Annotated in this window: 42 protein-coding genes (1 of these 42 running past the window's edge); 20 read left to right on the forward strand and 22 right to left on the reverse strand. The window is 69.9% G+C overall.

The window, feature by feature from the left end; all coding sequences use genetic code 11:
* The 5 genes from AB0J58_RS01870 to AB0J58_RS01890 form a co-directional block, all read left to right on the forward strand.
* On the forward strand, positions 1-738 hold the 3' portion of the coding sequence (locus AB0J58_RS01870) for an acyl-CoA dehydrogenase family protein (RefSeq protein WP_364208917.1). Its footprint begins 459 nt before the window's first position; 738 of the gene's 1,197 nt are visible here — the last part of the coding sequence; its start codon lies off the left edge, out of view; the stop codon is at positions 736-738.
* Positions 735-2,078: an LLM class flavin-dependent oxidoreductase gene (locus AB0J58_RS01875; RefSeq protein WP_364208920.1), complete on the forward strand. Its 1,344-nt coding sequence runs from the start codon at positions 735-737 to the stop codon at positions 2,076-2,078. Before AB0J58_RS01870 ends, AB0J58_RS01875 begins: the two co-directional genes overlap by 4 nt.
* A 10-nt stretch (positions 2,079-2,088) precedes the next feature.
* Positions 2,089-2,466 carry a rhodanese-like domain-containing protein gene (locus tag AB0J58_RS01880; RefSeq protein ID WP_364208923.1) on the forward strand — a complete coding sequence of 126 codons (378 nt, stop codon included), beginning with the start codon at positions 2,089-2,091 and terminating at the stop codon, positions 2,464-2,466.
* 50 nt (positions 2,467-2,516) lie between these two features.
* Complete coding sequence (locus AB0J58_RS01885; protein ID WP_364208926.1) at positions 2,517-3,017, forward strand: Rrf2 family transcriptional regulator; 501 nt, start codon at positions 2,517-2,519, stop codon at positions 3,015-3,017.
* An 86-nt stretch (positions 3,018-3,103) separates the two neighbouring features.
* Entirely contained in the window at positions 3,104-3,943 is an 840-nt protein-coding gene (locus AB0J58_RS01890) for a sulfurtransferase (RefSeq protein ID WP_364208929.1), read from the forward strand.
* Positions 3,944-4,031: 88 nt separating this feature from the next.
* On the opposite strand, the gene AB0J58_RS01895 is transcribed toward AB0J58_RS01890, so the two are convergent.
* A complete protein-coding gene (locus tag AB0J58_RS01895) occupies positions 4,032-4,748 on the reverse strand; it encodes a TetR family transcriptional regulator (protein ID WP_364208931.1) in 717 nt (238 codons plus the stop codon).
* A 123-nt stretch (positions 4,749-4,871) separates the two neighbouring features.
* The gene (locus AB0J58_RS01900; RefSeq protein WP_364208934.1) at positions 4,872-5,282 is read right to left on the reverse strand and encodes a nuclear transport factor 2 family protein; all 411 of its coding nucleotides are present in this window, start codon (positions 5,280-5,282) and stop codon (positions 4,872-4,874) included.
* A gap of 256 nt (positions 5,283-5,538) precedes the next feature.
* Here AB0J58_RS01900 and AB0J58_RS01905 point away from each other — a divergent pair, with 256 nt between their 5' ends.
* From AB0J58_RS01905 to AB0J58_RS01915, 3 genes are all read left to right on the forward strand, one after another.
* On the forward strand, positions 5,539-6,255 hold the full coding sequence (locus AB0J58_RS01905; RefSeq protein ID WP_364208937.1) for an alpha/beta hydrolase: 717 nt from the start codon (positions 5,539-5,541) through the stop codon (positions 6,253-6,255).
* Between the two features lie 104 nt (positions 6,256-6,359).
* Positions 6,360-8,015 (forward strand): AMP-binding protein, encoded by a 1,656-nt coding sequence (locus tag AB0J58_RS01910; protein WP_364208940.1) that lies wholly within the window; start codon positions 6,360-6,362, stop codon positions 8,013-8,015.
* 112 nt (positions 8,016-8,127) lie between these two features.
* A complete protein-coding gene (locus AB0J58_RS01915) occupies positions 8,128-8,856 on the forward strand; it encodes an EthD domain-containing protein (RefSeq protein ID WP_364208943.1) in 729 nt (242 codons plus the stop codon).
* Positions 8,857-9,036: 180 nt separating this feature from the next.
* Here AB0J58_RS01915 and AB0J58_RS01920 read toward each other — a convergent pair whose 3' ends face one another.
* Together AB0J58_RS01920 and AB0J58_RS01925 are read right to left on the reverse strand one after the other, a co-directional pair.
* Complete coding sequence (locus AB0J58_RS01920; protein ID WP_364208946.1) at positions 9,037-9,993, reverse strand: hypothetical protein; 957 nt, start codon at positions 9,991-9,993, stop codon at positions 9,037-9,039.
* A complete protein-coding gene (locus AB0J58_RS01925; RefSeq protein WP_364208949.1) occupies positions 9,990-11,726 on the reverse strand; it encodes a thiamine pyrophosphate-binding protein in 1,737 nt (578 codons plus the stop codon). Before AB0J58_RS01925 ends, AB0J58_RS01920 begins: the two co-directional genes overlap by 4 nt.
* Before the next feature lie 743 nt (positions 11,727-12,469).
* On the opposite strand from AB0J58_RS01925, the gene AB0J58_RS01930 reads away from it, so the two are divergent.
* Positions 12,470-14,065 carry an MDR family MFS transporter gene (locus tag AB0J58_RS01930; protein ID WP_364208952.1) on the forward strand — a complete coding sequence of 532 codons (1,596 nt, stop codon included), beginning with the start codon at positions 12,470-12,472 and terminating at the stop codon, positions 14,063-14,065.
* An 80-nt stretch (positions 14,066-14,145) separates the two neighbouring features.
* Here AB0J58_RS01930 and helR read toward each other — a convergent pair whose 3' ends face one another.
* Positions 14,146-16,368, reverse strand: a complete 2,223-nt coding sequence (gene helR, locus AB0J58_RS01935) for an RNA polymerase recycling motor ATPase HelR (protein WP_364208955.1) — start codon at positions 16,366-16,368, stop codon at positions 14,146-14,148.
* Positions 16,369-17,398: 1,030 nt separating this feature from the next.
* Complete coding sequence (locus AB0J58_RS01940; RefSeq protein ID WP_364208958.1) at positions 17,399-18,100, reverse strand: carboxypeptidase-like regulatory domain-containing protein; 702 nt, start codon at positions 18,098-18,100, stop codon at positions 17,399-17,401.
* 276 nt (positions 18,101-18,376) lie between these two features.
* Here AB0J58_RS01940 and AB0J58_RS01945 point away from each other — a divergent pair, with 276 nt between their 5' ends.
* Both AB0J58_RS01945 and AB0J58_RS01950 read left to right on the forward strand, forming a co-directional pair.
* The gene (locus tag AB0J58_RS01945) at positions 18,377-19,198 is read left to right on the forward strand and encodes a DUF3050 domain-containing protein (protein ID WP_364208961.1); all 822 of its coding nucleotides are present in this window, start codon (positions 18,377-18,379) and stop codon (positions 19,196-19,198) included.
* Between the two features lie 105 nt (positions 19,199-19,303).
* Entirely contained in the window at positions 19,304-20,122 is an 819-nt protein-coding gene (locus tag AB0J58_RS01950) for a metal-dependent hydrolase (RefSeq protein WP_364208964.1), read from the forward strand.
* A 104-nt stretch (positions 20,123-20,226) separates the two neighbouring features.
* Here the strand turns inward: AB0J58_RS01950 and AB0J58_RS01955 are convergent, their stop codons facing one another.
* The 3 genes from AB0J58_RS01955 to AB0J58_RS01965 all read right to left on the reverse strand — a co-directional run bounded on the left by AB0J58_RS01955 (position 20,227) and on the right by AB0J58_RS01965 (position 26,280).
* Positions 20,227-23,514, reverse strand: coding sequence for a chromosome partitioning protein ParA (locus tag AB0J58_RS01955; protein WP_364208966.1), 3,288 nt, complete (start codon positions 23,512-23,514; stop codon positions 20,227-20,229).
* A 155-nt stretch (positions 23,515-23,669) separates the two neighbouring features.
* Positions 23,670-25,073: a hypothetical protein gene (locus tag AB0J58_RS01960; protein WP_364208969.1), complete on the reverse strand. Its 1,404-nt coding sequence runs from the start codon at positions 25,071-25,073 to the stop codon at positions 23,670-23,672.
* Positions 25,063-26,280, reverse strand: coding sequence for a hypothetical protein (locus AB0J58_RS01965; protein ID WP_364208972.1), 1,218 nt, complete (start codon positions 26,278-26,280; stop codon positions 25,063-25,065). Before AB0J58_RS01965 ends, AB0J58_RS01960 begins: the two co-directional genes overlap by 11 nt.
* Before the next feature lie 237 nt (positions 26,281-26,517).
* Between AB0J58_RS01965 and AB0J58_RS01970 the strand changes: the two genes are divergently transcribed.
* Both AB0J58_RS01970 and AB0J58_RS01975 read left to right on the forward strand, forming a co-directional pair.
* Positions 26,518-27,372: a helix-turn-helix transcriptional regulator gene (locus AB0J58_RS01970; protein WP_364208975.1), complete on the forward strand. Its 855-nt coding sequence runs from the start codon at positions 26,518-26,520 to the stop codon at positions 27,370-27,372.
* A 60-nt stretch (positions 27,373-27,432) separates the two neighbouring features.
* Complete coding sequence (locus tag AB0J58_RS01975) at positions 27,433-27,816, forward strand: hypothetical protein (protein WP_364208978.1); 384 nt, start codon at positions 27,433-27,435, stop codon at positions 27,814-27,816.
* A gap of 18 nt (positions 27,817-27,834) precedes the next feature.
* Here AB0J58_RS01975 and AB0J58_RS01980 read toward each other — a convergent pair whose 3' ends face one another.
* The gene (locus AB0J58_RS01980; protein WP_364208981.1) at positions 27,835-32,163 is read right to left on the reverse strand and encodes a caspase family protein; all 4,329 of its coding nucleotides are present in this window, start codon (positions 32,161-32,163) and stop codon (positions 27,835-27,837) included.
* Positions 32,160-32,525, reverse strand: coding sequence for a hypothetical protein (locus AB0J58_RS01985; protein WP_364208984.1), 366 nt, complete (start codon positions 32,523-32,525; stop codon positions 32,160-32,162). The genes AB0J58_RS01980 and AB0J58_RS01985 overlap by 4 nt, the downstream gene beginning before the upstream one ends.
* A 275-nt stretch (positions 32,526-32,800) precedes the next feature.
* Between AB0J58_RS01985 and AB0J58_RS01990 the strand changes: the two genes are divergently transcribed.
* The 4 genes from AB0J58_RS01990 (at position 32,801) to AB0J58_RS02005 (ending at position 35,142) form a co-directional block, all read left to right on the forward strand.
* A complete protein-coding gene (locus tag AB0J58_RS01990) occupies positions 32,801-33,151 on the forward strand; it encodes a hypothetical protein (RefSeq protein WP_364208987.1) in 351 nt (116 codons plus the stop codon).
* A gap of 43 nt (positions 33,152-33,194) precedes the next feature.
* Positions 33,195-33,479, forward strand: coding sequence for a hypothetical protein (locus AB0J58_RS01995; RefSeq protein WP_364209044.1), 285 nt, complete (start codon positions 33,195-33,197; stop codon positions 33,477-33,479).
* A gap of 351 nt (positions 33,480-33,830) precedes the next feature.
* Positions 33,831-34,517 carry a response regulator transcription factor gene (locus AB0J58_RS02000; protein WP_364208990.1) on the forward strand — a complete coding sequence of 229 codons (687 nt, stop codon included), beginning with the start codon at positions 33,831-33,833 and terminating at the stop codon, positions 34,515-34,517.
* Between the two features lie 214 nt (positions 34,518-34,731).
* The gene (locus AB0J58_RS02005) at positions 34,732-35,142 is read left to right on the forward strand and encodes an SgcJ/EcaC family oxidoreductase (protein ID WP_364208993.1); all 411 of its coding nucleotides are present in this window, start codon (positions 34,732-34,734) and stop codon (positions 35,140-35,142) included.
* A 48-nt stretch (positions 35,143-35,190) separates the two neighbouring features.
* On the opposite strand, the gene AB0J58_RS02010 is transcribed toward AB0J58_RS02005, so the two are convergent.
* The 3 genes from AB0J58_RS02010 to AB0J58_RS02020 form a co-directional block, all read right to left on the reverse strand.
* A complete protein-coding gene (locus AB0J58_RS02010) occupies positions 35,191-35,757 on the reverse strand; it encodes a TetR family transcriptional regulator (RefSeq protein WP_364148094.1) in 567 nt (188 codons plus the stop codon).
* Positions 35,758-35,773: 16 nt separating this feature from the next.
* A complete protein-coding gene (locus AB0J58_RS02015; RefSeq protein WP_343963535.1) occupies positions 35,774-36,307 on the reverse strand; it encodes a sugar O-acetyltransferase in 534 nt (177 codons plus the stop codon).
* A 196-nt stretch (positions 36,308-36,503) separates the two neighbouring features.
* Entirely contained in the window at positions 36,504-37,064 is a 561-nt protein-coding gene (locus tag AB0J58_RS02020) for a GNAT family N-acetyltransferase (RefSeq protein ID WP_364208996.1), read from the reverse strand.
* A gap of 214 nt (positions 37,065-37,278) precedes the next feature.
* Here AB0J58_RS02020 and AB0J58_RS02025 point away from each other — a divergent pair, with 214 nt between their 5' ends.
* Positions 37,279-37,683 carry a PPOX class F420-dependent oxidoreductase gene (locus tag AB0J58_RS02025; RefSeq protein ID WP_364208999.1) on the forward strand — a complete coding sequence of 135 codons (405 nt, stop codon included), beginning with the start codon at positions 37,279-37,281 and terminating at the stop codon, positions 37,681-37,683.
* A 328-nt stretch (positions 37,684-38,011) separates the two neighbouring features.
* Here the strand turns inward: AB0J58_RS02025 and AB0J58_RS02030 are convergent, their stop codons facing one another.
* The 4 genes from AB0J58_RS02030 to AB0J58_RS02045 all read right to left on the reverse strand — a co-directional run bounded on the left by AB0J58_RS02030 (position 38,012) and on the right by AB0J58_RS02045 (position 42,632).
* Entirely contained in the window at positions 38,012-38,479 is a 468-nt protein-coding gene (locus tag AB0J58_RS02030; RefSeq protein ID WP_364209002.1) for a DUF2000 domain-containing protein, read from the reverse strand.
* A gap of 335 nt (positions 38,480-38,814) precedes the next feature.
* Entirely contained in the window at positions 38,815-39,990 is a 1,176-nt protein-coding gene (locus AB0J58_RS02035) for a macrolide family glycosyltransferase (RefSeq protein WP_364209005.1), read from the reverse strand.
* 396 nt (positions 39,991-40,386) lie between these two features.
* Entirely contained in the window at positions 40,387-41,184 is a 798-nt protein-coding gene (locus AB0J58_RS02040) for an SDR family oxidoreductase (RefSeq protein ID WP_364209008.1), read from the reverse strand.
* 398 nt (positions 41,185-41,582) lie between these two features.
* Positions 41,583-42,632 carry an aldo/keto reductase gene (locus AB0J58_RS02045; protein ID WP_364209011.1) on the reverse strand — a complete coding sequence of 350 codons (1,050 nt, stop codon included), beginning with the start codon at positions 42,630-42,632 and terminating at the stop codon, positions 41,583-41,585.
* A gap of 95 nt (positions 42,633-42,727) precedes the next feature.
* On the opposite strand from AB0J58_RS02045, the gene AB0J58_RS02050 reads away from it, so the two are divergent.
* Positions 42,728-43,186, forward strand: coding sequence for a MerR family transcriptional regulator (locus AB0J58_RS02050; protein WP_364209014.1), 459 nt, complete (start codon positions 42,728-42,730; stop codon positions 43,184-43,186).
* Positions 43,187-43,370: 184 nt separating this feature from the next.
* Here the strand turns inward: AB0J58_RS02050 and AB0J58_RS02055 are convergent, their stop codons facing one another.
* The 3 genes from AB0J58_RS02055 to AB0J58_RS02065 all read right to left on the reverse strand — a co-directional run bounded on the left by AB0J58_RS02055 (position 43,371) and on the right by AB0J58_RS02065 (position 45,968).
* Positions 43,371-44,186, reverse strand: a complete 816-nt coding sequence (locus tag AB0J58_RS02055; RefSeq protein WP_364209017.1) for a hypothetical protein — start codon at positions 44,184-44,186, stop codon at positions 43,371-43,373.
* A gap of 312 nt (positions 44,187-44,498) precedes the next feature.
* Entirely contained in the window at positions 44,499-45,380 is an 882-nt protein-coding gene (locus tag AB0J58_RS02060) for a class I SAM-dependent methyltransferase (protein WP_364209020.1), read from the reverse strand.
* A gap of 57 nt (positions 45,381-45,437) precedes the next feature.
* Entirely contained in the window at positions 45,438-45,968 is a 531-nt protein-coding gene (locus AB0J58_RS02065) for an EF-hand domain-containing protein (protein ID WP_364209023.1), read from the reverse strand.
* Positions 45,969-46,461: 493 nt separating this feature from the next.
* Here AB0J58_RS02065 and AB0J58_RS02070 point away from each other — a divergent pair, with 493 nt between their 5' ends.
* A complete protein-coding gene (locus tag AB0J58_RS02070) occupies positions 46,462-48,819 on the forward strand; it encodes an AAA family ATPase (RefSeq protein WP_364209026.1) in 2,358 nt (785 codons plus the stop codon).
* A gap of 369 nt (positions 48,820-49,188) precedes the next feature.
* Here AB0J58_RS02070 and AB0J58_RS02075 read toward each other — a convergent pair whose 3' ends face one another.
* On the reverse strand, positions 49,189-49,449 hold the full coding sequence (locus tag AB0J58_RS02075; protein WP_364209029.1) for a hypothetical protein: 261 nt from the start codon (positions 49,447-49,449) through the stop codon (positions 49,189-49,191).
* Positions 49,450-49,909: the final 460 nt, after the last annotated feature.

A 49,909-nucleotide genomic window follows, 5' to 3' on the forward strand; every position in this document is an offset into this window, starting at 1 on the left:
CACAAACGCTACGTCACCGGCAGCATCGCCCTGGATCACCTGCTGGTGTCGGCCACTGTGGACAACGACGACGGCGACGACACCGCCGAGCCCGTGGCGCGCACCTTCGTCGTCCCGGCCGACGCGGACGGGGTGCGGATCGAGCCGACCTGGGACACCTTCGGCATGCGCGGCTCGGCCTCGCACGACGTCGTCCTCGACGGCGTCACCGTCCCAGCGGACGCCGTCGCCGAGGCGTACGACCCCGAGGTGGCCCCGGAGATCACCCGTACCTTCGGCGCCTGGTGGGCGCTGCTGCTGGCCTCGATCCACCTGGGCATCGCCGAGGCGGCCCGCGAGGTGGCCCTCGTGTTCGCCACCGGTCCCCGAGGCGACGGCCGTCCGGGCAGCCGCGCCGAGCAGCCCCGCACCCAGGAACACGCCGCGCGCGTCGAGCTGGCCCTGCTCCAGGCGCGCCTGCTGCTGGAGGACGCCCTGCACCGGTGCGAGGGTGTCCCGGAACCCGCCGACGTCGTTCAGGCCACCGCCACCAAGCTTCTGGTCCACCGGCACGCCTCGGACGTCGTCGACCACGCCTGCCGCCTGGTCGGCGGAGCCTCCGTCTGGAACACCTCCCCGCTGGGACGCCACTTCCGTGACCTGCGCGTCGCCCTGTTCAACCCGCCCAACGAGGACGTCGTGATCGACGCCGTCGGCCGCGCCGCCCTCGGACTGAACGAGAAAGGCACCTGGACGTGACCCCGTCCCGCCGTACGATGTCGCTGAACTTCAACCTCAGCGGCGTCGGCCACCACGCCTCCGCCTGGCGTCACCCCGACAGCCGGACCGACCAGGCCCTGGACGTCGAGTACTACGTGCGGCTCTGCCAGACCGCCGAGCGCGGCGGGTTCGACTCGATTTTCATCGCCGACACCCCGGCGCTGCGCGGCGACCCGAACGACGCCCTGGCCAACACCCCCTTCGAACCGCTGACCCTGCTGTCGGCCATCGCCACCCGCACCACCCACATCGGACTGATCCCCACCGTCTCCACCAGCTACAGCGACCCGTACACCGTCGCCCGCCAGGTCGCCTCCCTCGATCTGATCAGCAAGGGCAGGGCCGGGGTCAACCTCGTCACCTCCGCGGGTGACCACGTCGCCCGCAACCACGGCAGGGAGCGGCACATCCCGCACGCCGACCGCTACGCCCGCGCCCGGGAGTTCGTCCAGGTACTGGAGCGGCTGTGGGGCAGCTGGGCGCCGGACGCGGTCCTGGCCGACCGCGAGGCCGGCACCATGATCCGTCCCGGCGGCATCACCCCGATCGACCACGTCGGCGAGCACTTCTCGGTGGCCGGGCCGCTTACCGTGCCGCCCTCGCCGCAGGGACGCCCCCCGATCGTGCAGGCCGGGGCCTCGCCCGCCGGGATCGAGCTGGCCGCAGCGCACGCCGACGCCGTCTACGCCCGCTCCATGTCGATCGACGAGACGCGAGGTGTCTACCGCTCCATCAAGACGCGGGCCGCCGAGCTGGGCAGGGACCCGCACTCGATCAGGGTCCTGCCAGGCGTGGTGCCCTACGTCGCGGCCACCGAGGCCGAGGCCAGGCGGCTGGTGCGGGAGATCGAGTCCCGGTTGGTGACCAACCCCAACGCCCTCACCGCCCTCGGCGTGATGCTCGGCATCGACCTGTCCGGATACTCCCCGGACGACGCCGTCCCCGTGCACCTGCTCCCCGCTCCGGAGGACTTCAACGGTTCGGTCACCGGCTTCGTCGAGCTGCGCACCATGGCCGTCGACGAGGGCCTCACCCTCGGCCGGCTCGCCGGCCGCCTCGGCGGCCTCGCCCCGCTGGGCATGTGGGCGCTCATCGGCAGCGGCGAGCAGGTGGCCGACCAGCTCCAGTACTGGTTCGAGAACGAGGCGGCCGACGGCTTCAACCTGATGATGCCGATCGCCCCCGGCGGCATCGAGTCCTTCGTCGAGCACGTCGTGCCGATCCTGCGGGAACGCGGCCTGGTGCGCGCCGGCTACGAGGGCACCACCCTGCGTTCCCACTTCGACCTGTCCCTCGACACCCCGTCGCCACTTCACTGAGAGGAAGACCATGACCGTCTCGCCCGAGGACCTTTTCATCGACCCCGAGCAGGCCGCCGGGAAGCTCGCCGCCGGTGCGCTCTTCGTCGACGTGCGCCGCCCCGAGGCGCGGGCCGAACACGGCCTGCTGCCCACGGCCGTCGCCGTGGAGAAGGTCGACGTCCTGAAGAGTTTCGACCGGGAATCCCCGGAACTGCTGGCCGACGCCGCCGATCCGGGCCGAGAGATCGTCGTCTTCTGCTCGTCGGAGCGCGGTTCGGGGCCGGTCGTTCAGAAGCTCGCGGAGTTGGGGTACACCAACGTCACCCATATCCTTGGCGGGTTCAGCGCATGGAAGGAACAGGGCTTTGCGACACACCCCCATGACGGCGTGGCCACGGATGCCTGAACACCCGCAGGCGCAGTCGGCCGCGTGCGACCGGGCCCGCTGAGGCCCAGGTGCGAATCTCGGCCAAGACCGACTACGCCCTGCGCGCCCTCACGCAGCTCGCGGCGCACGCGGACCGCCCGGTCAGCTCCGAGGAACTCGCGCAGGGGCAGGAGATCCCGCACAAGTTCCTCGAAGCGATCATGGCGGAGCTCCGGCGCACCGGGTTCATCACCAGCCAGCGCGGCATCGGAGGCGGGCACCGGCTCCGCCTCCCCGCCGACCAGGTCGTCATCGCCGACGTCATCCGTGCCCTCAATGGGCCGCTCACCGTCATTCGCGGAGAATGTCCTCAGGACATCGAGTACGGCCCGCCCTCGGAAGGGTTGCGAATCGTCTGGATCGCCATGCGCGCCACCCTCAGGTCCATCCTCGAATCGGTGACACTCGCCGACATCGCCGGGGGAACACTGCCCGGCCATGTTCGCGAACTCGCCGGTGACCCGGACGCCTGGGTGACCCACTGGTTCCAAAGTCCCGGCCAGATTCAGGAAACAGGCCGCAAGGTCTGATCCACGTCGTATTCAAATGTCAGAAGGACGGAACGTCGACATCCTCCCCGCCCTGAAGGACGGGGTCTGCACGCTGGGGGTATTTGATGAGTGAGAGCCCGACCGGACTGATCGGTGCGGACGAGCTGGCCGAACGGCTCAGGTCTGGGTCGCGGGTCCGGCTTCTCGACGTTCGATGGCAGCTCGGTGACCCGCACGGCCACCGCGCCTACCTCGAAGGGCACCTGCCGGGAGCCGTCTTCGTCGACCTGGACACCGAACTGGCCGCCCCGCCCTCCGCCGAGGCCGGACGCCACCCGCTGCCGGACCCGGACGCGCTCCAGCGCGCCGCCCGCCGCTGGGGGCTGGACGACGGTGACGAGGTCGTCGCGTACGACGCCGGTGGCGGCCTGGCCGCGGCGCGCGCGTGGTGGCTGCTGCGCTGGGCGGGGGTGTCCTCGGTGCGGCTGCTCGACGGCGGCCTGCGGGGCTGGACGGAAGCGGGCCATCCGGTGGAGACCGGCGAGGTCCGGCCCGAACCGGGGAACGTGACGCTGGCCTCCGGTGCCCTGCCCGTCCTCGACGCCGACGCCGCGGCCGAGCTCGCCGGCAACGGCGTGCTGCTCGACGCGCGGGCCGCCGAGCGCTACCTCGGCCACACCGAGCCGGTGGACCCGCGCGCCGGGCACATCCCCGGCGCGGTCAACGCCCCCACCGGGGAGAACCTGACGCCGGATGCGACCTTCCTCGACGAGGAGGCGCTCGCCGGCCGCTTCGGCGCCCTCGGGGTGAAGGAGGGCACCAAGGTCGGCGTCTACTGCGGTTCGGGGGTGACCGCCGCGCACACCGTCTTCGCGCTGGAGCGGATCGGGATCCGCGCGGCCCTGTACGCCGGGTCGTGGTCGCAGTGGTCCAACGACCCCGACCGGCCCGCGGCCACCGGCTGACGGGGACCCGGCACGGGGGCACTCGCCGGGACGACGGGCCGCGATGTCGCCATCGCGGCCCGCCGGCCCGATCGGGTGCCCGGTCTCGTCACGAGCTCCGAGGGGCGCCGGCCGCCCGCTCGTGCTCGGCCACGCGGAGCTTGATTCCGGTGATGAATCGCTCGACGGCGTAGCGGAACTGGCGCGCCATCGTCTGCACACCCGCACCCGGTGCGTATCGCATCAGGTTGGGGTACGGCGGCCCGGAACCCGCGGTCTCGCCCTCCGCTCGAGCCTCGCTGTAGCGAGGATTTCCCGGCGAGGTGCGCTCGCCCGCCACGAACCCGAACAGCAAGGTGATGAGCGCCATGTAGGAGTCGCCCACCTCGTCATCCGGCAGGCCGCTCTCCGCGACGAGCCCGATGAGGGCGTCCGCCACCCTCAAGGTCTCGGGCCCGAGTTCCCAGGCCGCGCGCCAGAGCACGTCGACGAGCGCGGGGCGCGGCAGCAGTGCCTCGTGACAACGGACGAGGGTCTCGAGCAACCGTACGTCCCAGGTGCCGGCGGCGGGAACGGTGACCTCACGGAGGGTCTCGTCGAGGATGAGCAGCAGCAGCTCGTCCTTGTCCCTGACATGCCAGTAGAGCGTCGAAGAGCCGGTGCCCAGCGTGTTGGCGAGCTTGCGCATGGACAGTTTCTCGACACCCTCCGTGTCGAGAAGCCGGGTTCCGGCCCTGATCACGTCCATGCGGGTGAACGTCAGCCGGCCTTTGGCGCGGGCCGAATCCGACCGGCGCCGCTCTGGTTCGAACTCTGTTCGTGACACACGAGCAGTGTACTGTCACTCGATCCGGCTCTCGGCGATCATGTCGTGGCGGCCTCTGCCGGGGGGCGACCCGGGTCCGTCTCCGTGCCCGGGTGGCCAGGAGAGCACGGAGACGGGGCGAGGTCAGGCCCCGGCCCTGATCTCCGTCCCCTGGGCGGAGACGAGGCGCCATCCGGTGCCGGAGCCGGCGACGAAGACATGGGTGTACCTGCTGCCGCCGGTGAACGTGCTGCCGTCGGGGTTGGTGAAGTTCATCCCGGTCCGCCCGACGACGATGCCGACATCGCCGATCCGGCGCACGACGGCCTCGTCGGGAAAGGACTGGACGGCCGGGAACCGGACGGCTCCCGACGACACCGCGTCCAGCAGGACGGAGCCGGGCACCGCCGCGCCGTCATTGACGCTGACCAGGATGAAGTCGTCCGCCAGCAGTTCGCTCAGGCGGGCCGCGTCGCCGGCGACCAGGGCGTCGAAGAAACGCCGGTCGTGGTCGAGAAGGGACGCGCGGTCGTCAGGGGTGGCCAGGGTGTTCATCGGACTCCTCTGCTGCGATGGGGAGCGTCACCGCTCCTCGCTGATCGAACAAGCGGGAGCACCCGCCGGTGCCTCCGTGGAAGCGGCGCCGGGGTCGCCCGGCCGCTTCATGGGAACGCTGATCGTGCTTCTGGAACATTGATATTGACACACGAGCAGTGTTCGAGTGATAGTGGGCCCACCTTACCCGCCGCGCCTCCGGACGGCCAGTCCTCGCTGGTCGAAGCCACGGACGCGGCCATCTCAGGAGGTTCACATGACCCTTCGCACCTGCGTGCTGGTACACGGCGGCTGGCACGGCGGCTGGCACTGGGACGACGTCGCGGCGAGGCTGCGGAACGCGGGCGCCGACGTCCACGCGCCGACGCTGACCGGTCTGGCCGAGCGGGCGGGTGAGGCCACCGCCCGGACCGACATGTCGACGCACGTCGCCGATGTCGTTCGCGTCATCGACGAGCACGGACTGGACGACGTCGTACTGGTCGGCCACTCCTACGGAGGGATGGTCATCACCGGTGTCGCGGCCGAGCGGGGCGATCGGCTGGCCGAACTGGTGTACCTGGACGCCTTCGTGCCCCAGGACGGCCAGTCCGTGGGCGACCTGCTGGGCCCGGACTTCACCGCGGCCGCCCGGGCGTTGGCCGAGGCCGCGGGCACCCCCTCACTCATCCCGCCCATGTTCCCCATCGAGGACACCACCGGCTGGTCCGGCGAGCGCGCCGCCGCGATCGCGCGGCGGCTGACCTCGCACCCCATCGGCACGATGGAGGAACCGGTACGGGCGCCGGCCGAACCGGCCGCCCGCCGTACCTTCGTCTACTGCAACGCCCGCCCTCTGGGCATCGTGGAACCGTACGCGAGCGCGGCGCGCGAGTCGCCGGACTGGGACTACTACGAGCTGGCCGGCCCGCACGACGCGGTACGCGTCATGCCGGCCACGGTCGCCGGGTTGATCGAGTCGCTCGCCTCCTGACGCGAGGGATCCCCGCACCACCACGGCCGTGGCCATGGCGGCCACAAATCCCCACCAACCCGGCCTTTCGAACAGGCCCGCCAGACTCAGATGGAGATTCCGCGATGACTCCCACACCGTACGCGCACCCGGCCGGCGAGGCGGGAGAGCCGAGGCCGCCGCTGACCCGATCCTGGTGGCCCGCCGAGGTGACGTCGCCGCTCGCCGACCTCACCGTCGGCGCCGCGCTTCGCGCTGCGGCGCAGGACAGCCCCGGCTCCGTCGCCCTCGTCGAGGGCGTACCCGACGCGGCACGACGCCGCCGGTGGACGTTCGCGCAACTGCTCGAGCAGGCGGAGACCGTCGCCCGCGGCCTGCTCGCCCGTTTCGGGCCCGGTGAGCGAGTCGCCGTCTGGGCCGACAACCTGCCCGAGTGGGTGCTCCTCGAGTACGGCGCCGCACTCGCCGGCGTCACCATCGTCACCGTCAACCCGGCGCTGCGCGCGGAGGAACTGCGTCACGTCCTCAGGCAGTCCCGGGCGGCCGGGGTGTTCCTGGTTCCCGGCTACCGAGGCTCCGATCTCGCCGGGATCCTGGCGAAGGTACGCCCGGACCTGCCCGGCCTGCGGGAGGTCGTCAGTTTCGCGGACTGGGACCGGTTCCTGTCGGCCGGGCGGCCGGACACCCCGCTTCCCCGGGTCGACCCGGGCAGCGCCGCGCAGGTGCAGTACACCTCGGGAACCACCGGGACCCCGAAGGGCGCGGTGCTGCACCATCGCGGGATCGTCAACAACGCCCGTCTCTACGCCGAGCGATGCCGGCTCACTCCCGGCGGGGTGCAGGTGAGCCCGATGCCGCTGTTCCACACCGCGGGCTGCGTGGTGAGCGTGCTCGGCGCGCTCGCCGTTCGCGGGACGCTCGTGCTCCCGTCCGCCTTCGACCCGGCGCTCATGCTGCATCTCGTCGAGTCCGAGAGGGCGGACACGCTCATCGGCGTGCCCACCATGCTCATCGGGATGCTGGACCACCCGGAGTTCGCCCGCACGGACGTGTCCGGGCTGACCCGGGTGATCTCCGGGGGAGCCGTGGTGCCGCCCGAACTCGTCCGGCGTATCGAGACCCGGACCCCCGCGGTCGTCAGCGTCCTCTTCGCCCAGACGGAGGCGTCGCCGGTCATCACCGCGACCTCGTCCGAGGACGGCGGGCAGGACCGGATGGAGACCCTCGGCCGTCCCCTGCCCCACACCGAGGTGCGCATCGTCGATCCCTCCGACGGCACGACCCTCCCCGTCGACACCGTCGGAGAGCTGTGCACCCGCGGGTATCACGTCATGACGGGTTACTTCGACGACGTCGTGGCCACCATGTCGGCCATCGACGCCGACGGCTGGCTGCACACCGGCGACCTGGCCAGCATGGACGAGCGCGGCTACTGCCGTATCGAGGGACGCCTCAAGGAAATGATCATCCGAGGCGGCGAGAACATCTACCCCCGCGAGATCGAGAACGTCATCTTCCAGCATCCCGACGTGGCCGACGTGGCCGTCGTCGGGGTACCGGACGACACGTGGGGTGAGCAGGTCGCCGCCTTCGTCCGCCCGGCGCCCGGTCGTACGCCGGACGTGGAGGGGTTGCGCGAGTACTGCCTGGCCCGGCTCGCTCGCCACAAGGTCCCGAAGCAGTGGTCCGTCGTCGAGGCGCTGCCGCTCACGGCGTCGGGCAAGGTGCAGAAGTTCCGGCTGCGCGAACGGCTCACGGGGGAGCGGACGCACCGGTCGTGAGCACGTGCCGGCGGCGACCGGTCGAGCCGGTCGCCGCCCGCCTGTCCCGGTACAGGGAAGTACCCAGACCGTCCGTGCCGTCCCCGCCGGCGAACACCGACAGGAGTGCGATGTGATCAAGCTGTTCACGCTGTGGAACCGGCGTCTCGACCAGACCCACGAGGAGGCCGTCGACTACTGGACGCGGGTGCACGCCCCGAAGGTGGTGGAGGCGCATGGCGAACGGTTGCTGCGCTACGCGTGCAATGTCGGGATGCCCGCCGACTATTCCGGCTGGGCCCCGGACGAGGCCCCCGCCTGGGACGGCGTCGCCGAGGGCTGGTACGACGTCGACGACCCGGCCGAGCTCGCCGCTCTGGTCGCCGAGACGTCCGACCGGCTGCGCGACGGCGAGCGAGACTTCATGGGCACCTTTCAGCACATGGCCACCGACCAACAGGTCCACGTCGACAGGGCACGTGCCCACCGAGGCGTCAAGGTGCTGTTCATGCTGGCGCGCCGGCCCGACATGACCCCGGCGCAGACGGCGGCCCACTGGCGCGAGCGGCACATGCCTCTCGTCCGGGACGTTCTCGGCGACACGCTCGTCCGCTACACGACCAACGTCGGCCTGGCCGCCGACTTCCGCGGCTGGTCGCCCTATGAGGCCCCCGCCTACGACGGCATCGCCGAACTGGCCGTCGACAACCCGGTGTCCGACCACATGGCGCTGCTCCAGGCCCGGCAGGACGTCCTGCTGCCCGACGAGCACGTCTTCATCGGCACGTACCGGATGGCGTTCACCCGTGAGGTCCTCGTACTCGGGGGGCCGGACGAGCCTCTGCCGACCACGGCGTGTTGACGGCGGGGCCTCCCCCGGCCACGGCATGGGGCGCCGGCCTCGGGACTCCCGCGACGACGGTGGGGGCCGCCGCGGGGGCCCCGGGGCCGGCGTCCTGTGTGACGATCTCCATATGGGCGAAAGTGCCCAAGGCGGTGGCGGACGTGCTCGCCGGGGCGGCCGGGGAAGGCCGCCCGGCTCTCACCTCCTGATCAACAACGCGATCTGGTAGGAGCCGATCCCCACCCCGAACAAGACCAGGTAGGGCGTGTCGACGACATCGGCGGCGGCGGCGAGCGTCACCGCCGCGGAGGCGACGGTGAGGTTGCCGTAGTCGCTCAGCGTGTCGTGGTAGCGGGCCGGATGCAGGAGATCCCGCCAGTGCTCCAACAGGACGTCGGAGGCCTGGTGGCCGATCACGGTCACCTCCCCGAGGCCGATCCCGTGACGTCCGAGCAGCCTCCGGATCAGGTCCGGCGGCCCGTCCATTCCCGTGGACCGGAACGCTCCCACCCCCGCGTCGGGCTCGATGCGGTAGACGGGCCGGACGGTGTCACCGGTGTCACGGCGGACGGCCATCGTCATGGCGCCGTACTCGGTGCTGCGCGTCTCGTGGATCCAGTCGACGATCACCATCCGTTCCGACCGGCGGAGCACGGCCGCACCCGCGCCATCCCCGATCATCCCCGCGTGCGGGTTTCGGGCGTCCACGTGACGGCTCCAGTTCGTCCCGACGCTCACCAGCGCGTGGGTGAAACGCCCGGCCCGCATGGACTCCCAGGCGAGCGCGAGCGCCATGACGAAGGTGCCGAACTCGCAGTTGACCGGTACCACGAGCGCGTGGCTCCCCAGTCCCAGGTCGCGGTGCACGCGGAACAGCCCGTTCGGGCTCTGGAATTCGGAGACCGTTATGTATCCGTACAGGCTGTCGATCTCGTCCGCGCGGACACCGGCCTCCTCCAGGGCCCCGCGGCACGCCGACACCGCGAGATCCTCGATCGCCTCGCCGTCCGCCAGGATCCGGCGGCTGCGGGCCCCGCTGAACAGCCCGCTCTCGGCCGAGGGCCCCCTCCCGGTGGAGACCGCCTCCACGACCGTCGGCGGCAGGGCCGATCCCAGTCCCGCGACGCCGATGCCGGTACCCGTCTCCCCGGTCATCGCGCGTCCCCCGCCACCGCGGCGAACCGCTCACCGTAGGGGGGACTCACCCGGTAGTCGATCTTGACCACGACCACCTGGGGTCGCGACCGCCTGGCCGCCGCCGACCTGGCCTCGCCCATCGCGCCCCGCAGGGCTTCGGCCTTCTCGACGACGTAGGCGTCGGCGCCGAGCGCGCGGGAGAACTGGGCGAGATCCACCGCCCCCAGCCGGTAGAAGTCGTCGTCCAGGGAGAAACGTCCGCCGTTCTGCGCGTGCTCTCCGTGGTTGACCATCCCCAGGTAGCCGTCGTCGAGGACGACGAAGATCGCGCCCACCCGGTTCCTGGCGGCGGTCCTGACCTCGTTGCCGTTCATCAGGAACGCGCCGTCGCCGACGAGCGCGGTCGCGACACGGTTGCCGTCACCGATCCTCCCGCCGACGGTCGCGCCGCACGACCAGCCCATCGACGACAGGCCGCACGGGTAGAAGACGCGGGTCGGCGGATCGATCACCAGATGGTGGGTGGCCCACGCCGTGCAGTTGCCCATGTCGATGTACAGGTCGTCCTGACCGGTGAGCAGGTCGTTGAGGGCGAGCATCACCGCCGCCGGCGACACGCCCGTCCCGCTGTCACGGGGAAGCGGCACCGGCGTCGGCCGCGAGGAGGAGGGCGAGAGCGTGGGTGCCTGCTTCACCTCGCCCAGCCCGGGCAGCTCACGGCGCAGACCACGCAGGAAGATCTCCGCGTCGGCCTGAATGTGTTCGCCGCCCCTGAGGAACTGACCGAAGACCGTGGGATCCAGGTCGACGTGGAAGTACGACGAGACGGCCGCGAGATCGCGGTTGAAGCTCCTGGTCGCCCATTCCCCCAGTCCGCTGCCGATCACCAGGAGGGCGTCGACCCCCGCCGCGGCGTAACTCGCCGCCCGCTCGGTGCCCGCCGTCCCCAGCACGCCGAGGCAGAGGTCGTCGCTCTCGGGGAAGACGCCCTTGGCTCGCATGCTGGTCACGACGGGAACCCCCAGCGTGTGGACGATTTCCCGGAGCGACGACTGATCCGAGCGCAGCGCCTGCCGCGCTCCGTTCCCCAGGAAGATCAGGGGACGTCGTGCCTGCGAGAGCGCCCCGAGGACGCGCCGCGCCTCGGCGGGGTCGAGTTCCATGCCGGGACGCCGGGCCGGCACGGTGGCCTTCTCGTCCCCGACCGGCATCCGGGCGATGTCCGCGGGAACCGACAGGTACGCGGCGCAGGGGCGGGGACCGGTCGCGACGTTGATCGCCTGGGAGAGGATTCGGGGAAAGGAGCCCGCGTCGCTCAGGCCGGTGGAGAACCCGGAGACGTGGGAGTACATCGCGGTCATGTTGGTGCCGAGATCGCTGCTGTCCTGAAGCGCCCTGAGGCCGAAGAGATCCGTCCGGACCTGACCGCCCACCACCAGCAGCGGAACCTGGTCACGGTGAGCTGAGGCGACCCCGGTCAGCGCGTTGAGGGCGCCGGGGCCCGCGGTGACCAGGCACACGCCCAGTTTTCCCGTCGACCGCGCGTATCCGTCCGCCATGAAGGCGGCTCCTCCCTCGTGAGAGGCGATGATGAATTTGATCTTCGGATGTTCTCGCAGAGCCTGAATGAAAGCAGATATGTTTCCGCCGGGAATGCCGAAAACCGAGTCCACCCCCAGGGCGTCGAGCTGCTCGAGGAAAAACTCGGCCACGGTCAGCTCGCTTACCGAATCTGTTCTGGTGTTCAGCACAACTGTTCCCCCCCGGGAAATGAAGCATTGGGATATCTAACGGGACAACGTGATATCTAACGACATATTCATCATCCGTTCGCCCACTGGGCATCACTCTCCAGGCGGACGCCGGATCACCCGTGCGGGGGAGGAGAGGGGCGTCACCGATCACCCGCACGGTGGAGAGGGGCGCTGTCATCGGCGGACGGGAGTCCGTTTTTCCAGGTCAAATGCGCGGCGCGGGAATGGCGGCGTGGAGGGGTGCCCGCCGTCGAGGTGACGAACGCCCGGCATGCTCGAAATTCCCGAAGAACATAGAGTTAACAAACAAAGTGTTTATCGGGTGAATGGCGCTGTTTTGTAAAATCCGGAGACGTGAATCACGGAGACGGCCGAGACCGGTGACCTGACGCGTGACGCCCTTTCCCGTCGCGGCGGCCACCGTCTTCAGGGAAGGGCCTTCCCCGGTGTCCGTCCGGCGCGTGAGGTCTCCCCGTACGGGCCGCCGAATCGGGACCGCGACGCGGGACGGCTCCGGCGTGGTCCCGGCTCCGGTACGGAACCATGCCTGTCCAGGGCGCGACGGCGGAAGGCGTACCCGGGGCGGATGATGCGGAAGGGGGCATGGGACACTTGTCAGGACGACGGGGCGCGTTGTTGACATCGCAGCCCGTCGGCCCGGGACGATCATGCCCCGCGCCGCGCCTCCTGCCGCCGTCACCGCCGCACAGCGCGAGCGGAGACCCGCGGAGAAGCCTCTCGTGGATCACCCCCTTGTCACGCCCAACGCCTTCGCGCAGCCCAAGGCTCTTCCTTCTCCCCCATCCCTGTCCGAGACCCCCGCCTCCGCTTCCTCAGGCGCCCGACCGGAGGCGCCCACCCCCCGGCTCGGAAGGGTCTTCGTCGCCCTGCTGCTGGTCACCTTCCTGTCCGCGCTGGACCAGACGATCGTCGCCACGGCCCTGCCCACCATCGTCGGCGAGCTCGGCGGCCTGGAACACATGTCGTGGGTCGTGGCGGCCTACGCGCTCGCCGCGGCGGTCGCGATGCCGGTCTTCGGGAAGCTCGGCGACGCCCTGGGGCGCAAGTCGCTGCTGCTCGGGTCGATCGTCGTCTTCCTGGTCGCGTCGGTGCTGTGCGGCGTGGCCCAGGACATCGTCCAGCTCGTCCTGGCCCGCGCCCTGCAGGGGCTCGGCGCCGCGGGACTGATGATCCTGTCGCAGGCCGTGGTCGCCGACCTGGTCCCGCCGCGCGACCGGGGCAGATTCCTCGGACCGCTGGGCTCGGTCTTCGGCGTCGCCACGGTGGTCAGCCCGCTCATCGGCGGAACGCTCACCGACGGTGCCGGATGGCGCTGGATCTTCTGGCTCAACCTGCCGCTCGGCATCGTGGCGTTCGCCCTCGCCGCCACCTCGCTGCACCTTCCCAAACGGCGCCTTTCGGCCCCCCTCGACGTGACGGGCACCGCTCTGATGGCCGTCACGACGACCGCGCTCGTCCTGATCGGCACCTGGGGTGGCACGCTCCACGGCTGGGCGTCCCCGACGATCCTGGGCCTGGGCGCGTTCGCGGTGCTGGGAACGTTCCTGTTCGTGCTCGCCGAGCGCCGCGCCGCCGACCCGCTCATCCCGCTCGGCATCCTCGCCGACCGCACCGTCCTGGTCGCCGGTGGACTGAGCCTCGTGGTCGGCGCCGGGCTGTTCAGCGTGGTCAGCTACGTGCCGTCCTACGTCCGCATGGTCTACTCGATGAGCGCCACCGCGGCGGGCCTGTTCCTGGTGCCGCTGACGCTCGGCCTGCTCGCGACGAACATCGGCACCGGTCTCCTGATCAGCAGGTTCGGGCGCTACAAGATCTACCCGATCGCCGGCACCGCCCTCGCGGCCGCCGCGATGCTGCTGCTCGGGTCGATGACCACGCAGACGCCCTCGTGGCTGCTGGCCGCCTACCTGGTGCTGCTCGGCCTCGGGGTCGGCTGCTTCATGCAGGTCTCGATCACCGCGGTGCAGATCGCGGTGCCCCAGTCCTCGGTCGGCACCGCCACCTCGACGGTCGTCTTCGTACGGGAGATCGGCGTGACGGTCGGGGCGGCGGTGATCGGCTCGGTGTTCGCCAGCCGGGTGGCCGCCGGGCTGGGGCCCGCGCTGGCCGGCGCCGGCGACCCGTACCGCCTGACACCCGAGGCCGCCGCCGCGCTGCCTCCCGCCACCCGCGCGCTCGTCGCCGGGGCGTACGCCGACGGGCTGGTGCCGATGTTCCTGTGGCTGGCGGTGGTGTTCGGGGCGGGCCTGGTGCTGGCGCTGCTGCTCAGGGAACGCCCGCTCACCGGATCATCCGACGCGGCCGCCGAGGGATAGTCCTCCGCGACGGCCCATCCGGAGTCCGTACCCGGGCGGCGGCCGCGTTGCCGGCCGCCGTGCCGCCGATCGCCCCGAGGTCAGGAGCTCGTGAGGATGACAAGTCGCTGGGTCGCCCGGGTCATCGCCACATAGCGGTCGACCGCTCCTTCGACACCGTCGCCGAACGCCTCCGGGTCGACGAGGACGACCAGGTCGAATTCGAGCCCCTTCGACAGCTCCGGAGTCAGTGACCGGACGCGGGGCGTCGCCCGGAACGTGGGATCGCCGATGACACAGGCGATCCCGTCGGCATGCGCGGCGAGCCAGGTGTCGAGGATCGAGCCCAGATCCGAGGCGGATCCGTGTACGACGGGGATGTCGCTGCTGCGGATGGAGGTCGGCACGTTGGCGTCCGGGAGCACGGCCCGGATGACCGGCTCGGCTTCCGCCATGATTTCCTCCGGCGTCCGGTAGTTGATGCTCAGAGAGGCCAGGTCGATCCGGTCGAGCCCGATCCGCTCAAGCCGTTCCCGCCACGACTCGGTGAACCCGTGCCTGGCCTGGGCACGGTCCCCGACGATGGTGAAGCTCCGGGACGGGCAGCGGAGCAGCAACATCTGCCACTCCGCGTCGGTCAGTTCCTGAGCCTCGTCCACGACGATGTGCGCGAACGGGCCGGCGAGCAGGTCCGGGTCGAGGGTGGGCAGCTCGGACTCGTCGACCAGATTCCGCTGGAGGTCCGCTCGGCGCAACTGCGTCACGAGGCCTTCGCCGTCGTCATCGGCCTCGATCAGGTTGTCGACGACCTGGGCCATGCGCTCGCGTTGGGCGGCGAGAGTGGCCTCGTGGCGGCGCTTGCGTCGTGACGCCTCAGGGTCGCCGAGCCGCTGCCGTGCCGCGTCCAGGAACGGCAGGTCGGACAGCGTCCAGGCCTGGGCGTCCGCGCGCTGCAGTCGCCGGACCTCGTCGGGGCTGAGCCAGGGAGCGCACTTGCGCAGGTAGGCGGGTACCGACCAGAGGTCTCCGACGAGGTCGGCCGCTTCGATCAGCGGCCACGCGCGGTTGAAGGTGGTGAGCAGCTCCCTGTCCTGCAGCAGCGACCTGCGGAGCAGGTCGGCCGAGACCTCGCCGTCGTGTTCCCCGCGCTCAACAGGCTCAATCGGCTCGGCAGCGAGAGCAAGCTCTCGCTGCTCTCGCCTCAATCCCCTGTGCTTGTCCGCCAGGATCGTGAGCAGTGCCTCCCAGATCTGGTCGCGCGCCTCGTTGTGCGGGGTACCGGGTTCCGGTGCTTCGAACGCCTCGGCCCAGTCGTCGGCGCTCAGCCAGATGTCGGACCAGTGGGTCGTGACCGTCATCCCCTTGGTGGGCGGGTTCTCGTAGAACCCGACGGCCGGCTCGATCGCCTTCATCAGGCCTGCGGACGACTTCAGGCGGGCCACCTCCGGGTCTGACTCGATCGCGGCCGCGGCTCCCTCGGGGACGAGGTCCCGCAGGGTGCAGGTCTGCACGCCCTCCTCTCCAAGGCTGGGGAGGACGTCGGCGACATAGGCCAGGTAGGGCTGGTGCGGGCCGACGAACAGCACGCCGCCCCGGCGGTGACCGAGGCGAGGGTCGGAGTAGAGGAGGTAGGCGGAGCGGTGCAGGGCGACGACGGTCTTCCCCGTGCCGGGACCGCCGTCGACGACGAGAGCGCCGCGCGATCCCGCGCGGATGATGGCGTCCTGGTCGGCCTGGATGGTGGCGAGCACGTCTCGCATCCGGGACGACCGGTCGCCGCCCAGGCTGGCGATGAAGGCGGACTGGTCGTCGAGCGCGGCGTGCCCGTCGAACCCGTCGGTGGTGAACACCTCGTCCCAGTAGTCGCTGATCCGGCCGAGGGTCCAGCGATACCTGCGGCGGCTTGCCAGGCCCATCGGGTTGGCGTGGGTGGCTCCGAAGAACGGCTCGGCCGCGGGGGAGCGCCAGTCGAGCAGCAGCCGACGGCCCTCGCTGTCCGTGAGGCCGAGTCGACCGACGTACACGGGCTCGGGGTCGTCCGCGCCGACCATGTGTCCGAGGCACAGATCCAGACCGAAGCGACGCAGCGCGCGCAGGCGAGCGGTCAGCCGGTGGATCTGCAGGTCCCGGTCCATCGCCTGCCGGCCTATGCCGCCGGGCGCCCTGCGCTCGGCGTCGAGGCGGCCGGACAGGTCGGCGATCGACTGCTCGAGGCTCTGCGCGATGGCCGCGAAGTGCCGCTCGTCGCCGGCGATCAGCGCCGGGTCGGCCTTGGGGGAGAGGTGCTCGGGAAGGTCGAACGCGCTGGTGGTCAGTGGGTTCACGTCGTTGGCTCCGATCTGAGGTTCGCGACCTTAGATCCAGATTCCGGCGCTCATGAGCGCGGCTGGACTCTGCTGAAAACGGGAACGAGGGATCGCCCCGCCGATGCGGGCCGTGCCGACGACGCTCGCGCCATCGAGCCCATCGGGTAGCGGCTCAGCGAACTCCTCGTCCGGCGGCGCGCAACCGCACCGCGAGTCCCACCGGTGGTTCGACGCCCCGGGTGACCCACCCGTCGACAACGACACACGCACGTCGCGGCCCCCGTTTCCGCAGTTTCCGGTCTCGGCCGACGATTCTGCGGCACGACCCGGGTCTTGCCGCAAGCCCCCCGGTGCGCTATACGTTGAAAGTGGAAAGGCGTGGACATTCCCCTTTCCCCTTCGTCGTCCGCTGTGGACGGACGACCTTCCTCGCGAAGCGGCGGCGCGCCGCGTACGGCGGTACCGTCGGCCCAGGGGTTACGGACGCAGCCGGGGCCGGGACGAGCCGGCTCAAGGCCCGCCCTGCCACTTTCTTTACCGTGGCGTGAGCCCTGTCCTGCCTGCGACTCCCGCCCGGGCGACGCCTTGACCTCGGGTAAAACATCGCGGGAGTCGTACCAACCGGCTCCTTACTTCAACTAGACAGTAATAAAGGCCCCCGTCCGGCCCATCTCGTCGGCCGGCTTTCGCCCGGTGGGCGCCGGAGTGTCGGCGCCGGGCCGGGGCATCGAACGATCAATCGGAAGTCGATCCATCATGAGTGCACACGTTCACGTCCGTCTCGACCACGGCCTGACCATGAACGAAAGGAATGAGCTGGTCGAGCTGAAACGCTGCCAGTGCGGTGCCATGTGGACCACGATCCACTGGGCCGGGGACGGCGACCTGTAGTGACCGACCGGGGGCCGCACGCGCCTCTCCCCGCTCGATCGGCCTCCCGCGCATATCCGACCAGGCCGCTGTGGTGGAGGGGAAAGACCGGGACGCCGGCCTACTCCGCCCGGCGAGCGGGTCCCCTCCCGCCAGGACGTGGTCACCTAGGGGTCACCTAGGGCTTGAGGTCGAGTCGGATGCGGTGGACGGTGCTCAGGAAGCGCTCGAAGCCGGTGACGACCGCCTCGCCGTACTCGCCGGTGTCGCGGACCCGGATCTTCAGGGGTCGCCCGAGATGCTCGGCGGTGATCCGGTAGCGGCCGATGGGCACGTCCAGCACCCCTGAGCCGTCGCCGCCGCGCTCGGCCCGGCGGGTGATGACCTCGCCGGCCGAGCCGTCGATCAGCGGCCCCTGCGGGGTCAGGGTGAGCGTGACGTCCTCGTCCCGAAGGAAGGTCTCCGGGGCCTGCGGGTCGTAGGACTCCAGATGGAAGAGGACCATGCTGCCGTAGAAGCCCAGCCCGTCGGACCGCTCACCGGTGAGCCGCCAGGTGAAGTCGCGGATCGCGCCGTCCGAACCGGCGAAGGGGACGTCGTCGTGGGGGGTCAGCTCCATCGTGTAGGCGCGGCCCTCGAAACGGCGGGTCACGGTGCCGGTCACCCGGAACGTGGCCACGGCCACGTCGGTGCTCACCCGATAGCGGCCGTCCTTGTCCGTGGCCACGATCAGGTTGCTGTTGTACAGCAGCTGGTTGTTGGCGACGATCTCCGCGCCCGCGACGGGCCTGCCCGCCGCGTCGACGACCCGCCCCTTGAGCACCCCGGCCTCCGACCGCTCCGCCCCGGTCTCCCGCCCGGCGTCGACCATACCCGTCATCCGCTCCCCACCTTCGATCGCGCGGCCGCTCAGGGCCGCGATGAGAACACCCGCGACGATCACCTCTCGCCACCGGTCACACTAGGCGAGCGATCTTGCAATCGACTTGGAACGGGCGGCCCGCCGACGGATCCCCGGCGAATGCCTCGTCTCGTGTTTTCCCCTGCTCAAGCAGAGAGAGCTGGCACGATACGAGAAACGGCGCACCAAGGCGGATCTCCTGGAGCACGACAGGCCGACGTCGTGGGATTACGGCGTCTACTAAGGAGTCAGAGGATGTCGGAATCACGCTACAGCTGGAACGTCTCTCACCCCGGTCTCCACGAGCTGCAAAGAACCGTCGAACCGATCCGGGAGAAGATCCTCGCCCACGACGTCTACAACTCGCTGAACGAGCTCGACGACGTGGTCGTCTTCATGGAGCACCACGTCTTCGCGGTCTGGGACTTCATGTCGCTGCTGAAGAACCTGCAGCGGCGGCTCACCTGCGTGCGGGTCCCCTGGATCCCGCAGGGCCCCCGGACGAGCCGGCGCCTGATCAACGAGATCGTGCTCGTGGAGGAGAGCGACGAACTCGGGGAGGGCCACATCAGCCACTTCGAGCTGTACGTCGAGGGGATGCGGCAGGCGGGTGCCGACGTGCGGCCCATCGAGTCGTTCGTCGGCCACCTGAGAGACGGTGGAACGGTCCAGCGAGGGCTGGAGCTCCCCGGTGTGCCACCGGCGTCCGCCGACTTCGTCAGGACCACCTGGAAGATCATCGAGTCCGCTCCCCTGCACGCCCAGGCGGCGACCTTCGCCTTCGGCAGGGAGGACCTCATTCCGGAGATGTTCGACCGCGTGCTGCGGACGGACCGGCACGCGGAGGCTCTGGAGAAGTTCCGCGACTACCTCTCTCGCCACATCGAGGTCGACGGCGAGCAGCACACGCCGATGGCCATGCAGATGCTGGTCGATCTCTGCGGGGACGACCGGCGGAAGTGGAACGACTGCGCGACCACGCTGCGGGTGGCGCTGGAGGCACGCCACGCCCTGTGGGACGGCATAGCGGGGCGTGTCTCCTCCAGCGCCGCTGCCGCTGCCGCGAAGACCGCCTGACCGTCGAAGTCCGGGGCGAGGGGATCGCGAGGCCATATCGTGTTTGGCGCGATCCTCTCGGTCGCTTGCGGATTGACACGGAACGATGGGAAGCGAAGATCAGCTATGGACACACAGGTCACCTACCCACACGGCGGCGTCCACGGGGTTTCGAGGGTGCTCTCGGCCACGCCGCTGGACGGCGGCTACGGCGTGGTGACGGCGGAGACACCGTTCCATCCCCTGGACCACACCTGGCCCGACCAGCCCGCCGACCGGGGGACCGTGAACGGGCTGCCGGTCGTCGACTGCGTGACCGGCGCGTCGGACGGTGAGCGGCTCTACCTGGGGAAGGAGATCCCGGTACGCCGCGGCGCCGACGGCTGGGAGTGGCTCGTGGTCCACGTGCTGAAGGAGCCGGTCGCCGGGGACGCCGAACTGGCCGTCGACGTGGCGTACCGGTCGGCGCTCTCCGCGGGGCACAGCGCGTGCCACCTCGCCGCCCTGGCGCTCAACGCGGCGCTGGCCGACCGGTGGCGAAAAGAGGTGGCGCCCGACTCGCTCGGCCGGCCCGACTTCGACCAGGCGGCGATCACCACGTCACGGATCGTGGAACACGGCAGCGACGACGTCTACCGCCTGGGCAAGTCGCTGCGGAGGAAGGGGTTCGACGCCGAGGGCCTCGACCTCTCCGAGCTCACCCGGCGGATCGACGACCAGCTCGGCGCGTGGATCGCGGCCGACGCGCCGATCACGATGGACAGCCCGTCCCCGTCCCTGTCCGCGCGGCGGATGTGGCACTGTTCGCTGCCCGAAGGCGAGGCGCGCATACCCTGCGGCGGGACGCATGTCTCGCGGACCTCCGAACTGGGTTCCGTGCGGGTCTCCCTCTCCCTCCAGGACGCGGAGCTCACGATGCGGAGCGTCGTGAGCCTTCCCGCCTAGCCGGAAGGCCGGCGACGGGGAGGACCCGGCCGCGAGGAGAGGCCGGCCCGCGGTCACCCCGGGCCGGTGGACATCGGCTCACCCCGCTCATCGGTCCTCCCCGCTCACCTGCTCACCGCGGAGGCCAGGGCGCGCACCCGCTCGGCGTTCTGGTCGTGGCCGATGACGACCGGTGGCTCGTTGTACGGCATGGCGTCGGAGGAGCGGCGCAGCTTGACGTACTGGCCGCAGGCGTCGACGGCGTAGGGCTCCATGTCGTCCTGGAGCGCGCCGATCACCGTGATCCCGTACGTCTCGCCGATCCGGCGGAACAGTGCCACGGCCTCCCGGCGATGCTCCTTGCCGAGGTTGCGGCCCAGCTCGTCGAGGACCAGGCACAGGTGCCCGCCACCGGACGACGCGATCGCCGCCGCGCAGACCAGTTTCACCGCCTTCTCGTCCATCAGCGCGGTGTTGGCCCGCCGGTTGTACGGCACGAACCCCTGCCCCTCACCCCTGCGCCACTTGGGCGTCACCCGCCACGCCCAGCGCTGCTCGGGGTCGGCGGGCGCGGGCGGCACGGGGAACTCCAGCGTCGCGCCGTAGCCTCCGTAGGAGGTGTCGAGCTTGTCGAACTCCTCGGCCACCCGGGTCAGCCGCGCCTTGATCGCGGCGGTCAGCGCAGCCCGGTGCACGGCGGTGGACTGCGCGGCCTCCTCGGCACCCTTGGCCGCGGCCGTCAGGTCACGCTGCCGGGTGGTGATCTGCGTCTCGATCTGGCGGCGTCGGTGCCGTTCGTACTCCTCCTGGCCGCGCAGGTAGGACGCGAGCGCCGAGCACACGCCGGGGAACGTCGCCTGCTCGCGGGCGGTGCGCCCGGCGCCGGGCGCGGTCCGCTCCCGGACCAGGAAGCGCAGTTCCTCGGGCATCTCCTCGTCCGCGCCGGGGGACTCGCCGGGGAAGGTGTCGCGCAGTGCCTCGTCCAGGCTGCGCTCGGCGGCCCGCCACCACTCCTCGGCCGTCAGCGGGCGTTCCTGCTCGTCCAGGGCACCCAGCCACTCGCGGGCACCGTCGACGGGGCCGCCCCAGTCGCCGGCCAGCGTGTCAAGCCTGAGCGCCTCGCGGTCGGCGGTGATTCTCGCCGCCTGCTCGGTGGCCTGGTCTCGGTCGGACTCGTGCCTGGCCCTGCGGCCCTCCAGGCGCTCGGCCTCCATGCTCCTGGTGCGGGCACGGAAGTCCAGGGTGCTCGCCCGGCGCTCGGCCTCGCCCACCTTCGGCGCGACCTCGGCCAGTGCCTCGATCAGCTCACCGAGCGCTTTCCGCCGCTCGGCCAGCCGCCGTTCGATGTCGGCCAGTTGCACCGACGCCTTGGCCCCCTCAAGCCGCCTGCCCGCCTCGGCCACGGCGTCCTCGGCGGCCCGTACGGCCGCCGCGGCGCTCTCCTGAGTGTCGCGTGCCCGGTGCAGCCGCTGCTCGGCGGCCTTGATCCGGGCCTCCCTGCCGGTGACGGCCACCTCGAACGACCCCACGACGGTGACTCCCGCCGCACTGACCAGCACCGAGCCGGGCAGTGCGTCCAGCGCCCGCGACGCGGCCTCCAGATCGGCCGCGTCGACGATCACCGCGTGCTCGTGTGGCCACCCGCGAGAGCCCAGCGCGGGTGCTTTCCGCCCGGCCTCGTCCTCACGGGCCTGTTCGGCGACGTCGATCGCGTCGAGCAGGCCGGTCGCCCCGACATTCGCCTCGGCGAGCGCGTTGAGCTGGGCCGCCGCCGGCCCGCCCTCGGCGTCGTCCAGCGCGGCTTTGGCCCCCTCGACCTCGCGGTCGGCCACGCCCAGCGCTTTCAGCACCTCGGTCAACCGCGTCCTGGCCTCGGCCAGTTCCGCGCCCGCCGCCGCCGTGTCGCGTCCGTCGGCCAGGCGGCGTTGCTCCTCAAGCCCGGGAATCCAGCCGCGCAGGTCGTCCACCGAGTTCTCCGCCACCGCCCGGTCGGCGTCCAGCTTCGCGGCGCGTGCCTGCAGGGTGGCCAGCTCCCTGCGAGCCTCGGCCAGGCCGCGCTCCAGCGTGTCGTCCTTGAGGGTGGCGATCTCCGCCTTGATCTCGCCGATCGCCTCCGTGGCGCGCTCGGCCGCCGCGCCGGCCCGTTCCAGCTCCACCGCCAGCGCCTCGTCCCGCTGCCCCGCGTCGGCGAGCCTGCGCGCCAGCCGTCCCCGCCAGCGGCGCATCGCCTCGGCCAGCCGGACACGGGCCCGGTCACGCCGGTCGAAGGTCTCCAGGAGCGTACGGGACTCGTCCTCGAACTCACCGAGCAGTTCCATGGCCCGTGTCGCGCGCACCCGCCTGGCGTGCTCGTCGCGGCGTGCCTCCCGCTCCTGGTCGAGCTCGGCATCCAGGCCGGTCAGCGCGGCGATCGCCTCGAAGACCCGCTCCGGGGAGATCTCGTTGAGCGGCTGGGAGAGCAGGTTGGTGGCGACCTTGCTCCGTACCGAGGTGGACAGGAACGACACGCACCTGACCCGGTCGCCGTACAGGAACCTGGTCAGGTCGCGCGCCACCACGTCACGTCGTCCCGCCGAGCGGGGCAGTGCCGCCCACAGCGCGTCGGCCCGCGTCACCCGCTCCGCCTCCGAGGCCGCCGACGCCAGGTGCACCCCCGGGGCCCACCTGATCTCCAGGTGCGGGGCCTCCTGGTTGACCCGCAGCCACACGGTCACCGCGTCTCCCAGGGAACCGGTGCGCGCCGGGTCGCCGTCCGGAGAGTCACCGTCCGGAGAGTCACCGTCCGGAGAGTCACCGTCCGGAGAGTCACCGTCCGGAGAGTCACCGTCCGGAAGGCGGGGGCCCGCGGAGCCCGTGTGCACGGAGCCGGTCGGCGCGAAGACACCGACGATGTAGCCGTGGTCGGCGCTGGCCCAGGTCCGGCCGCCCCCGCCCGCGGCGAGTTCGGCGTTGAACAGCAGCTCCGACACCGACTTGGCGCCCGAGGCGAAACGCCACTGCTCGTCTCCGAGCAGCGCTGTGATCATCGCGATGAACGACGACTTGCCCGCGCCGTTGGAGTCCTTCGGACCGGCGCCCGCGACCACGATCAGCGTGCCCGGCACGGTCGGCACCGGGTGGGTCGAGAGCCGGGAGATGTTGACCGGCTGCACGGCGACCAGCACCCGGTCACCCACCACGTTCTCGGTCGGAGCGGTGGCACGGATCTCCACGGGGACCAGACTCGCCTGCGTCCCGACAGAGGTCTCGGCTCGGCTTCCTCCGGCCGGCGCGTCCCCGGCCGGAGCGTTCGCGCCCCGGCCGCCCTTGGCCGAGGTGTTCCGGGCTCCGGCCTGGACGGCTTCGCCCGTGCCCGTGCCCGTGCCCGTGCCCGTGCCCGTGCCCGTTCCCGCGCCTGTGCCGGCGGCCTTCACGCGGCTCCCCCGTGAACTCTTCGCGGCCTGGTTCCGCTGGTCGGTCAACCCCGTCGTTCCTTTCTTCCGTCCCGTTCCCGATACCGGGGACACCGCGTCCTCGGCACCCCCCGCCGGGGCCGACTCATCGCGTACCGTGGTCGCTCCACTCCCGCTCACCGCCGGTTGGCCCGTACGGCCGCGGCCAGCGGGGTGTGCGGCCCCGCCGCGAGGATCAGTTCCTCCTGCAGGCGCCGCCTGGCCTGCGGGGTCAGCCGGTGGAACTGCGGCCCCGGCACGTACCCGCCGGCCTCCTCGCCCGCCTTCACCTGGGTCACCAGACCCGCGTGACGCAGGGTGCGCAGCGCGGCCTCCAGCTCGCCGATCGGCAGCTTGGTGTGCCGCCGCAACTCGTCGATCTGGGCCGGGAACGGCGAGAGCCAGCTGTCGGTGGGCAGCAGGCCGTCGGCCCTGGGAATCGCCACCGAGTGGATCAGCACCAGCACCAGCACCGCCCGCCCGGCCTCGTCCAACGCCGAGCCCGCCTGCGACACCGCGCCCGCTCCTGGCGCCGTCACCGTTCCCGAAGCCGTGCCCGTGCCGAGTGTCTCGGCCGCGTAGCCGGAGATCCACGACTCGCGGTCGTGGATCAGGACCCGGCCGCGGCGCTCCAGCATCTCGGTGAGCGTGCGGCGCAGCACCGGGTCGCGCAGCGCGGAGAAGCGGGCCTCGTGCACCGGCTCGGCCGCGTGCTCCACCGCCATGAACGCCGCCACGATCTCGGCCCTGCGACGCTCGTCGAACGGGCCGAGCAGATCGCTGTCCACCTCGTCGGGAATCGTGACGCTCGCTCCCGCGTCGGCGTTCTCAGGGGCACCGGCAGGGCCGTCGTCGAGGACCGGGAGCACCTCCGTGCTGCCCGGGGTCTCCTCCGCGGTGGGCAGGCGGCGCATCAGTTCCCGCAGCTGGGCGTGGGACGCGGGGGGCCAGGACGCGCACCGGGGGCCGAGCCGGACGAACCCGTCTGCTACCTCCAGCCAGGCAGAGTCGTGCAGGCGGCGCAGCGCGCCGATCGCCCAGTTGCGCATCAGATCGTCGCCGCGCCCGATCAGGGCACGGTACGTCGACAGCACGTCGTCCACCGGGGCGGGGGTGCCGGGCCACGGGTCGGTGGTCAGGTCGCTCCAGCAGCATCGCAGCGCCGCGGCCAGCACCCGCCGGGTCTCGCCGGATCGTTCCACCGGGACCGGCGCGACCTGGTACTCCTCCAGGAGCGAGGGGGTCGCCCCGTCGGGCCAGACCGGCAGCGCCATGCCCGTCCCGTCCCCGCGCCCCAGCCGCGCCATGCCCGCCGGAGCCGCCTGCCCGGCACGGAGCGCGAGAGGCCCGACCGACCTGGCCCGGACGTGTGCCGTCGCGGGCGGCTCGGCCTCCGAGGCCCGCGGGTAGGTCTCGGCAGTACGGACGGACGCCGTCGCGGACGGTTCAGGTCCGGTCTCCCCGGTCGTCACCGGGTCCTCGGGGCCGGTGCTCGCCGGTTCGGCCGCCAAGGCCGGTGCGCGTCGCGGATCAGCCGACACCGCCGGTCCTTTCCAGACGGCCGTGGGAGAGCCAGGCGGGCTCGGCGCCGGGGGCGGCGGTGAGGCCGTCGGACCAGCGCAGGCGATAGGGGGAGTCGGGGCGCAGGTCGGCCGAGACGAGGTCGGCCAGCAGGCGGCGGGCGGAGACCCACTCGCCGTCGGCGGTGAGCAGCTCCTCCAGCCGGGCGGTGGAGCGCCCGGCGAGGGCGGCCTCGGCCACGGTGCTCAGATGGTCGAGGCCGTCGGCGGCGGGGGCGTGGGTGTCGGCGGGGCCGGCGTCGGGCAGGGCCGAGCGCGGGGGAGTGGGCTGGGCGGGTGCCGGGCGGGGGCTCTCGTCCACGGCCCTGACGATCGCCGCCGGGTCGTGCCAGGGGGCCGGGGCGTCGAAGACGAAGCCGTCGAGCACCGAGGCCAGCCGCTCCTTGCTCGCGGTCTGCGCGAAGGTGCGCCAGAGCTCCGCGGGGAGCAGAGTCAGGTTCCTCGTCGTACCCGCGGAGTCGGCCAGGCGTCCGGCGGCGCGGCGCGAGGCGTCGCTGTAGGAGTAGATCGCGGCGCGCAGTTCGGTACAGGTGCGGTCGAGGTCGGGCCAGCGGGTGAGGATGGTGCCGTGCAGGTTCTGCGCCCGCCGGGCGATCGCCTCGGTGCCCCACAGCTTGGGCGCCTGCTCGCGCAACTCCTCGATGGTGCCGCCGGTCAGCGTGATCAGCTCCAGGGCCCAGAGCCGGAAGGCGCGCGAGAGGTTCTGCGCGCTGGTACGGGCCTCCTCCATCGTCGTGCGGGGATCGGCCACGTTGAGGTCTTCGAGCGCGAGCAGCCGGTGCATCTCCGACTGGCCGCCGTCGTCCATCATCCGGCGGATGAACATCAGCCCCACCACACTGGTGAACGACGCGCGGTAGCGGAGCTGGTTGGGCTTGGGAAACACCTCGCGGATCGCGCCGAGGCCCCGCAGGACCCGGAGCCGGTTCTCGAACCGGTCGAGCGGATAGGCCCGGCAGACGTGGCGCATCTGCTCGTGGGTCAGCCACTCCTCGCCGGCCTCGGCGAACGCCGCGAACAGGGTCTCGGCGATGTCGACCAGCGCGGGGTCGTCCACCACCGCGCCGCTGTCGCGGGCGAGCGCCGCGAACATGCGGCGGTAGGTCGAGAGTACGGCCTCCTCGGTGAGGGCCGAGTCGAGCGTGAGCTCATGGTTCGTCTCTGGCACGCGCCCTACCGTAAGGCTTGCGTCCGACATCCCCGACCCGCATCAGCGGAAAGCGCAGGTGGGACGGCCGACCGTAACTCTCTCGCCGACCTTCTCACGGCCTGTCGCAGGGGTCCCGGATAACGGAGCGGGAGCGTGCTCATCATCGTTCCGCAACTATTCGCAACTTTCAGGACAGATCGCAACATCCAACGTACGGTCGGAGGATCAACCCCCCGCGGTGACGAGGTGACGGAGATGGCGACCTCCACAGCACGCATCGACGAGGCCAAAGGCATTCTCGCCGCCAGGCTCAGGGCGCTCCGCGCCGACGCCGGGCTGACCGGGCGAGCGCTGGCGGCCAAGACCGGCCTGGACCACACCAAGATCTCCAAGATCGAGAACGCGGTCCAGATGCCCAACCAGGCCGACATCCGGACGTGGTGCGAGGCCTGCGACGCGGACGAGCAGGTGGTCGACCTGATCGCGGCCGCCCAGAACATCGACGCCATGTACACCGACTGGCGCCGCCTTGAGGAGAGCGGCCTCGGCCACGTACAGCGCTCCTTCCAGCCGCTGTACGACAGGACCCACCAGTTCCGCGTCTGGCAGCACTCGGCCGTCCCCGGCCTGCTCCAGACCGGCGACTACGCCCGCGGCCACCTGCGCGCCATCATCGACTTCCGCGGCATCCCCGACGACATCGACGCCGCGGTCGCGGCGAGGTTGAAGCAACAGGAGATCCTGCGCAACGGGAACAAGCGGTTCGCGTTCGTCGTCGGCGAGCAGGCACTCCGCACCCCGCTGGTCGGCCCGGCGGAGATGGCCGCCCAGCTCGACCGGCTGGCGGAGCTGACCTCGGGCGTCGCGAACGTGTCCTTCGGCATCGTCCCCGCGACGATCAGGCCGCCGCTCATGCCACCGGAGAACTTCTGGATATACGACGCCAACCGGGTCCGCGTCGACACCGTGCCGGGACAGATCCAGCACAAGGCCCCGAGCGATGTGGGCGTGTACGAGAAGGCGTTCCGGGCCCTGAGCGGTGCCGCGGCCTACGGGCAGGAGGCCCGCGTCCTGCTGCGGGCCGCGGCCGCCGCGTTCGGCGAGAGATGAACTCGCAACATCGCGCAACACCGTTGAGGCGGGCATCTCATGATCTCTAATCTCGCGAGCGTGACCGTTGATCACACATCCCCCGAAGATCTCGCGCCTCACCCGGCCGAACTCCGAGCCCGTGAACTGGCGGCCCTGCTGGCCCGGTCCCACAACATCCCGGCGGACGTCCACCGGTTGCCGTCCGGCAAGATAGTCGTCTCCGTCTACTACGGGCTGGTCGCCCGCCTCGATGACGCCTGCCGTTTCTGGTGGGTCGTCCCGGCCTCCACCGACCGGCACAGACCGCTGTGGACGAGTGCCGCCACCCCGGTCGCGGCCGCGTTCCGGATCGCCGCCCACTACCGGGAGATACGGGCCCACCCGCTGACCCACCTGATAGGCGGCGGCTACCTGCTGACCGACGTCCTGCTGGAACACCACGCGGCCGTCGCCCCGGTCTGACGCCGCCGGGACCTCCGCTCAGCGGGCCGGGCAGGGCGGCCGGTAGCCGATGTCAGGTATGTAGAGTCCCCATTCCTCCCGCGTCAGGGCCATGCCCGTGGTGTCGCATATGCGCTTGACCACGGTGGGGATGTCGATCACGCGGAGCCGGACGGAGTTGTCGTGCGAACCGGTCACCAGACCACGGCCGTCGGGGGTGAAGGTCAGCGCGGCGACCCTGGAGGAGTGCAGTCCGAGGATCGTGGTGAGGATCGGCCTGGCGGGATCCGACACGTCCCACAGCCGGGTCACGGAGTCCCCGGCCCCGGTCACGACACTCCGTCCGTCCGGACTGAACTCGACGTCCCAGACAAGATCCGTGTGTCCCTTGAGAATCCCCGAGGGGATCGGGCGGCCCGGATCGCGCACATCCCAGATCCGGGCGGTTCCATCACCGGCACCCGTCGCCAGCAGATCTCCGTTCGCGGAGAAGTCGACGGTGTCCACCAGCGCGGAATGACCTTCGATGACGCCTCGCTCGTCCGGGTGCGCGGGATCCGACATGTCCCACAGCCGTACGGTCCGATCCCCCGACGCCGTGGCCAGCAGGGAGCCGTCCGAGGTGAAGGCCACGTCCAGCACGGAATCGGAATGCTTGCGGATGACGGTGAGAACCTTCGGCCTGGCGGGACTCCGCACGTCCCACACTCGGGTGGTGTCGTCCTCCGCGCCACTGACCAGCGTGCGACCGTCAGGACTGAAGGCCACGGCCATGACGGTCTTGGTGTGCCCTTTCAGCGCGGCCAGCTTGACGGGCTTGGCGGGAGCGGTGATGTCCCAGAGCCAGATCTCGTTTCTGACCGTGCTCGCCAGGGTGCGACCATCGGGACTGAACTTCACGTCGAGCAGGTAGACGTCTCCCGCCTTTGTCGTGCTCAACAGCGTGGGATGTGAGAAGTCCCTGATATCCCAGAGTTTCACGGTGCTGTCCGCTGCGACGGATGCCATGGTCCGCCCGTCGGCGGCGACGTCGACGCCGTACACCAGGTCCTTGTGCGACTCCAGCTTCGGCTGGAACTCGACACGGTCAGGATCATGAACGTCCCAGAGCCGGACACTCTGGTCTGCCGCGGCCGAGGCGAGGAAGCGCCCGTCCGGGCTGTAGGCCACTGACTGGACAGACTCGCCGTGGCCTATGAGCACCTGCCGCTGCGAAACGTGCGCGTAGTCCTTCACCTTCCACAGGGTGATCGAATTGTCCGTCGAAGACACGGCCAGCGTACGTCCGTCGGGACTGAAGGCGAGGTCGGAAACGGGAGCGACGGCTCCCTGGAGGGTCGCGCCGTCGAGCGGGGCACGGCTGAGATCGCTCACATCCCACAGCTTCGCCGTGTTGTCGTCGTAGGCCACCGCGAGGATCTTCCTGTCGGGACTGAACTTCACCGCGTGGAGCGCACCGCCCGAGTGCACGCGCACGCCCCCGAGGAAGGATGGTCGCCGCTTGTCCCCGGTGCCCCACAGCCGCACCGTCTGATCCTCGGACGAGGAGGCCAGGACACTGCCGTCCGCGCTGAAGTCGATCGACTCGACCTGCTTCTCGTGTCCGGTCAGTTCCGCCAGGCGGCCTGGTGTTCCGGGGGTGCTCGTGTCCCAGAGCTCTATCGCACCGTCGGCGAACGCGATGGCCAGCACGTCCGCCGCCGGATCGAACGCGACCTCGCTGACAGCGCTCTCCCGCCGGTGCACGGTCGCCGCGAGGGCTGGGTGCCTCGGATCTCCGATGTCCCACAGGCGCACCGTGTCGTCCGCCGAACCGGTCGCCAGCAACGATCCCGATCGGTCGAACGCCACCGAGGACACTCCCTTCCCATGTCCTTCGAGCACCGCCAGCTGCGCGGGCCGGGCGAGGTCGCCGACATCCCAGATTCTCGCGGTCCTGTCCGCCGAGCCGGAGGCGACGAGCCTGCCGCCGGGACTGATCGCGACGGTCCCGGTGAAGCCGGAGTGGCCGAGCAGTCTGGCACCGATGGTGTAACCCAGCGAGTCCACCATCGCGCCCCGGGCCTCCGGGGTGTCGGACAGGTTGTAGGCGGCCAGTGCCAGTTGCCCGGAGAGCGAGGTGTCGTTGAGCCGTTCGACGGCGTCCGAGACCTGTCGTGAGATCGCCGCGTCTCGCTGGCCGGTGGCCAGGTCCCTCTGGTCGTCGGCTATCCGGGACTGTTCCCGGGCGACGGCGCTCTGCCGCAGTGCGTAGCCGCCCGCTCCCGCGGCGGCGACCAGCAGCATGGCGAGGGTCACGATGACGCTGAGCGTGATCCTGCTCCTCCGGCGGGCTCGGCTCACACTCGCGGCGAGAAAGGCGTGCTGGAGGGGACCGAGCTCACTCTGGCGGCCGCTTCCGACGGCCTCCTGGGCTGCCACCAGGCGGTTGTCCACATAGAGGTAGGCGGGATCACGGGACTGCCTCCGCCATGTCTCCGCGTCCTCGGACAGCCGTTGCCGTACCAGCAGCCGCGCGCGGTCGGCGGTGATCCAGCCCTGCAGCTGCGGCCACCCGCGGATGAGGGCCTCGTGGGTGAGCTGGACGGAGTCCTCGTCGACGATCACCAGGCGCGCCTGCAGAAACGTGTCGAGGACGCGGCGGGTGACCGGGTACTCGGGGTCGTCCGGCTCGGGCAACACGTCGTCGATGAGCACCCGGCGGCGGGTGTCGTCGGTGCCGTCGCCGAGGCGTACCAGGCGCAGGAGCATCTCACGGGCGATGAGCTCTCCGCTCGGGCCGACGACCCGCATGACGGTGTCCGCGGTCTGGGCGAGCGACTGGGCGATGCCGCCTGACGCCCGGTATCCCGCGAAGGTCAGCACCCCGTCCTGACGGCGTTGCCAGGTGGTGAGCAGGGCGTGGGACAGCAGAGGAAGGCCGCCGCCGGGCCCGGGCGCCGCCTCCGAGGAGGCTCTCCCGATCCCGAGGTCCTCCAGCAGCAGATCGACCAGGCCGGGCTGGATGGTGAGCCCCGCCAGCGTGGCCGGCCTCTCGATGACGTCGCGAAGCTGATCCTCCCCCATCGGAGGAACGATCTCCGGCCGTTTCGTGGCGTCCAGTAACTCGGGGTAGGCGGCGCAGTGACCGAAGAAGTCCGCACGCAGGCCGATGACCACGGCCGCGGCGGGCGGCGTGCCGTTCCCGGCCTCGCACAGGGCGGCCAGCGCCCGGATGAAGGCGAGCCGCTGCTCCTCGTCCTGACAGGCGGTGAAGACCTCTTCGAACTGGTCGACGACGACGACCGGCCGACGCTCGGGAGTCGTTTCCGGAACGAGCCTGCCGAGCTTTCCCATCGGATCCGAACCCGGTGTCAGGTAGACGAGGGGCGAGGCGGCGGGCAGGGCGGCGATCAACCCGGCACGCAGCAGAGAGGACTTGCCCGCTCCCGACGGGCCGGTCACCAGCAGGGGCCCACCGCTCCTCTGATGCGCGCGCAGCCGTTCGAGAAGCGTATGGGTGAGTTCTTCCCTGCCGAAGAAGAACGCGCTGTCCTGGGGGCCGAAAGACGCCAGCCCTCGGTAGGGGCTCTCGGCGTCGTCGGCGGGCCACGCTTCCGGTGTCGCGGGTGCCTGCGGGGGCCGGTAGGCGGGGTTGGGGGCCAGCACCTCCTGGTCGCCGAGGTCGGCCGCCTGGCGGCGCGGCTGGGGCAGGCCCTTGTCCGGCAGGGAACGCGCCAGGAACCGGTAGACGTAGTCGAGGGTCAGCCCCGGGGGCCCTGTCGGTTCTCCCTCGGTCAGCAGCCTGATCAGCTCACCGCTGAAGGCCGTGTGCGGCTGCCCGACCGGGGCCCAGGCGGTCTCCGTGCGGCTGGTCGAGGTCAGCAGGTAGGCGCCGGCCTGCCTGGTGATGGTGAAGGCGTCGTCCGCGGCGCTGCCGGACACCCCGTGGGCGCGACCGGAGAAGCAGCAGTCAAGGACGACGAGGACCAATCGGGCCGTGCTGCGCAGCAGCAGCCGCTGGACCGTGGAGTACGGCAGGGCCTGGTATTCGGGGGGTGTGCCAACCGTCAGATCCGTCGTCGCTCGGGTCGCCAGATGGAGTTCGTTGGCCGGGCTGACCAGACCGTGTCCCACGTAGTAGAACACCAGCACCTCGGTCGCCTGCCGGGCCGCGTCGTCGAGAAGGGCGGCGAAGTGCTGCGGATCCGCCGGGTCGACGCACCTGGTGAGCCGCGCAGGGTCCAGGCCCGCCCGGTCCACCAGGCAGTCCCCGAGGTCGGCAACCGTCGTACGGCTCGCCGGCACGGGGGACAGACGTGAACCGGGCACGTAGTCGCCCGAACCGACGATCAGCACGCGCGTCCCCTCGTGGGACAGCAGGCTCACCGCTCGAGCTCCGAGGGGCCGGAGACCACTTCGGAGATCTGGCCGGTGAGCGCCCGCAAGCCTTCCGGGGCCAGCGACCTGACCCCCTTGGCGGTCACCTCGACCTCCTGGTCGCCGCGTGAGATCCGGATCGAGACCTCACCGGGGCGGCTGTTCAACCAGGCGATGACGATGCCGGCGAGGGCCGCCACCGCGCCTCCCGATCCGAGGGCCACCTGGAGGAGGTCGGTCGTCGGACCGAGTTCGTGAGGTGCCCCGTCCCGTTCGAGAAGCCGAACACGTCCGCGGAATTCCGGCTCCTCGATCAGCCACGAGTGGAGATCGCGAAGCTGGTCGGCCTCCGCCCGTACGAATACGTCCACGATTCCTCACCGCCTTTCCGCCTGCCGTCAATTTAGACGCGTCTCCTAGGAGATGAGGGCTCTTTAACGGTCTCAACTTCGCAACTCACGGCCGAGGCGTTCGGGTATTACCCACCCTTTATAGCTTGAAATATTGGCATATGTCCTACAAGGAGGCTGCGTGCGAGATTGGAGTGATCTAGGGGTATGAGATAAAAGTTGTCGGCATATCGGGTTGCCGACGAGGACGGGATCCGGATCCGGGCGACCCATGGCGAACTGGGATCATCGTCCACATGACCCGGATCCTCGCCCACCGTGACCTGATCGCCCTGCTCGACCCGGACGCCTGCATCGAGGCGCTGCGCGAGGGCTTCGTCCGGAGCGGCGCCGCGGCCGTCCCGGGGCAGCGGATCCGCACCGACCTGCCGTTCCCCGGCACGGCCACCGCGCTGATCCCGGGGCTGCTGCCCGGGATCGACGCCTACACGGTCAAGGTCAACGCCAAGTTTCCCGGAGCCCGGCCCGCTCTGCGCGGGGTGATCTGCCTGCACAGCGGCCAGGACGGCGAACTGCTCGCGCTGCTCGACTCGGCGACCGTCACCGCCTGGCGAACCGGGCTGGCCGCGGCGCTCGGCACCCACTGAGCCCGGCAAGCGGGAACTGGCGGACGACGTACTGGAGGGCGCCCTGCTCGCCGTTGACGACCGGCCGCTCTCCGCCGCCATGGGCGTGCTCGCCGCGGCCGGGCTACCGGCGGAGGCGGCCCACGCCACCCTTGGTGAGATCCTCCGCGCCAAGCATCCCGGCCGCACCGATCCGGACCGGCGCACCGTCTACGGTCCCGTCGGGCTGCCGTGGCAGGATCTCGCCCTGGCCTGGCTCGCCTACCGGGAGGCCGGGCGCCGCGGTCTCGGCGTCGAGGTCGACCTCCTCGGTCCTTCAGCCGGGTCGTTGTCGCCCAGGGGCCGGTGACCGCCTGTCCGGAAACCACCCGACCGGATCCGGATGTCCGTACACCACGTCCGTGAACACCCTCAAGGAGTCGTCATGAGGCATCAGTGGAGGACAACCCGACGGGGTGCTGAACAGTCGGCACTTATTCGAGTTATATGTCCACCCCATTACAGGACCCACGGAGCGTGGTTCAGATGGCGTCGGCGACGGCAATCTTCCCTCGTAAGGAGGATAGCCTCATGTCAGGCGTTTCGGTGTTTAACTCTGGTACGCAGTAATCGGCTGAATTCTGTGGGTAGTCTCCTCGCGTGTGGGTAGTGGCCCCGGGCCAGGCACGAGCGCACCGCGAAACGACGGGGGAGACAACCCATGATCAGCGTCCTGATCGCCGAGGACATGCACCTGGTCCGGGGGGCCATGGTCGCCCTGCTCTCCACCGAGCACGACATCAAGGTCGTCGGCGAGGTCGGTCACGGCGACGAGGTGGTCCGCTCCTGCCTGCAGCACCGGCCGGACGTCGCACTCCTCGACATCGGCCTGCCCGGCACCGACGGCCTCACCGCCGCCGCGGAACTGCACAGAAGGCTCCCCGAGTGCGCCACGGTGATCCTGACCGGGCTCGCGACCCCGGCCGCGCTGCACCGCGCGCTGGACGCGGGGGCGCGCGGCTTCGTGGTCAAGGACACCCCGGCGAGCCAGCTCGCCGACTGCGTACGCCGGGTGGCCGCCGGCCAGCGGGTCGTCGACCCCGAGCTGGCCGTCGCCACCCTCAACGCGAAACCGAACCCGCTCACCCCGCGCGAACTGGAGGTCCTGCAGGCCGCGGCCGAGGGCGCACCGGTCGGCGAGATCGCCGACCGGCTCTGCCTGTCCGGCGGCACGGTGCGCAACTACCTGGCACGGATCCTCGCCAAGGTCGACGCCCGCACGCGCGTGGAGGCGGTCAGGATCGCCAAGGAGGCGGGCTGGCTCTGGTCCGACGACCTGACCGAACTCGGCCTGATCCGCTACCGGGGGATGAGCGGGCCGCCCGGCCGGGCGAACTCGGTTCGATAGGCCGCCGCCTCCGGGGTCTCGACCCCTGAGACGACCATCGACTCCCTCTGCTTCGATCGGATATGACGATTTGTCGCACCAAATGTGGGGTTGAGGAGAGTGCCCTGGCTGCCCTCCCTGTCCTGCTCCGCCGCATGCGGGGCGCCGGTGTGTGGGCGGTGGCACGCCGAGACGAGTTGACCTCAAGTTATCTTGAGGTAACAGCATGGCTCGCATGAACGCGACAAGGATCAGCGAACAGACCCGCGAGACCGAGATCGAGGCGATCAGGCGGGTGGTCGCCACGATCGAGCACTCCCAGAACAACGAACTCCCCGAGGAGTTCCTCGGTCTCTTCCGGCCCGACGCGATCTGGACGACGAGCGGGGGCAGACGCCTGATCGGCCGCGATGAGATCTCGGTCTTTACCCACCAGGTGCTCCCCGGCGGGATGAAGGACTCGACCGTCACCTTCGAGGTGGTGCACGTGCTGTTCATCCGCCCCGACGTCGCCGCCGTCAAGGTGCGCCAGCTGTACCGGACGCCCGACGGTCCCTCCGAGGGCACCCCGCTGTTCGTCATGTCCAAGGAGGACGGGCGGTGGCGCCTGACCGCCTGCCAGAACACCGGGGTTGCCGACTCGTGACCGGATCCGTGGACGCGACCTTGGTCGGTGGCGGACACCGGCCGCCGCTCAGGATGAGAGCCCGGTGTTGCGGGCAGTGATCCTGGCCACTGCGTCCTCGGTAAGACCGCGGCTGGGCGGTTCAGGGTCGAGGCCGCGATGAATCGTGAGCCCTTCGATGAGGGCGTCGACCTGGCGTGCGGTGTCGGGGTCGAAGTGACGTTCGAGTTCGACGCGGCTGCGGCGCATCCACTCGTGGGTGATCGCGCGGAAGCGGGGTTCGCGGGCCGCCAGGGTGTAGAGCTCGAAGGTGAGGACCCGGTCGCGTGCCGCCCGCGGCCCGGTGAGGTCGTCGTGGATGAGGCTGACCACCGCTTCCTCGGCCTCGTCGATCGTTGTCGCCGCGCTGAGCCGCTCCTCGAAGCGCGTGATGATCGTCTCGGCGAAGCGGGAGAACGCCGCGAACAGCAACTCGTCCATGCCGTCGAAGTGGTAGGTCATCGAGCCCAGCGGTACGCCGGCCCGGGCGGCGATTTTTCGATGCGACGTGCCGGCCACCCCGGCCTCGGCGATCAAATCCAACGTGACGTCGATCAGCCGACTCCGCCGGTCGGGTTCGGTGCGCCGGACCGTCACCTGGCCTCCTCGTGGACTAGATCGACTTCACGACCCGCGCCGGGTTGCCGACCGCGAGGGAGTTCGCGGGAACGTCCCTGGTGACGACCGCTCCCGCGCCGATCACCGAGTTCTCGCCGATGGTGACCCCGGGAAGGACGATGACGCCGCCGCCGAGCCAGACGTTGTCCCCGATCGTGATCGGTTTCGCCGCCTCCAGCTTGTCACGGCGCGGCTGCGGCTCCACGGGATGGGTCGGGGTGAGAAGTTGAACATGCGGACCGATCTGGCAGTCCGCTCCGATCGTGATCGGGGCGACGTCGAGGGCGGTGAGGCCCGCGTTGACGAACGTGCGCGCGCCGACCGTGATGTGGCTGCCGTAGTCGACGTAGACCGGTGCGCGCACGAACGCGGTCTCGTCGAGGCTGCCGAACAACTCGCGGGCGATCTCCTGCGCGGCGAGTCCGTCGTCGCCGTACGCCGCGAGAAACCTGGCCGACAGCTGCGCGGCACGCTGCTGCTGCTCGAAGATCTCGGGATCGTCGGCGATGTAGAGATCCCCCGCGAGCATGCGTTCATGGTTGCTGCGGGAATCACCGGCGAAGTAGTCGCGGGACGGAGCGGGTGCGTCAGTCACGGAACGAACCTACAGCAGCATGTGTACGATCGTACACATGGCTTCTGTCTGCGGTTTGGCGCGTTTCGGATGTGGTGACGTCTGAGGATCCTCGGTCGTGGGCGGCGGGGCCGGATGGATCGGCTGACGTTTAGCGCCGTTGCTCCCACTCGGTCCGGGTGAGTTCGTACTCGACTTCGCCATGCTCGGAGCCTTCGATCGCCTCCGGCCAGTCCCCGGTGAAACTCCGGACGAACGACAGGCCCGCCTTCTCCATCACCCGCCGGGATCCCGTGTTGACCGCCATGGTGTTCGCGGTCACCCGCTCCACCCCGAGGTCGGTGAAGCCCTTGCGGATCAGGGCCCGCGATCCCTCCGTGGCATAGCCGCTGCCCCAGGCGGCCCTGTGCAGGCGGTAGCCGAGTTCGACCACGGTGGGGCTGTGGTCGGCCAGGGGCCTGAACTCGAACCAGCCCAGAAAAGCGTCGGTGTTCTTCTCCTTCGCGGCCCAGTAGCCACGGGTCCCGAAGCCCGGGTGGACATGGAGGAGCCGTGGCAGGGTCCACGCCTGGATCGTCTCAAGGCTCGTCGGCCGGCCGCCGTTGATGAAGCGCATGACGCCGGGATCGTTGTCCAGCACGAGCAGGTGGTCGACGTCGGCCTCGGTGAACGCACGCAACACGAGCCGCTCGGTCTCCAGGAAGACAGGCATGCCCCGATCCTCACCGTCAGCGGCCGGGGCCGGGGCCGCCACGGAATATCCACGGCGGCAACCCGTCTGACCCATCACCCCCGAGACCGGTCGATGTGGGATCGGTGGCGTGTCTCGGTGACAGGGCACACGGGCGACGATCTTGATCGTGTGGGAATCCCCGCATGCGGGATTCGCTTGACCTCAATCATGGTCGAGGTTGCACGGTGGAGGCATGATCTTCACCGACGCAGAGTTGAAGTACCTCGTCGACCAGCATCTGGGCCGTCTGGCCACCATTGACCCCACCGGTGCGCCACAGGTCAATCCCGTGACATTCCAGATCAACCTGGACGCGGGAACCATTGACATAGGCGGTCCGGCATTCACACAGAGCAGAAAGTTCCGCAACGTTCAGCGTGACGCACGGGTCTCGTTCGTCATCGACGACGAAATGGAAACACCCAACGCGCTGGGCCAGCGCGGTCGAGGCATCGAAGTGCGCGGACGCGCCGAGATCGTGGAACTGGATCCGCCCATGCTCGCGGTCTTCGACAGGGAGACCATCCGCATCCACCCACGGCGGATCGTGGCCTGGAACATCGAGGGGGTGAGCTACAACGGCCGCGATGTGATCTGACGGCAACCGCCCGCATCGGGGGGCGGCTCGGTGCGGAACGGCTCCCGGGCCTGCCGGGCCGCGTTACCGGGAGGCAGGCACCAGGCGGTCATCCGGTGAACTCCAGCGCCTGCTCACCGCCGTCGGAGCCGGGCGCGCTCTCAACCTCTACACCCGGATTTAACAGACCACTGGTAGTGGCGTTGCCGGTGCTTTTCGCGGCAGCGTATGGCCCGGCCGACGTATCTCGCAAACCGCCGATCAATCGGTTCTTCGGCAGCTGAGCCGGCGAGAGGTGCGCTGCCTGGCGGAGGACGCGGTGTTCGACGGGTGGTTGTCACGATGTGGCTCAGCGGAGCAGGCTGAGCTTGCCGACCAGTTTGTCGATCCTGTTGCGAGGGCCGACGAGGCTGAGCGCGCAGTAGGTCAGCTCCTCGCTCCCGGTGTCGGCGAGCCGGTCGAGGTATTCGTCGTAGACGCGCGAGGTCTGTGCGAGTTGGGGCATGTCGACGATCAGCAGTTCGTCCTCCTGGACCACGGCCCTGGCCCGAACGGCGCGAAGGGTGTCCGCGTCGGCGGCCAGGATGGAGCAGCCCGCCCAGGGCAGGCCCGGGTGGCGGCCACCGGAGGCGTCTTTGCCGTCATGCCCCACCATGTCGGGAAGGATCTTGCCGACGGTCGCGGACACGCAGGCGGCCGCGTTCACCAGGCGGCCGGCGGGCAAGGTCTCGTCGACGACGATGACCCACTTGAGTTTCGCCTGCCGGGTCGACAGGTCGGTACGGATGTCCGCACTGGACAGTTGCGGAGCGGACACCGGAGAGCTCCTTGAGGTTGCGGCGCGAACGGGGCGAGAAGGACGAGACGGGAGAGCCAAAGTCATCGATCGCCTCACCGAACGCCGTGAGGTCGTGGACGTGCAGACCGCGATGGTCTACGAGCACGTCCAGTCCCGCTGCATCGAGCCCGCCGGTGCCGACCGCTCCCGCACCTCGCGGAGAAGCCGCTGAGCACGGCGGCCGAGTGCCGCGCTGGTCGCCCGCTGTCCGAGGTCACCGCCGGGCGGTGAGGAGGTGTTCGGCGCGGTTCCGGGTCACCGCGTCGTCGTGACGCCGGCCTCGCGGGGCGGTCCTGCCCCGCGAGGCCGAGAGGTCAACTCAGGAACGACTCCACCGCCTGCGCGGCCCGGTCGACGCCGCCGTCAGCCCGTACGGTCGCACGGATCTCCGCCAGGCGGGCGGCCACCTCCGCCGATCCCGCGACCTCCTCGACCGTGGAGCGCAAGGTCGCCGACGTGACCTCCTCGGTGGGCAGATGCCTTCCGACACCGAGTTGTTCGAGCATGGCCGCGTTGCCGAACTGGTCCACGGCCTGGGGGATCGCCACGGTCGGCACGCCGAACCACAGCGACTCGACGCATCCGCCCATTCCCGCGTGGGTGATGAACGCCGAGGCCTCGGCCAGTACGGCCAGCTGCGGCACGGTGCGGTGCACCTCGAAGCCGTCCGGGAGCGGACCGAGATCCGCGGGGTCGACGCGTCCGCCCACCGCGAGTACCACGTGCCAGTCCGAACCGGTGAAACCTTCGAGACACGCCCGGTAGATGTCGAGCCTGTCGTTGTAGGTGGTGCCGAACGAGACGAGCAGCACCCGCCTGCCATCGGCGGGCGGCGTCCAACCGGTCTCCGCCAGCCGCCGGGGAGAAAGGCACGGCCCCACGAAACGGACATTCGACGGCACCCGGTCGGCGTTGGGCTGCATCGCGCGCGGGATCAGGGAGAGGGCGTGGTCAGGGCGTGACTGCCAGTCCCAGGCGTCCCGCTCGATGCCGTTGTCGCGGAGCCAGGCGGTGAGCGCCGTGTAGTAGCGCTCGCCCGACTCCGACGTCCGCATCGCGTCGAGGGGTTCGGCCAGATCCTGCTCGTAGCCGTCCCACGCGACGAGCGTGGGGGAGAGCTGCACGGCGGGGATGCCGTACCGCACGGCCAGCACGGGCGCGGGCAGCCCGCCGATGTCATGGAGCAGGAGGTCGGGCCGGTCGTCGTCGTAGCGGTCGATGAGGTGCGGCAGCACCGCGATCGCCTCGTCGAGGAAGACGTGCATGGCCGAAGCGGGGTCGTCCGGCCAGTCGGCCTCGCTGGTCGGGAGCAGCGAGGGATGGGCGACGATTTCGGCGCCGGTGGGCTCCACCAGCCCGGTCAGGGCCTCACCGACCGCGTAGCTCACCCGGTGTCCACGGGATACGAGTTCGGCGATGACGGCCAGCGAGGGATAGATGTGACTCGGCGCAGTGCAGCCGATCATGGCGATGTGTTCGCGGGTACGCATGATGTCCTGTCGGTTCTCGAACGAGATGTTCCGACGGCGCGCAGGAGAAGACCCGAAGGGCAGGGTCGCTCAAAAGGGGCCGCCCGACGGCGGGCAGGCCCGGCGGTCGCGCCGTGTCAGGCTGAGCGCAGGCGAATGAAATAGATCACGCGCGAGAGCTTAACCTACCTGTCCATTTCGGCCCACCGGATTATTGCCGCGGCTTGTGCCTACGACGACTTCTTTCGATGGCGACAGGGGGATCATCACGCCGGCGGGCCGGAGGTGGAGTACGTCGACTGGGTGCCCGAGCTGGTCGAGCGGATCATCGGGAGCCGAGCCCGGACGTGCCGTCCTCGGCGAGTGCGTCCGGCCGGCGCTGTCCCTCACGCCGGTCCGACGGCAGGGACACGGGCCTCACAGCCCGTAGCGGCCGAGTATGTCCCGCCTGCGTGGCGAGAGGAACTTCCGGGTCATCCGGCCGGTGGTGAGCCAGGTGATGGCGTCGCCGTTCCTGGTGCCGGCCAGCATCCGCTCGACCAGGTAGGGGGCGACGTCGTCGACGTGGTCGCACAGGATGTTGAGGATCCTGCGCTGTCTGTCCACCTGTTCCGGGGCGGCGGCGGCCTCCCGGAGCCATCCCTCGGTGATGAGTATGCCGGGTCTGACCTGCCCGATCCGTACGCCGGTGCCGGCCACCTCCTTGACCAGCGCCCGGGTGAAGGAGTCCAGGCCGCGCTTGGTGGCCGAGTAGACGCCCATGCCCGGGCGGATACTGCCGTCGCTGCCGCCGCCGAGGACATTGAAGACCTGGCCGCCGCTCTGGGCGAGCATGCCGCGGACGGCGACCTGGGCGCCGTACACGGTGCCGAGCATGTTCGTGGTGACCATCGCGCGGACCTCGTCGGGGGTGGTCTCGACGATGGGGCGGGTGGTGTGGGCGACGCCGGCGTTGTTGATCCACAGGTCGACCCCGCCGAGCGCGTCCACCGCCGCGCTCCACAGCGCCTCGACCTGCTCGGCATCGGTGACGTCCACGGCGCGTCCGTGAACCGTGGCCTTTCCGGACGCCTCCGGGCGCAGCCGCTCGACGGCGTCGTCCACCGCCGCCTGGGTACGACCCGAGACGACCACGGAGTGCCCGCGCCGGAGCAGCTCGCGAGCGAGCGCGAAACCGATTCCCTTGGTGCTGCCGGTGACGACTGCCTTCCGCATGGCCACTCCCGGAGACGTTTTCCCCGCCGCACCGGCCGCGGTCCCGCACGGGCGGTGCGCGGCAGCCGGCAGGGGGGCGGACAGCTGAGCATCGGCGTTGATCTTACGTCGCCGTCCACACCCTCGGATAGACCGATCACCACTGTCCGGGGACGCGGACGTGGGCGTTCAGGACATGGCCGAGAAGTGAGGTGGGACGGCCGACGGCGGCCAGGCGGTCGGCCCATCCCTGGCGGTCTCCCCGCCGACATCCACGCCCAACTCGTCACGCTGGAGAAGCGGTTCGCCGTCCACTTCATCCCGCGGGAAATCCCCGACCAATGGGTTGACGACCTTCGACGAGCCTTCCGTGGTCGCCGATGGCGACGGTGCCCTCGTACCGGGTCGGAGGAGTCGGTCTAGGCCGCGGAACGGTTCGCGAGCGGGCGGCGGCGCCGGGCGGCGTCGGCCAGCACCGGTGGGCGCCAGGCACCGTCCGGCTGGTAGGCGTTGGTCCCGGGCGGCACGATTTCGTCGATCCGGTCAAGGGTCGCGTCGTCGAGGATGAGCGAGGCGCCCTTCAGCAGCGTCTCCAACTGGTTCATCGTTCGCGGCCCTACGATGACCGAGGTGACGCCGGGATGTGCCACGGTGAAGGCCACAGCCAGTTCGGGCAGCGAGCAGCCGATGCCGTCCGCGACCTCCACGAGCTGTTCAACGATGTCCAGCTTGGTGGCGTTCACCGGAAGCGAGGGATCGAAACGTGCCGGTGTCAGTGCCGCACGACCGGTGGTGAGATCGATGGGCTGGCCTTTACGGTACTGGCCGGTCAGAAAGCCCGAGGCCAGCGGGCTCCAGGTGAGCACCCCCATTCCCAGCCGCTGGCAGACCGGCAGCACGGAGGTCTCGATGCCCCTGGCCAGCAGCGAGTACGGCGGCTGCTCGGTCCTGAAGCGCAGCAGGCCGCGGCGCTCGGCGACGTGATACGCCTCGACGATCTCCTCGGCCGGGAATGTGGAGCAGCCGAAGGCGCGGATCTTGCCCTGGTGCACGAGGTCGCTCAGCGTGCTGAGCGTCTCCTCGATGTCGGTCGTGTGGTCGGGGCGATGAATCTGGTAGAGGTCGATCCAGTCGGTACGCAGGCGCCTGAGGCTCTCCTCGACCTCCTTGATGATCCAGCGCCGGGAGTTACCGCTGCGATTCGGGCCCTCGCCCATCTGGAAGTGCACCTTGGTGGCGAGCACGACGTCGTCACGACGGCCGCGCAACGCCTTTCCCACGATCTCCTCCGACTCACCCGCCGAGTACATGTCCGCGGTGTCGACGAAGTTGATCCCCTGATCGAGGGCTGTGTGGATGATGCGGGCACACTCGTCGTGGTCGGGGTTGCCGACAGCGCCGAACATCATGGTGCCGAGGCAGTGGGCACTCACTTCGATGCCGGTACCACCGAGAACGCGGTAGTGCATGGTCAAACTCCCTTAGTGGTTGCGGAGCGGGGTGATCATGCGGCGTACTCTAGGTTCTAGAGTCGGCTCTAGGGCAAGCCCCTACTGTGAAGGGCATGCCGAAAGCCGAACAGGATCTGAGCATCGGACAGGTCGCCGAACGCACCGGTTTGAGCGTGCACACATTGCGCTTCTACGAGCGTGAAGGTGTCCTGGCCAATCCCGTAGGCCGTGGACCCGGCAGGCGCCGTCTCTACAGCGAGGACGACGTGGAGTGGCTGCGGCTCTGCGTCATCCTCCGCGCCTCCGGCATGCCCCTCCCCGAGATCCGCCGGTACACCGATCTCGTCAGGCAGGGTTCCGGCACCGAGGAAGAACGGCTCGCGCTGCTGCGCCGGCACCGGGAGCACGTGCTCGCCCAGATGGACAAGCTGACCCGGTGCCTGGACCTGATCACCTTCAAGGTCGGCGTGTACGAGGACCACCTCGAACACGGCCCCGCCGAACAGGGATGCGATGCGTCGTCACTGCCTGAGCGGCAGGAGCAGGATCAGCGTGGTGTGTCACCTCGGTGAGTTGAGGGTGGGAGTACGAATCAGGGGCACACGTCGCCAAGGAAAAGGTTCGCTTCCGTACACTCCCCGCGGTTTTCGGCTCCTCGGTGTCGAGGGTGAAGAACAGGTTCTGCGGAGGTGATCTGCCGGCTTTCAAGGCATGGACCATGGGAAGCGCGTCGGCGCCGACACGCCAGCCGATCGATCAGCAGCGACGCGTCCAACGCTTGCCCACGAACACGTTGCGGCACTCGCTGGAGGTTGACTCCAGAGAACCGTTCTCGGTCCTGGTGCAGACGCCGTTCACGGTCTGTGTGCACTGATTGGTGGCAACGCACTCGCCGTTGATGGTCATGGTGCAATATTCCTCTTCTTCCTCCTCCGCCTCGGGCATGTCCGGATCTTCGTAACCGATGGCAGCCCTGGCGGCGTCACCGCCGCTTCTACGGGCACGGTGCGCCTCCGCGTACGGTGGCCGAAAGGAGCCGTCCTCAGCCTGTTTTCCTACTGCTGGAACATGGCCGTCGATCCGGATGTAGTACCAGTCGTAGCCCTTCTCGCCATCATCGCACCTGATATCAGAGAATCGAATCCGACTGCTTTTGAGCACGCAGACCTCAACACGGTCCTCGATGTCGGCGATTCGGACCTTCGAGCCGATGCCACCTTTCGCGGGGGCTCGGTACGAGTCACCGGACGGCTGTTTGAACGAGCCCCGCCCGGCCTTCGAGCCGGTGGCGGGCACCCGAACGTTCAGCGGGAGAAAGTACCAGGTGACGCCGGGTTGTGCGTCATCGCAACCTCGATAGTTGACCCGTACTCGTGTCCTCTTCGCGACACAGATCTCAACGAACCCCGCTTCTTCGTCCTCCGCACTCTCCGCGCCCTCCGCTGCCTCCCGGACCGGCTGTGGAACGACGGGGGCTTCGCCGGGAGTGGAACCGGATGTCGTGGTCGTACATCCGGCGACCATGAACGCAGAGGTGGCCAGGCATACCAGCCGTAACCCGATCGGTGACAAATGCCCTCACTATGCGAGAAGAATTGATCAGATCGATCAACGACAGGGGTGATGACGAAGTTCCAGCCGGCCGCCGGTTCATCCTGAGAGGATGGCGGGAAAATCGAAAGTGCCAAAAACCGCAGCGAGCGAGCTGGACCCCGGGGGGCGGACCACGCGGACCGCACTCGGCTCACCGGCTCAGAGGCCGTGAAGACGAATGGGGGCGGTCGGCTTCGAGAGGCGTTCCTCAGCTCGCACCAAAAGAGGATTTCCCCTCCGTGGCCCGGGCATCAGCGGCGTGACATCAGGCGCTTACGGCCGGGAAGCCGATCAGAGGTGCATGCCGGGTTTGTTGGCGAACACCCAGCGGTTGCTTGCCAGGGCGTCGTTCGGCTCAGGTAGTGGGCCGCGACCGTGGTGGCGGGTGAAGTCGAAGGGGGTGCGGGTCGCGGTGGACCAGCCCGACTCCCGCAGGTGGCCGACGGAGTCGGGGCGTGGCTCCCTGTCGAACAGGGCGAGCAGGTCGATGCCGATCTGCTGCCTGGTCGCGAGGTAGACGGGGCCGGTGCGGACCTCCGGGGACTCCACTCCCAGCTTGACCTCGAAGGCCAGGGTGCTTTCCTCGGCGCTCAGGCGGTCCACGGTGTCGATGAGACGCCGCTCGGCGGCCGGTGGGAGATAGAGCAGCAGGCCCTCGGCCAGCCACGCGGTCGGCAGGGTCGGGTCGAAGCCGGTGTTCAGCAGCGACCTGGCCCAGTCCTCGCGCAGGTCGGCGGCGATCGGGCGGCGGGTGACCGCCGGGGCGGCGGCGAGGTCGTCGAGCACCCGGTGTTTGAACGCCAGGACGCCCTCGCGGTCGATCTCGTAGACGACCAGGCCCGGCGGCCAGTCGAGCCGGAAGGCCCGCGTGTCGAGGCCCGCGCCGAGCAGAACGACCTGCCGGGCGCCCGTGTGGACGGAGCGGATCAGGAAGTCGTCGAGGACTCGGGTGCGCAGGCCGAAGTAGCGTCCCAGCCTGCCCCACAGGGGGTTGGCGTCCCCGTCCGGCACCTCGGCCGGGCGGACCGGCCAGGCCGCGGACACCTCGGCGGCGCGTACGAAGTGCTCGGCGTAGGTGTCGCCGGCCAGGGCGTCGGGCCGGTGGGTCTCGATCGCCCGCGCGGCGGCGACCATGAGGGCGGTCAGGCCGACACCGCTTTCGACACCCGGCACGAGTCCTCCTCTATTCCTTGTCTCGAAGGCCGGACATTTCAGCTGCCGTAATTCCGATCAGATCGGCCCGCCGACCAGGTGATCGCCCGGAATTCCGGTTTTTTCCGGGTGGTAGTAGTCCTTGATGCCGGTGGCCCAGACCGAGACCATGATCTGGTCGGCCTCCGACGGCCCGAACGCGTCGAAGAGGGCGTCGATGTTCGCGCGCTCGAAGCCGATGGCCGTCATGAGCGCCACGAAGACGTGCCGCTCGATGAGCCCGTCGCCGTCCGGGTCGCCCAGCGCGGCCAGCGCCTCGGCGAAGTCGGTGATCGCCGGGTCGAACCGCTCCGGGGAGAGGACGCACGCGGCGTACTCCTCGAAGCTGATACGGCCGTCGTGATCGGCGTCCAGTTCGGCGGCGAGGGTCGTCCAATAGCGTCGGAAAGCGGCCAGCATGGCGGCTTTGGTCGCGTCATCGGAATCGGGGGCCGCCGTGATGACACGGGTCGCCATGAGTTCGAAGTCCTCGGCTTCGAGGTGGCCGGTGCCGTCCGCGTCGAGCAGGACGAAAATGAGTTTTACCCGATCGATGGCTGCTTTCTGCATCTCCTGTTGCCTTTCTTTGGCTGCCACTCGCAATGAGGGTCGAAAACAGGGATCCGACTGTACACGACCATGCCGGGCGATGACCCGGATGTTTGCGACGTGATCGGCGGCCGAAGAGGTCGAATACGACCAGCGGAATAATTGCCATTAAATATCAAATAGCCTGATTGTTCAGGCTGCTTGCGTCACCGCTCTGGCCGGCTGTTCACCAGATGGATGGTGTGAAATGCGGTGATCGCGGGGTTTGGTGATGGCACTCAGTTGTTCGAGGCCGTGGCGGGTGGTCCGCGTGACGGCGGGAGTGCCCGGACAGGATTCGACGATCAGCGGTGGTATGCGGAACCCGCGATGACGTTCGAGGCGTGGGGGGCGGGAAGAACCGCTGTCCGGTGACGAGCGTGGGAGAGGTTGGACGGGCGTGCCGACGAGGGCTACGCTACTGGTCGTTCGCAACCATAAAACACACGTCTAACGGTTAATGATACCACGAGGAGTGCTGTTGTCAAGCGAAGCGCTGCGTGCGGAGCAGGAGTATGTGTCGATGCTGTACGGCCGGCTCGACGAGCTCCGCGAACACGTCACCGGACGGCTGACGCGGGTGCTCGCGACCTCCGGTGGCAACGCCCAGGCACGTGTCGAGAAGGACGCCGCGTACGCCGCCTACGCCGAACGCCTCGCCCGGCTCAACGCGGCCGAGCACGGCCTGTGCTTCGGACGGCTCGACATGCTCGACGGTGAGTGCCGCCACATCGGCAGGATGGGCCTGCTCAGCGATGCCGAGGACGACGAGGACGACGAGGACACGGTCCCGCTGCTCATCGACTGGCGGGCCCCGGCCGCCCGCCCGTTCTACCTCGCCACCGCGGTCACGTCGGAGGGCGTCCGGCTGCGCCGGCACATCAAGGACCGCGACCGCACGGTGACCGAGATCCATGACGAGTTGCTCGACCTCGAATCCGCGGCGGGGGCCAGGCACGAGGGGCTCGCGGGCGAGGCCACCCTGCTGGCCGCCCTGAACGCCGGCCGGACCGGCCGGATGACCGACATCGTCCAGACGATCCAGGCCGAGCAGGATCGCATCATCCGGTCCGAGCACACCGGGGTGCTCGTCGTGCAGGGGGGACCGGGGACGGGAAAGACCGCGGTGGCGCTGCACCGGGCGGCCTACCTGCTCTACACCCGCCGACGGCAGCTGGCGCGGCGGGTGGTGCTGGTGGTCGGACCGAACACCACGTTCCTGCGATACATCGGGAACGTGCTTCCCGCACTGGGCGAGACGAGCGTGCTGCTGTCGACCGTCGGCGGGCTGTATCCCGGGGTGACCGCGGAACGGGAGGAGACGCCCGAGACCGCCGAGGTGAAGGGCCGGCTGGCGATGGCCGAGGTGGTCGCCGCCGCCGTACGCGACCGCGAGTGGGTACCGGGGGACCACCTCGAGGTGGAGTACGAGGGGGAGACGCTGCGCCTGGACCGGCGGACCTGCGAGCGGGCACGCGACCTGGCGCGGGGCTCGCTGTCCCCGCACAACCCGGCCAGACCGCTCGTGGTCCGGGAGATCAGCAGGGTTCTCGCCGAGCAGTACGCCGAACGTGTCGGCACCGATCCGTTCGACGGTGAGCGTCTGCTGGACGACGGCCAGGTGGAGAGCATCCGCCGGGAGATGCTCACCGACGAGGAGGTCCTGGCCGCACTCGATGAGCTCTGGCCCGACCTGACGCCGCAGCGGCTGCTCACGGATCTGTTCGGCTCTTCGGACCGCATCGCCTCGGCGGCGCCGGGGTTCACCCCCGAGGATCGGGCGCTGCTGCTGCGGGAGCCCGGCGGCGGCTGGTCGCCCGCCGATGTGCCGCTGCTGGACGAGGCGGCCGAACTGCTCGGTGAGGACACCCGGGCGGAGCGGATCCGGCAGGAGTACGAACGGCGCGAGCGGGTCTCCTACGCCCAGGGCGTGCTGGACGTCGCGATGGGGTCGCGGGCCACCGATCTGGAGGACGACCAGGAGGCCGAGATACTCACGGTCAACGACCTGGTCGACGCGGACAGGCTCGCCGAGCGGCACCAGGAGGCGGACCACCGTACTTCGGCCGAGCGCGCGGCCGCCGACCGGACCTGGACGTTCGGCCACGTGATCGTCGACGAGGCCCAGGAGTTGTCGGAGATGGCCTGGCGGCTGCTGATGCGAAGATGCCCGGCCAAGTCGATGACCGTCGTCGGCGACACGGCGCAGAGCGGGGACCTGGCCGGCACCCTGTCCTGGGGGCGGGTGCTCGACCCCTACGTCAAGGGGCGCTGGCGGCTTGAGAACCTCACCCGGAACTACCGGGTGCCGGCTGAGATCATGGCCGTCGCCACCGACGTGCTGGCGGAGATCGGCGCAGACCTTGAGGCGCCCGTCTCGGTACGGGAGAGCGGCGTCGAGCCCTGGGGGCTTCGCGTGTCACCGGAGGAACTCGCCGACCGGCTGATCGAGGTCGTCGCGATCGAGGCCGCCGGGCTGACCGACCGGCGGCTGGCGGTCATCACGCCGGACTCGCTGCTGGAGCCGCTCGGCCTCGCGATCGCGGCGGGTGTGCCGGAAGCGTCCGTCGGTGAGGACCCCGGTGCGCCCAGCCCCGTCGTCGTGCTGAACGTCAGGCAGGCCAAGGGCCTGGAGTTCGACGAGGTGCTGGTGGTCGAGCCGGGCCTGATCGTCGCCGAGTCGCCGCGCGGGCTCAACAACCTGTACGTCGCCCTGACCCGTGCCACCCGGCGGCTGGGCGTGCTGCACACCGCGGAGCTCACGCCGCCGTCGGCCATGCCGCGGGTGCTGGACGCGAGGCCTGATCGGCAACGGAGCGGGAAGTGGTGTTAGCGAGCCGACGCGGACGAAGCCGCCCACCGTTCCGATGCCGTTGGGCTCGATGTCCGCTTCGAGTCTGAAAAATCATTCGATTCTCGACATCCCTTCCGAAGTGCTCTGCGCGGATGTGCGAACTGTCGGACCGATGTCGGAAGAGCGTGTCGAGAGGTCGGGGTGTTCACCGGCTCCGGCGACACCCTGTTACCACCGGGACCCCGGTGTCGACGTTGCCGATCGCGGCGACCAGGCACTCGCGGGCCGCCTCGATCTCGGCGACGTGCTCTTTGACCGTCTCCACGTCGGGCACCTGCCCGGCGCCGGCCACGCCCAGCGGCGGTGCCCAGATCGAGGCCCCCGAACCGGGGCTGAACGGTGCCGGGCTTAACCGATGAAGTTCTCTACACCGATCCCCGCGGCCGCGAGAAGAGCGGAAAGGGAGGTGATGGCGAGCAAGACGAGAGCGCACCCGCCCGAGGGAGGTTTCGGCGAGTTCATTTTGGCGGCGGTCTCGCGGTAGAGCTTCACGGCGGGGTCGTTTTCGTCATTGTAGTCCCCGTCGTGGTAGCTGATCATCTTCGCGGCGCACAATGCGCAGAGCCTTCCCTCTGACACCTCATTGCCGCAACCATTGCATTTCGCCATGCTCTCCACCTCCGCGTGATCCGGTTATCGGAGCGTATCGATCTAGGCGGAGCCTCACCCCCAATATGGGAGACAGGCCAAGTAAGCCGGAAAAGGGCAACGGCGGTGGGCGCACAGGACAGAACAACAACTCTGTCCGGTCACCCGGCGTCACCCCGGGTCAACGCCTCTACGCCGGTTTCCTCACCGATCCGGTCTCGTGGATCGTCCGGCGGCAGATCACCGAAACTCACTCTCACCGAGCGGCACCACGGGCCTCGCGGCATCGACCGTCGTCCCTTTTCCGGAGCCCGGTGGTATCGGCGAAATCATCAACGGATATGCAGGTCAGAGTTCCCTCAAGGACCTCCGTGCGCGGCGTGGAATAAGCAACAGTTCTTGAGTTGAGGGCGCCGACTCCTCCTCGCTGTGCACGCTTGCTGCCTGCGAACTGCATCTTCTCCCGTTTGCCAGATCGATC

Source organism: Streptosporangium sp. NPDC049644 (assembly GCF_040675205.1).
In the GTDB taxonomy this organism is placed as follows: domain Bacteria; phylum Actinomycetota; class Actinomycetes; order Streptosporangiales; family Streptosporangiaceae; genus Streptosporangium; species Streptosporangium fukuiense.

Excerpts from the sequence above, each read along its gene's own strand:
- AB0J58_RS01880 (WP_364208923.1), top strand. The coding sequence starts at position 2,089 with ATGACCGTCTCGCCCGAGGACCTTTTCATCGACCCCGAGCAGGCCGCC.
- AB0J58_RS01890 (WP_364208929.1), top strand. The coding sequence starts at position 3,104 with ATGAGTGAGAGCCCGACCGGACTGATCGGTGCGGACGAGCTGGCCGAA.
- AB0J58_RS01900 (WP_364208934.1), bottom strand. The coding sequence starts at position 5,282 with ATGAACACCCTGGCCACCCCTGACGACCGCGCGTCCCTTCTCGACCAC.
- AB0J58_RS01905 (WP_364208937.1), top strand. The coding sequence starts at position 5,539 with ATGACCCTTCGCACCTGCGTGCTGGTACACGGCGGCTGGCACGGCGGC.
- AB0J58_RS01910 (WP_364208940.1), top strand. The coding sequence starts at position 6,360 with ATGACTCCCACACCGTACGCGCACCCGGCCGGCGAGGCGGGAGAGCCG.
- AB0J58_RS01920 (WP_364208946.1), bottom strand. The coding sequence starts at position 9,993 with ATGACCGGGGAGACGGGTACCGGCATCGGCGTCGCGGGACTGGGATCG.
- AB0J58_RS01940 (WP_364208958.1), bottom strand. The coding sequence starts at position 18,100 with ATGACGGGTATGGTCGACGCCGGGCGGGAGACCGGGGCGGAGCGGTCG.
- AB0J58_RS01945 (WP_364208961.1), top strand. The coding sequence starts at position 18,377 with ATGTCGGAATCACGCTACAGCTGGAACGTCTCTCACCCCGGTCTCCAC.
- AB0J58_RS01950 (WP_364208964.1), top strand. The coding sequence starts at position 19,304 with ATGGACACACAGGTCACCTACCCACACGGCGGCGTCCACGGGGTTTCG.
- AB0J58_RS01970 (WP_364208975.1), top strand. The coding sequence starts at position 26,518 with ATGGCGACCTCCACAGCACGCATCGACGAGGCCAAAGGCATTCTCGCC.
- AB0J58_RS01990 (WP_364208987.1), top strand. The coding sequence starts at position 32,801 with ATGACCCGGATCCTCGCCCACCGTGACCTGATCGCCCTGCTCGACCCG.
- AB0J58_RS02000 (WP_364208990.1), top strand. The coding sequence starts at position 33,831 with ATGATCAGCGTCCTGATCGCCGAGGACATGCACCTGGTCCGGGGGGCC.
- AB0J58_RS02005 (WP_364208993.1), top strand. The coding sequence starts at position 34,732 with ATGAACGCGACAAGGATCAGCGAACAGACCCGCGAGACCGAGATCGAG.
- AB0J58_RS02015 (WP_343963535.1), bottom strand. The coding sequence starts at position 36,307 with ATGCTCGCGGGGGATCTCTACATCGCCGACGATCCCGAGATCTTCGAG.
- AB0J58_RS02020 (WP_364208996.1), bottom strand. The coding sequence starts at position 37,064 with ATGCCTGTCTTCCTGGAGACCGAGCGGCTCGTGTTGCGTGCGTTCACC.
- AB0J58_RS02025 (WP_364208999.1), top strand. The coding sequence starts at position 37,279 with ATGATCTTCACCGACGCAGAGTTGAAGTACCTCGTCGACCAGCATCTG.
- AB0J58_RS02035 (WP_364209005.1), bottom strand. The coding sequence starts at position 39,990 with ATGCGTACCCGCGAACACATCGCCATGATCGGCTGCACTGCGCCGAGT.
- AB0J58_RS02040 (WP_364209008.1), bottom strand. The coding sequence starts at position 41,184 with ATGCGGAAGGCAGTCGTCACCGGCAGCACCAAGGGAATCGGTTTCGCG.
- AB0J58_RS02045 (WP_364209011.1), bottom strand. The coding sequence starts at position 42,632 with ATGCACTACCGCGTTCTCGGTGGTACCGGCATCGAAGTGAGTGCCCAC.
- AB0J58_RS02050 (WP_364209014.1), top strand. The coding sequence starts at position 42,728 with ATGCCGAAAGCCGAACAGGATCTGAGCATCGGACAGGTCGCCGAACGC.
- AB0J58_RS02065 (WP_364209023.1), bottom strand. The coding sequence starts at position 45,968 with ATGCAGAAAGCAGCCATCGATCGGGTAAAACTCATTTTCGTCCTGCTC.
- AB0J58_RS02075 (WP_364209029.1), bottom strand. The coding sequence starts at position 49,449 with ATGGCGAAATGCAATGGTTGCGGCAATGAGGTGTCAGAGGGAAGGCTC.